This is a genomic window from Variovorax sp. H27-G14 (assembly GCF_046156345.1).
In the GTDB taxonomy this organism is placed as follows: domain Bacteria; phylum Pseudomonadota; class Gammaproteobacteria; order Burkholderiales; family Burkholderiaceae_C; genus Variovorax.
Genome location: NZ_JAYLVN010000025.1, coordinates 1 through 56858 on the forward strand (window position 1 = coordinate 1; position 56858 = coordinate 56858).

51 protein-coding genes and 6 pseudogenes (1 of these 57 running past the window's edge) are annotated in these 56858 nt (G+C 61.2%); 20 read left to right on the top strand and 37 right to left on the bottom strand.

Annotated elements, in window-relative coordinates; genetic code table 11:
* Window positions 1-36 precede the first annotated feature (36 nt).
* The 6 genes and pseudogenes from VLK31_RS32410 to VLK31_RS32435 form a co-directional block, all read right to left on the bottom strand.
* Complete coding sequence (locus VLK31_RS32410) at window positions 37-1095, bottom strand: hypothetical protein (protein ID WP_409172604.1); 1059 nt, start codon at window positions 1093-1095, stop codon at window positions 37-39.
* A 352-nt stretch (window positions 1096-1447) separates the two neighbouring features.
* Complete coding sequence (locus tag VLK31_RS32415; protein ID WP_409172605.1) at window positions 1448-2149, bottom strand: hypothetical protein; 702 nt, start codon at window positions 2147-2149, stop codon at window positions 1448-1450.
* On the bottom strand, window positions 2146-4320 hold the full coding sequence (locus VLK31_RS32420; RefSeq protein ID WP_409172606.1) for a tetratricopeptide repeat protein: 2175 nt from the start codon (window positions 4318-4320) through the stop codon (window positions 2146-2148). The genes VLK31_RS32415 and VLK31_RS32420 overlap by 4 nt, the downstream gene beginning before the upstream one ends.
* Before the next feature lie 16 nt (window positions 4321-4336).
* Window positions 4337-5020: a hypothetical protein gene (locus VLK31_RS32425; protein WP_409172607.1), complete on the bottom strand. Its 684-nt coding sequence runs from the start codon at window positions 5018-5020 to the stop codon at window positions 4337-4339.
* 16 nt (window positions 5021-5036) lie between these two features.
* On the bottom strand, window positions 5037-6113 hold the full coding sequence (locus VLK31_RS32430) for an SPFH domain-containing protein (RefSeq protein WP_409172608.1): 1077 nt from the start codon (window positions 6111-6113) through the stop codon (window positions 5037-5039).
* 113 nt (window positions 6114-6226) lie between these two features.
* A pseudogene (locus tag VLK31_RS32435) lies at window positions 6227-6436 on the bottom strand (IS481 family transposase); the annotation flags it as partial.
* Between the two features lie 254 nt (window positions 6437-6690).
* Between VLK31_RS32435 and VLK31_RS32440 the strand changes: the two are divergent.
* Entirely contained in the window at window positions 6691-7959 is a 1269-nt protein-coding gene (locus VLK31_RS32440; protein ID WP_409172609.1) for a DUF445 domain-containing protein, read from the top strand.
* Between the two features lie 316 nt (window positions 7960-8275).
* On the opposite strand, the gene VLK31_RS32445 is transcribed toward VLK31_RS32440, so the two are convergent.
* Window positions 8276-8527, bottom strand: coding sequence for a hypothetical protein (locus VLK31_RS32445; RefSeq protein ID WP_409172610.1), 252 nt, complete (start codon window positions 8525-8527; stop codon window positions 8276-8278).
* A 398-nt stretch (window positions 8528-8925) separates the two neighbouring features.
* Here VLK31_RS32445 and VLK31_RS32450 point away from each other — a divergent pair, with 398 nt between their 5' ends.
* On the top strand, window positions 8926-9618 hold the full coding sequence (locus tag VLK31_RS32450; protein WP_409172611.1) for an H-NS family nucleoid-associated regulatory protein: 693 nt from the start codon (window positions 8926-8928) through the stop codon (window positions 9616-9618).
* 216 nt (window positions 9619-9834) lie between these two features.
* On the opposite strand, the gene VLK31_RS32455 is transcribed toward VLK31_RS32450, so the two are convergent.
* Genes VLK31_RS32455 through imuA form a run of 3 tightly spaced genes read right to left on the bottom strand, consistent with a single transcriptional unit; the run spans window position 9835 to window position 15137 of the window.
* Entirely contained in the window at window positions 9835-12954 is a 3120-nt protein-coding gene (locus VLK31_RS32455; RefSeq protein WP_409172612.1) for an error-prone DNA polymerase, read from the bottom strand.
* Window positions 12955-12964: 10 nt separating this feature from the next.
* Window positions 12965-14353: a Y-family DNA polymerase gene (locus tag VLK31_RS32460; protein WP_409172613.1), complete on the bottom strand. Its 1389-nt coding sequence runs from the start codon at window positions 14351-14353 to the stop codon at window positions 12965-12967.
* Window positions 14295-15137 carry a translesion DNA synthesis-associated protein ImuA gene (imuA, locus tag VLK31_RS32465; protein ID WP_409172614.1) on the bottom strand — a complete coding sequence of 281 codons (843 nt, stop codon included), beginning with the start codon at window positions 15135-15137 and terminating at the stop codon, window positions 14295-14297. The genes VLK31_RS32460 and imuA overlap by 59 nt, the downstream gene beginning before the upstream one ends.
* Before the next feature lie 153 nt (window positions 15138-15290).
* On the opposite strand from imuA, the gene VLK31_RS32470 reads away from it, so the two are divergent.
* Together VLK31_RS32470 and VLK31_RS32475 are read left to right on the top strand one after the other, a co-directional pair.
* A complete protein-coding gene (locus VLK31_RS32470; RefSeq protein WP_409172615.1) occupies window positions 15291-16214 on the top strand; it encodes an SOS response-associated peptidase family protein in 924 nt (307 codons plus the stop codon).
* Window positions 16215-16465: 251 nt separating this feature from the next.
* On the top strand, window positions 16466-16837 hold the full coding sequence (locus VLK31_RS32475) for a hypothetical protein (RefSeq protein WP_409172616.1): 372 nt from the start codon (window positions 16466-16468) through the stop codon (window positions 16835-16837).
* 749 nt (window positions 16838-17586) lie between these two features.
* Here VLK31_RS32475 and VLK31_RS32480 read toward each other — a convergent pair.
* The 3 genes and pseudogenes from VLK31_RS32480 to VLK31_RS32490 all read right to left on the bottom strand — a co-directional run bounded on the left by VLK31_RS32480 (window position 17587) and on the right by VLK31_RS32490 (window position 19214).
* Entirely contained in the window at window positions 17587-17907 is a 321-nt protein-coding gene (locus VLK31_RS32480) for a helix-turn-helix domain-containing protein (RefSeq protein ID WP_409172617.1), read from the bottom strand.
* Between the two features lie 12 nt (window positions 17908-17919).
* Window positions 17920-18024, bottom strand: a pseudogene (locus VLK31_RS32485) (transposase); the annotation flags it as partial.
* A gap of 227 nt (window positions 18025-18251) precedes the next feature.
* A complete protein-coding gene (locus VLK31_RS32490) occupies window positions 18252-19214 on the bottom strand; it encodes a LysR family transcriptional regulator (RefSeq protein WP_409172618.1) in 963 nt (320 codons plus the stop codon).
* Window positions 19215-19311: 97 nt separating this feature from the next.
* Here VLK31_RS32490 and VLK31_RS32495 point away from each other — a divergent pair, with 97 nt between their 5' ends.
* From VLK31_RS32495 to maiA, 3 genes are all read left to right on the top strand, one after another.
* Window positions 19312-20853 (top strand): NADH-quinone oxidoreductase subunit L, encoded by a 1542-nt coding sequence (locus tag VLK31_RS32495; RefSeq protein WP_409172619.1) that lies wholly within the window; start codon window positions 19312-19314, stop codon window positions 20851-20853.
* 62 nt (window positions 20854-20915) lie between these two features.
* A complete protein-coding gene (locus tag VLK31_RS32500) occupies window positions 20916-23447 on the top strand; it encodes a YbcC family protein (protein WP_409172664.1) in 2532 nt (843 codons plus the stop codon).
* A 406-nt stretch (window positions 23448-23853) separates the two neighbouring features.
* Window positions 23854-24498: a maleylacetoacetate isomerase gene (gene maiA / locus VLK31_RS32505; RefSeq protein WP_409172620.1), complete on the top strand. Its 645-nt coding sequence runs from the start codon at window positions 23854-23856 to the stop codon at window positions 24496-24498.
* A gap of 155 nt (window positions 24499-24653) precedes the next feature.
* On the opposite strand, the gene VLK31_RS32510 is transcribed toward maiA, so the two are convergent.
* Both VLK31_RS32510 and VLK31_RS32515 read right to left on the bottom strand, forming a co-directional pair.
* Window positions 24654-26018 carry a heavy metal sensor histidine kinase gene (locus tag VLK31_RS32510; protein ID WP_409172665.1) on the bottom strand — a complete coding sequence of 455 codons (1365 nt, stop codon included), beginning with the start codon at window positions 26016-26018 and terminating at the stop codon, window positions 24654-24656.
* 5 nt (window positions 26019-26023) lie between these two features.
* The gene (locus VLK31_RS32515) at window positions 26024-26695 is read right to left on the bottom strand and encodes a heavy metal response regulator transcription factor (protein WP_409172666.1); all 672 of its coding nucleotides are present in this window, start codon (window positions 26693-26695) and stop codon (window positions 26024-26026) included.
* Between the two features lie 137 nt (window positions 26696-26832).
* Between VLK31_RS32515 and VLK31_RS32520 the strand changes: the two genes are divergently transcribed.
* Both VLK31_RS32520 and uraH read left to right on the top strand, forming a co-directional pair.
* Window positions 26833-27336 carry a GlcG/HbpS family heme-binding protein gene (locus VLK31_RS32520; protein ID WP_409172621.1) on the top strand — a complete coding sequence of 168 codons (504 nt, stop codon included), beginning with the start codon at window positions 26833-26835 and terminating at the stop codon, window positions 27334-27336.
* A gap of 13 nt (window positions 27337-27349) precedes the next feature.
* Entirely contained in the window at window positions 27350-27760 is a 411-nt protein-coding gene (gene uraH / locus VLK31_RS32525) for a hydroxyisourate hydrolase (RefSeq protein WP_409172622.1), read from the top strand.
* 23 nt (window positions 27761-27783) lie between these two features.
* On the opposite strand, the gene VLK31_RS32530 is transcribed toward uraH, so the two are convergent.
* A complete protein-coding gene (locus VLK31_RS32530) occupies window positions 27784-28047 on the bottom strand; it encodes a helix-turn-helix domain-containing protein (protein WP_409172623.1) in 264 nt (87 codons plus the stop codon).
* Between VLK31_RS32530 and VLK31_RS32535 the strand changes: the two are divergent.
* Window positions 27974-28621: pseudogene (locus tag VLK31_RS32535) on the top strand (YqaJ viral recombinase family protein); the annotation flags it as partial. The gene VLK31_RS32530 and the pseudogene VLK31_RS32535 sit on opposite strands and share 74 nt — an antisense overlap.
* 472 nt (window positions 28622-29093) lie before the next feature.
* Here the strand turns inward: VLK31_RS32535 and VLK31_RS32540 are convergent.
* The 11 genes from VLK31_RS32540 to VLK31_RS32590 form a co-directional block, all read right to left on the bottom strand.
* Window positions 29094-31007, bottom strand: a complete 1914-nt coding sequence (locus VLK31_RS32540) for an FAD-binding monooxygenase (RefSeq protein ID WP_409172624.1) — start codon at window positions 31005-31007, stop codon at window positions 29094-29096.
* 69 nt (window positions 31008-31076) lie between these two features.
* Entirely contained in the window at window positions 31077-32171 is a 1095-nt protein-coding gene (locus VLK31_RS32545) for an ornithine cyclodeaminase (RefSeq protein WP_409172625.1), read from the bottom strand.
* Between the two features lie 140 nt (window positions 32172-32311).
* Complete coding sequence (locus tag VLK31_RS32550) at window positions 32312-33544, bottom strand: MFS transporter (RefSeq protein WP_409172626.1); 1233 nt, start codon at window positions 33542-33544, stop codon at window positions 32312-32314.
* Window positions 33501-33974 carry an Lrp/AsnC family transcriptional regulator gene (locus tag VLK31_RS32555; protein WP_409172627.1) on the bottom strand — a complete coding sequence of 158 codons (474 nt, stop codon included), beginning with the start codon at window positions 33972-33974 and terminating at the stop codon, window positions 33501-33503. Before VLK31_RS32555 ends, VLK31_RS32550 begins: the two co-directional genes overlap by 44 nt.
* 36 nt (window positions 33975-34010) lie before the next feature.
* A complete protein-coding gene (locus VLK31_RS32560; RefSeq protein WP_409172628.1) occupies window positions 34011-34610 on the bottom strand; it encodes a MarC family protein in 600 nt (199 codons plus the stop codon).
* A 248-nt stretch (window positions 34611-34858) separates the two neighbouring features.
* Window positions 34859-36265 (bottom strand): amidase family protein, encoded by a 1407-nt coding sequence (locus VLK31_RS32565; protein WP_409172629.1) that lies wholly within the window; start codon window positions 36263-36265, stop codon window positions 34859-34861.
* Window positions 36266-36462: 197 nt separating this feature from the next.
* On the bottom strand, window positions 36463-38127 hold the full coding sequence (locus VLK31_RS32570) for an ABC transporter ATP-binding protein (RefSeq protein WP_409172630.1): 1665 nt from the start codon (window positions 38125-38127) through the stop codon (window positions 36463-36465).
* Window positions 38124-38966 (bottom strand): ABC transporter permease, encoded by an 843-nt coding sequence (locus tag VLK31_RS32575; RefSeq protein WP_409172631.1) that lies wholly within the window; start codon window positions 38964-38966, stop codon window positions 38124-38126. The genes VLK31_RS32570 and VLK31_RS32575 overlap by 4 nt, the downstream gene beginning before the upstream one ends.
* The gene (locus VLK31_RS32580) at window positions 38963-39937 is read right to left on the bottom strand and encodes an ABC transporter permease (RefSeq protein WP_409172632.1); all 975 of its coding nucleotides are present in this window, start codon (window positions 39935-39937) and stop codon (window positions 38963-38965) included. Before VLK31_RS32580 ends, VLK31_RS32575 begins: the two co-directional genes overlap by 4 nt.
* 35 nt (window positions 39938-39972) lie before the next feature.
* On the bottom strand, window positions 39973-41535 hold the full coding sequence (locus VLK31_RS32585; protein WP_409172633.1) for an ABC transporter substrate-binding protein: 1563 nt from the start codon (window positions 41533-41535) through the stop codon (window positions 39973-39975).
* Between the two features lie 53 nt (window positions 41536-41588).
* Entirely contained in the window at window positions 41589-42743 is a 1155-nt protein-coding gene (locus VLK31_RS32590) for a M20 aminoacylase family protein (RefSeq protein WP_409172634.1), read from the bottom strand.
* A gap of 262 nt (window positions 42744-43005) precedes the next feature.
* Here VLK31_RS32590 and VLK31_RS32595 point away from each other — a divergent pair, with 262 nt between their 5' ends.
* Window positions 43006-43950, top strand: coding sequence for a LysR family transcriptional regulator (locus tag VLK31_RS32595; protein WP_409172635.1), 945 nt, complete (start codon window positions 43006-43008; stop codon window positions 43948-43950).
* Window positions 43951-44085: 135 nt separating this feature from the next.
* Here VLK31_RS32595 and VLK31_RS32600 read toward each other — a convergent pair whose 3' ends face one another.
* A complete protein-coding gene (locus VLK31_RS32600) occupies window positions 44086-45012 on the bottom strand; it encodes a universal stress protein (protein WP_409172636.1) in 927 nt (308 codons plus the stop codon).
* Between the two features lie 104 nt (window positions 45013-45116).
* A complete protein-coding gene (locus VLK31_RS32605; RefSeq protein WP_409172637.1) occupies window positions 45117-45518 on the bottom strand; it encodes a GreA/GreB family elongation factor in 402 nt (133 codons plus the stop codon).
* Between the two features lie 957 nt (window positions 45519-46475).
* Here VLK31_RS32605 and VLK31_RS32610 point away from each other — a divergent pair.
* The 3 genes from VLK31_RS32610 to VLK31_RS32620 are packed head-to-tail and all read left to right on the top strand — an operon-like array spanning window position 46476 to window position 48359.
* Window positions 46476-47399, top strand: coding sequence for a universal stress protein (locus VLK31_RS32610; protein WP_409172638.1), 924 nt, complete (start codon window positions 46476-46478; stop codon window positions 47397-47399).
* A complete protein-coding gene (locus VLK31_RS32615; protein WP_409172639.1) occupies window positions 47396-47833 on the top strand; it encodes a GreA/GreB family elongation factor in 438 nt (145 codons plus the stop codon). The genes VLK31_RS32610 and VLK31_RS32615 overlap by 4 nt, the downstream gene beginning before the upstream one ends.
* Window positions 47823-48359 carry a hypothetical protein gene (locus VLK31_RS32620; protein ID WP_409172640.1) on the top strand — a complete coding sequence of 179 codons (537 nt, stop codon included), beginning with the start codon at window positions 47823-47825 and terminating at the stop codon, window positions 48357-48359. The genes VLK31_RS32615 and VLK31_RS32620 overlap by 11 nt, the downstream gene beginning before the upstream one ends.
* Before the next feature lie 101 nt (window positions 48360-48460).
* Here the strand turns inward: VLK31_RS32620 and VLK31_RS32625 are convergent.
* Window positions 48461-48900, bottom strand: a pseudogene (locus tag VLK31_RS32625) (DDE-type integrase/transposase/recombinase); the annotation flags it as partial.
* Window positions 48901-49242: 342 nt separating this feature from the next.
* Between VLK31_RS32625 and VLK31_RS32630 the strand changes: the two are divergent.
* From VLK31_RS32630 to VLK31_RS32640, 3 genes and pseudogenes are all read left to right on the top strand, one after another.
* The gene (locus VLK31_RS32630) at window positions 49243-49554 is read left to right on the top strand and encodes a hypothetical protein (RefSeq protein ID WP_409172641.1); all 312 of its coding nucleotides are present in this window, start codon (window positions 49243-49245) and stop codon (window positions 49552-49554) included.
* Window positions 49555-49822: 268 nt separating this feature from the next.
* Window positions 49823-49942, top strand: a pseudogene (locus VLK31_RS32635) (helix-turn-helix domain-containing protein); the annotation flags it as partial.
* 136 nt (window positions 49943-50078) lie between these two features.
* Window positions 50079-50264, top strand: coding sequence for a hypothetical protein (locus VLK31_RS32640; RefSeq protein ID WP_409172669.1), 186 nt, complete (start codon window positions 50079-50081; stop codon window positions 50262-50264).
* 274 nt (window positions 50265-50538) lie between these two features.
* Here the strand turns inward: VLK31_RS32640 and VLK31_RS32645 are convergent, their stop codons facing one another.
* From VLK31_RS32645 to VLK31_RS32655, 3 genes and pseudogenes are all read right to left on the bottom strand, one after another.
* Window positions 50539-50733, bottom strand: coding sequence for a hypothetical protein (locus tag VLK31_RS32645; protein WP_409172642.1), 195 nt, complete (start codon window positions 50731-50733; stop codon window positions 50539-50541).
* Between the two features lie 143 nt (window positions 50734-50876).
* Window positions 50877-51070 (bottom strand): annotated as a pseudogene (locus VLK31_RS32650) (transposase domain-containing protein); the annotation flags it as partial.
* Between the two features lie 45 nt (window positions 51071-51115).
* A complete protein-coding gene (locus VLK31_RS32655; RefSeq protein WP_409172643.1) occupies window positions 51116-51346 on the bottom strand; it encodes a hypothetical protein in 231 nt (76 codons plus the stop codon).
* Between the two features lie 73 nt (window positions 51347-51419).
* On the opposite strand from VLK31_RS32655, the gene VLK31_RS32660 reads away from it, so the two are divergent.
* The 3 genes from VLK31_RS32660 (at window position 51420) to VLK31_RS32670 (ending at window position 53975) form a co-directional block, all read left to right on the top strand.
* Entirely contained in the window at window positions 51420-51908 is a 489-nt protein-coding gene (locus VLK31_RS32660) for a hemerythrin domain-containing protein (RefSeq protein ID WP_409172644.1), read from the top strand.
* Between the two features lie 605 nt (window positions 51909-52513).
* Window positions 52514-53734, top strand: a complete 1221-nt coding sequence (locus VLK31_RS32665) for a zinc-dependent alcohol dehydrogenase (protein WP_409172645.1) — start codon at window positions 52514-52516, stop codon at window positions 53732-53734.
* Between the two features lie 34 nt (window positions 53735-53768).
* Window positions 53769-53975: a DUF3606 domain-containing protein gene (locus tag VLK31_RS32670; RefSeq protein WP_409172646.1), complete on the top strand. Its 207-nt coding sequence runs from the start codon at window positions 53769-53771 to the stop codon at window positions 53973-53975.
* Window positions 53976-54129: 154 nt separating this feature from the next.
* Here VLK31_RS32670 and VLK31_RS32675 read toward each other — a convergent pair whose 3' ends face one another.
* From VLK31_RS32675 to VLK31_RS32690, 4 genes are all read right to left on the bottom strand, one after another.
* On the bottom strand, window positions 54130-54396 hold the full coding sequence (locus VLK31_RS32675) for a hypothetical protein (protein WP_409172647.1): 267 nt from the start codon (window positions 54394-54396) through the stop codon (window positions 54130-54132).
* A 653-nt stretch (window positions 54397-55049) separates the two neighbouring features.
* On the bottom strand, window positions 55050-55313 hold the full coding sequence (locus tag VLK31_RS32680; protein ID WP_409172648.1) for a hypothetical protein: 264 nt from the start codon (window positions 55311-55313) through the stop codon (window positions 55050-55052).
* A gap of 463 nt (window positions 55314-55776) precedes the next feature.
* A complete protein-coding gene (locus VLK31_RS32685) occupies window positions 55777-56487 on the bottom strand; it encodes a glycosyltransferase (RefSeq protein ID WP_409172649.1) in 711 nt (236 codons plus the stop codon).
* 54 nt (window positions 56488-56541) lie between these two features.
* Window positions 56542-56858: the 3' portion of a DUF2934 domain-containing protein gene (locus tag VLK31_RS32690; RefSeq protein WP_409172650.1), read on the bottom strand. 34 nt of this gene lie beyond the right edge of the window; 317 of the gene's 351 nt are visible here — the last part of the coding sequence; the start codon falls outside the window, past its right edge; the stop codon is at window positions 56542-56544.

Here is a 56858-nt window from a genome sequence, read left to right on the forward strand (position 1 = left end):
CAATAAAGAAGTCAAGAAAGGAGGAAGACGCTAGAGTTATGCACAGCCGGCTTCCACGATGCCGGCTTCCATCCCCGGGTCAAAGTTCAACCGGCAGGGTGGGTCAAGATTCAACCGGCGCCGACAGATTCGACCCACTACCGCTTCTAGCAAGACGCGATGGACGCGCGCCGCGAGCACCGGCGAAAGGATCAACTGCTCGGCACGGCGCCCAGCGTCAAAGCCGTGGAGCGGTTCGTCGTAGTTCTGTCGCAGTGTCAGGCAATAGGGGTGGGTGTCGGCTTGAAGCAGCAGGTTCGTTAGCCAAGGTTCTGGATCCTCAAGCTCCTGGACCGGCAACCGATCTGTGTACCAGTTTGCCAACTTCGCAGCTTTGACGCGCTCGTCGTCCTTGATTCTCTGAGCAGGCTCCTGGTGTTGGGGCCCATCCACTTCTAGTATCAGACCGGATGGGGCTTCCCCCGCGGGATATGGCAGCGGAAGCGCGAAATCGACGCATTGCTGCGTCGCATCCTTGACGTTTTGCCGGTCGAGTTTTGAGCTGTCGGCCGTCTCCCTGAGGGCCATGCGCAACAGCCCGTCCAGTGGCGCTTGGGGCATCAGAGCCTGTGCCAGTCCAGTACCCAGACGTAAAGCTACGACATTGTTGAGAAAGTGATGCTCTGCGTGCGAGTCCAGAGGGTAGTGTGCCCGTGTCACCTCGCTGAAAGCACTCTTGCTTAAGCGAGACTCAGTAACGTGCAGCGCTCGCACGAGCAACGTCTGAAAGTCGGCTGGCACGCTTGCCAAGTCGAAACCAACGCCGCGCCGATCCTCCGCATAAAACGATGCGTAGCCAGGCCACGCCGCGCGTAAGACAGACTGGCTTAGGGCCAGCGGTGCACGCGTGGGCATTCCACGACTGGTCAGATTTATCGCGACCGCGATGAGAGCAGCCAACTCGGTACGGTCACCATCAAACCCCGGTAGTTCGCCGCCAGTATCGAGGTCGAAGGTCGCTAGCGTCCGCAACAGGGCAAGGGCGACGGAGTTGTCGGAAGATGTGAGGCCCCCCAAGACTTCCGGAACACAGTAAGCGGCGTGGAGTTGGGTCATTGGACAAGCATGGTGACGCTGGCAGCGCAGCGAACGGCAAAGACAACGAGTACATCTTCTCTGGCAAGCCGCATCCTGGAATGCGAACCTGCGCATGCGAATCAAGCACAGTCATTGGGGCGCAAAGGCGACGCCGGCAACATTTTCGTTGGGCTGATCGTTAGCGCGCGCACATTCCTTGCTGTCCGGGCTTTCTTTCGCAATGCAATAGTGATCAGACGGCTAGGGGCCGTCAGGTCAAGACCGGGAGTGATCGAGGTCTCCAGATCATGGCCTCCTCGCTCCCCGATCCAAGAGTGCACCAACTGATTGCTATCGCAGCTAGCCGATCCGCGATGTTTGCCGTAGGTTGCTACCCTTGGTTTGACTTTTCTGCGCTCATCCCAAATTGAACTTGGTTGAGTGGCTCGACACGCACGAACGGCACCGAGCCTGCCGAGGCGTCCAGAACTTGGACTTCAGGCCGCGGGCCGCGTGCGGCTCCTTGACCGAAGCCCGTACGCAACCACCCCTGCACTGCGTCGCGGTCCCCATTGGGCACGCTGACCAGCACGCGTGAAGGATCCGTGCGCGACGAGGCAAGTTTGCCGGCAAGTTCAACGCTGCGTTGCACGTCCGGACTTCGGCGTGCCAACAAATTGGACGGCAACCCCACAGTGGTTCCTTTCCACGCGTTCACAGCTTCCGGGCGACCCTGGTCGTTGGCACGCTGGATCGGAGCAACATCTGTAACGACCGCCATGTGGTTAGCGCGCATCGCGTCATCAAATGCTTGGGCTTCTGCCAAGTCCTTCTGTTTACCGTTGCGCCAGCCAATAAAACCTCCGACGGCGCCCACCGCCACCGCGGCGGTTGCGCACGAGGAACCCTTACCGCCGACAGCCCTACAGGCAGCGAAGCCAGCCAGTGCGCCGATGCCCGCGCCCAGAGCAGCCTGGTCTGTCGCGTTCGAGCCAGTGACAGTTCTGCCTTGGTTGTTTGCGCAGCCAGACGCCGCAAATAGGAGAGCAGTAAAAACTGCAACGGATGAAAGTCGGAAACGCGTGGTCATCATTTCTGGCTCAGTTCTCTGAGTTGTTGTTCAAGTTGCCGATTCATCTGCTTCGCGTAGGCCTCTTCAGCTTTGATCTGCGAAGTAGGTGCGTCCGCCCGGGCCGGCCGCGGCGACGTGGCACGCGCCGGAACGTCCGCCCGAGCCGTCGTTACGTTATCGCCCAGCGTCGGAATCTCATCTGCCGCGGAAAGGACGGCGCTGGCGACTGCGCGGGCTGCATCAGAGCGCCCGTTCTGCGCCTGTTCACCCAGGAACGTGAGCGTCTTCTGGCGACTCCCCGAATAGTGCAGCGCTAACGAAAGCGCGGCCGCCGATGCCGCAGCGTCGCCTGTTTCCGCAAGCGACGCGGACAAGTTCGCCCACGCGGCCACACGACGCGGCGCGAGGCGCAAAGTCTCGTTCAGGGCTCCGATCGCCTCAGCATGTGCTCCGCTCTCCTGGTAGGCGAAGGCCAGGTTATTCACGATCTCAGGATCAACAGCATCGGCTTCGACGCCACGCGTAAACGCCTCGATCGCGGCCTGGTTCTCTCCGCGCTGCAAAGCGCTTTTACCTTCGGTGTTCGCGGCGCGTCCGGCCGCGCGATCACGATTGACGTTGCGCAGCGCCAGCGGCGCAGCAGTCGCCGAATCGACGACGTCCCATTGGTGCTTGCTTGCGGCGATCAGCATTTGCTTCAGCTGCGGGTCAAATTGGATCTTTGGTGTCGCTGCCACCTGGACTGCTGGCACCTGTGCGACGACAGGGGCCGCCGCCACCGCTGCTGCCGCGACGGGTGCAACAGCTGCGGCAGAAACGGAGGTCTCGACGCTCTGCGCGCGCTGCTGCGGGGGGGCTTGAACCGGCGAGGGTGCCGCAGGTGCTTGGGGCCTTGAGGGCTTTGAGGCGCTCGCATAGCTCGGAGTCGGCGAATCCTTGAAACTCGCGGGTATCAGGGGTACCAGAAAGACTGCGGCGGCGATCAATGAGACCGCAGGGATGAGCATTGCATCTTTGGACGTCATCGAAAGAAATGGACGGCTCGGCCGGGTTCCGCGCTCGAGCAGCGCCTGGCGCTCGGCAGAACCAAGCTGCAGCGAATCCACGCTCTTTAGCTGTCGCTGGCTCAAAAGTGCCTGCCGTATGCCTTTTGAGTACGACAAGATCGAATGCTTGCGCCACGCGGCGAATACGAGTGCAGCGACCACGGCGCCGGCGGCCAGCCCTGGGCTGAAGGCGATTCGATGCGCATCCGCGTACGCATAGCCGCCGCCGGCCGCGAGGAGTGACACGACCAGCGGCGCGTAGCCCCAGCGGATCGCCTTCTTTCGCTCGTGGTCGACCGGCGCGGGATCAGCAACCAGCTTTTCGCCTGTCGTGCCATCTGTCCACACGTTGTAGGTACGGCCCTCGTAGTCATATACGACATGACAAATGGGCAGGAAGACACTGGTGTCGGTCTTGGAGGTAGTAGCCTTCCAGCGCCAGTCCCTCTGACGATCGCCCTGCGCATGCTGCTTCACTCCCGCGTCGATCTGTGCGTCGACAAGATCGGACCCGCGTACGGTGTATGCCTCCTGCGCATTGACGGTAAACGGTTCGGCTTCAAAGCCTGTCACGTATGACGTATCAAATGGCTTGAGCTCATCCACTGCCGGACGTTCTATGAAGATCCGCGGAAGGTCCAATCCGGCTGCTGAAAGCCGCTCTCCAGCGTAGGCGATGGCTGTGAAGTCACCCCGGTCGGCGCCGTTGACAGGCCGCCAGTCAGTGACGGTCTTCGTTTTGGTGACGGGGCGCGATCTTCCTTGTGAGTCCTTTTCGTAAACCGTGTACTGCTCCTGCCGGTCAAAACCGAAGCTTGCGGTCCAATCGGCTTCGTATGTCCCGCGGTAGATGAATGCGGGCACATAGAACTGCTCTACCTTGCTGAACACAGCGTGCTCTAGCAGGTTATCTGGGGTCAGGTTGCCCTGCGCGAGATGCGCATAGACGACGTCCTCTAGCGCAGCCCGTGTAACACCCAGCGGGACCACAAGCTCCGCATTGGATGGTCTTCCATCATCGTTCGGGGCTTGCTCGATCGCGGTGATCGCATCGCAATACATGCACTTGAGCGCGCGATTTCCAGCCGAGTATTCCAGCGAAGAGCCGCAGCCGCTGCAAATCAGTTTGAGCGTATTGTTGTCCATGAGGTGCTGTACCGGCTCACGCTTTGGAGCGTGATGCCACGAGTTGTTGTTGACGGCGCATGACGAGCGCTTCGATCTCGTCCATTGCTTGTGTGAAAGTGGCGTCGCTTTCCGAGGGGGAGAATCCGAGCAGCTGAACCAGCTTGGCTCGGAGCGCCGCGTCTTCGGCAACCGTCTGGTTCTTGATGCTTGATGCGGTATATCGAAGCGACTCGACCAGGCGTAGACACCGTTCCGTGTGCGGGCGGCCCGCATTGCGCGATACCGCCTCATTCAGGAGACCTTGCCACTCCATTCGGTCGCTGTTGTCGGGCTGGGAAGCCACTGCTTGGTCTATCACGCCAGACGAAGCATGGAGAACCAATGCGCTCACGATGAGGCCTGCCGACGTCAAGATTGTCAGCGACCAGGAAAGCGCGTTGTACCCCGTCAGACCCGCCAAAAACGCGGCAAGCGCGCCGAGCAAAGCCAGCGATATCACGGCGCCGCTCGGTCCAATCAGCGCTAGGCGCGATTCCTCCGACCTGGACGAGGGCGCCAGGGGCGCGGGCAGGTAGAAAAATCCACCTAGCAAAATTGCTACCAATGCGGTAGCTGCAACAACCGGGGCACTCCAGACGCCTGATGGCAGCAGTACGACCAAGATGGCAATCGCGGCGAGCGCAACTACGGACCCGGCCAAGCCCAGCTTCATTTTCATTGACATGGGGGATCCTTCAGCTCGCGAGGATTCGAGCTTTTTCGCTATCGAACTCCGCGTCCGTCAAAATGCCGGACTGCTTCAATTCCGCCAACTCCTTCAGGAGCCGTATGCGTTCCGACGGCCCCACGCTGGCTGGGGCGGCAACAGGCGGTGGCGGAGGGGTGTGAGGGGCAGCCTCCGGGGCAGATGCCGTGGGCGGCGGCGCCGCGTATGGCCGGATGTCGGCTGCGGCCTGGGCAAAGTTGCTGCCGATGCTCGGCCCCATGCCAATGCCCATCCCCAATCCCAAGCCCGCGCCCATCACACCGCCGGCAGTGCCTTCATTACCTGCGGCGGTCTCCATCACATTGAAGCTGCGTTCTTGCTGGTATGTGAAACCAATAATTCCCATCTCGGCGCGCTTGGCGAGCGCCTTGCGCAGCGTGATCACCGCCTCGTCGTTCTCCGGGACGTTGATAGAGTGGATATTGAACTGGGCAAGCGCAACGCCATACTCGGCAAGCTCCGGGATCAGTGCGGCCTTGAGAGACGCCGACAACGTATCAAGCTGCGTAGCGACCTCCAGAATCGAAATGCCTGCGCGAGCGATGCAAGTGGCGATTTCGGTCTTGATCCGCGTGATCAGGACGCCTTTGAGGTAGCTGGAGAGCGTATCGACATCAAACCCAGGCAGCGTGCCAACGAGTTTGAGAAGAAAGCGCTTCGAATCCACAATCCGGATGCCGTACTGCCCGAAAGCGCGCACCGGAATCATGATGCCGTACTTGGGATCCTGCAGCGGAATTGCATCGGCCGTGCCCCACTTCACGTCCAGGTTTGTAACGCGATTGACGTACCAAACCTCCGCGCTGAACGGTGACTTGCCCCCGAAAGGTATACCGATCAGCGAGCGCAGGAGGGGTAGGTTTTCAGTGCTGAGCGTGTGTCGGCCTGCACCGAACGGGCCGTCATAGACACCCCCACGCACAAGAAATGCTTCTTGAGACTCATTGACGATGAGCTGCGTCCAAGTGGAAAGCTCAGTACTCGGATATTTCCACGCGACGATGTTTGGGGTGCCGTCCCACTTGACCAGATCTATTACTGCCACGCGCTCCACCTTTGTAATTTTGTATTAATAGTAACATCGTGAAACGATAGCTGTCATGGCAATCTGACCAACTGGCAATTACGTGCGGTTTTTCACGCTTTTGAGGTTCTAGGGGCGGCCTGCAGGAACGGCACGGCCGAGCCCTCGCGCTCGTCGTCGCGCAATTTGCACCAAGCCCGCTCGCGAGTGGTTGTCGATGGCCACCTTAGCGAGCTCCCAGCCGGCGCCTCGTTAGGCACCGCCACGATCGACCGTCACACGGGGCTGGGCCGCATGAGGCGCCCGAGCTTCTTGGTGTCGATATCCAGCAACTCGCTCGGCGGGCTTCGTCGGAAGGCTTCTTGGTCGCGGCCAGCAGCTCCTGTCGTGCCCACGCAGCTTTGCCGCAGCAACAACTCGTTTCATCTATGATCCAGCGCTGCTAGGAATCGGAGGATCACTTGATCGAACGAAACCCAGTCGATGCTTAAGCACCGCTCTTGGCGATCATTGACGCGGAGATGAGAACGAATGGCCCCAGTGCGGCCAACCAACGGGAGATAGATCGATGGAGGGAACTTTAGACAAAACCGAGGCCTTGGAGCGCGCCAAGCGCCGCGCCGCATGGTTTCTGGTTGGCGCAGCCGGTTTCTTTGGACTGAGCTTGATTTGGAAGGCCCCCCCGGCTTGGACGATGAAACTGCTCCAATCAATGTCGGAAGCGGCGATGGTCGGCGGCCTCGCCGACTGGTTTGCAGTCGCGGCGCTCTTCCGGCCTGTCAACTTGTTAGGCTTGATACCGATCTTCCCGTCCCACACGGCGGTGATCCCTCGCAGCAAGGATCGCATCGCCAGTAGCCTCGGGGACTTTGTCCGCGATCACTTTCTAAAGACGGAGACGTTGGTCGCCATCGTAAAAAGAAACGATCCAGCGCAGTTCGTAGCGAAGTGGTTCCTCGAAAAGCGAAACGCTGAGCGTTTCGGACGCCACGGCGCAAAATTGGTCGCTTGGGCTCTCAATGGTCTGCATGAGGAGAGTGTGCAGGCGTTGATCTCGAGAACCATACGCGAGGCTTTTAAGAGTGTCGATCTTTCCAGGACCTCGGGTGAAGTGCTCGAGGCGATGCTCTCGCAGGGGCGGCACCACGAGCTATTAGACGAAGCCATAGCAAAACTGACGGAAGCGTTCCAAGATCCGGCGACCCGCGCGACGCTAGCCGCCAAGATCGCGGAAGGCATTCGCGATGAGTATCCAAAAGGGCAGCTTGTCCTTCCGACAGAAGCAGTCGGTCGGTTCGCCGCCGGGAAGATCGCGGAGTGGATCGAAAGCTATCTTGACAACGTGTCCAAGCAGCCCAGCCACGCGCTGCGCGAAGCTTTCGACAAAAAGGCCAACAGCCTCATCGTGCACCTCAAGGGCGATAGCAAATTCACCAAGAAAGGCGACGAGATTAAGGACTACATCCTCAATGATGAGAAGTTCACTGGCTACATCGCCTCGCTGTGGACGTCGCTGCGCGACATGGTGGAGAGGGATCTTCGCAACGAGGATTCCGAGATCCATCAAAAGCTTGTGGCGGCGGGAGACTGGATCGGTTCCACCTTAGAGAAGGACGAAGAACTGCGCTCGTCGCTCAATCGCCAAGTCGAGTCCCTTGTCGATCAGTTCGGACCCGCGTTGGGCAAGTTCGTATCCGATCACATTGAAGGCACCGTGAAGGGCTGGAACGCTAAGGCCATGAGCACGCTGATCGAGGAGAACATCGGAACCGACCTTCAGAAAATCCGCATCAATGGCACGATTATTGGCGGCCTGCTTGGCGGATTGCTCTTCGCCATCGCTTATCTCAGTTCGAATCACCTCTGACCGCTTCGGTCAGTTCCAAGATTCAATACCGTTGCTCATAAATCCTCCCTGGACGCCACCGCCCACGAACGAGCGCTCTCTCCCGAGCGAGGCAGGCAGCTGGACTCTTGCCACTGCCCGCGGTATCCGGATCGCACGGAATGCCGGCGACGGTTGCTTCCGGGTGCTGGAGCATGTCCCACTTGCCAGCATTTGGAAACTTCTCGTAGTCGGTCCACCGATGCGGATTTGGCAAGCCAGCAAAATCGGGGTTCAATAGATCGATGCCCGAGCCCTTGCATTTAATCCACGGTCCAGAGGGATGTGCTCTGCCGTCCTAACCAGCGAGTGCGGCCTGGGCATCGAATCGATGCTCGTAGCAATACCGGCGGTCGTATCCGACGGGGTCCAGTCCGACGACTACCGCGGCGGTGAAGTTGAACTGCTTCACCGCGCACACCTTCCCCTGAAGAACGCGGATGCCCGTGTAGCCGCTGGTCGCAAGCACCTCGGCCAGCGCGGAGAGCACCGTGGAGGAATTCGACTGACGATGGTGGCGGGGGCGAATAACGGGAACGGCCAGTGACATGCTCACATTGTCGCTGGCTTCAGGTGGGGCCTGCCCTTCGCGCGATGGCCAGTTCAGGGTTGCACTGATCAGTTCTAGGAAGGCTACGCACCTGAATTCCGAGCGTGAGAATGTTTGCTTGAACTTTCGGTCAGTGCGCAGCGCCGTGTCTCGCAAAAGATCACGGCCAGCCAGAGAAGTTAATCATTGACCCGCAAATCTGGAGTTGCGAGACCATGCTCATGCAGAGCATCTACGGCAAGAGAGACTGAATGTCTTTGATGATGACAATCCACTTTTCTAATGGGTTGACGTGGCGGATATTGAGCAATCACCTGACAAATTAATCGACGCCTGGAGATGCTGTCAATACGAAACAGTTATGCTGCGGCCATTATTCGTTGAACAGGACTCTCGATATGGCACAGACTCTCGCGCAAATTACTAAGCAGATCGAAAAGCTTCAAAAGGAAGCTGATGCACTGCGACGGACTGAACTGAAGGGCGTGATCGATCGCATCCGGGTGGCGATTTCTCATTACGGCTTGACGCCAGACCAACTCGGTTTTGGCAAGCCCGCGGCGAAGAGCGCCAAGCCTGTGATCAAGAGCGGTGACGAGTTTGCGATGCCGAAATTTACCAACGACGAAGGCCAAGTTTGGTCGGGCCGCGGTCCACGGCCTCTGTGGCTGCGTGAAGCGCTTGCCGATGGTCGTTCGCTGGACGAGTTCCGCACGGATGCGCTAAAGCGCGCATCGCCTATTGCAACCAAACCCGGCAAAACGGGCGCCGTTGCCTTGGTCAAGAAGTCTGCTGCGGGGAAAGGCGAAAAGCGCGTCAAAGCAAGCACCAAGAATGCCCGTCCTGCTGCCGCAGCCGTCCCCGCAGCGCCCGCTGACGCGGTTGTCGCGGAAGCAATCGCGCCAAAGACTTCTGCCTCGCAAGGCAATGGCCAAGTGAAGACGCGCGCCGCCAAGACGCCAGGTGCGAAGAAGGCCGCGAGCAAGCAGGCAGTCCCGACCGTCGCCAAGGTTGCACCGCGCGCCAAGGGCAAGCGCCTGAACACCGTTTCCGCCGACGTTGCGCCCGCAGCATTGCCCCTCAGCGCCTAATAGGCTGGCGCAGCGACTCCCGCGCCAAAGCAATTCGGGGTAGCGCGCCGTCTCTTAGACAGCTGTCGGACCGATCCCCATCACCCAACATTCATCGGGCTCAAGGGGGATCGCGCGAGTTGGAGTGCAAGTCGGAGCGGTCAAAACGCTTCGACCACATGCTCGTCACTTTCGCGAGACGACGGCCCTCTTTCGCCTGCACGAGCAAACCCACGCTCATCGAAAATCCCGGCTCGCCGTTGCCGACGCCAGCCTCCCCAACAACGGGGTCAGGTCTTCCAGCCTTGCGGCAATCAAGTTCTTCACAGCGCCTTCGCACTGCCAAGTTCCGTGGACGGCCATAAGCCGCGAGCCCAGCAGTTCCTGGCGCTGAACCTCTCGCAGGCTCTTCCACACGATCACTTGCACGACGCCTGTCTCGTCTTCCAGCGATAGGAAGATCGTCCCTTTCGCGGTCTCCGGCTGCTGGCGTAGAGTCACGATGCCGCAATGGCTCACATGGTCGCCGTTCTCGATCTCCTCCAAGTCCAGCGCAGTCATCAGGCCTCGAAGCGTCAAGCGCTCGCGCAGCAGCGCAAGAGGATGCCGGCGCAGGGTCAACCCAGTCGACGCATAGTCGAACACGATCTCCTCGCCTTCAGGGGCCTCGTCGAGCTCAAGGAAGTCTTCATCGACTGGCGCATCGCGCAGCAACCCGGGCGCGGCGCGCAGCCCCGCTGCCTCCCAGACTTGCTGGCGCCGATGGCCTGACAGGCTCACCAATGCATCGGCGGCGGCCAACAGCTTCATCTCATGCAATTCGAGACGGGCGCGCAGCGCCAGGTCTTCGGCACTGTCGAAGACAAGCTGCGCGCGTGCTTCGACGATGCGGTTCGCTGAAGCCGACTTGAGCCCGCCGATCATGCGCAACCCCAACCGCACCGCAGGTTCGTGTGACATGTCCTCCAGCGTGCAGTCCACGTCGCTGTACATCACGTCCACGGGACGAACGTCGACGCCATGGCGACGCGCATCCTGTACAAGCTGCGACGGCGAATAGAAACCCAGCGGCTGCGAGTTCAGCATGGCTGCCAAGAACTCCGCCGGGTGGTGGCACTTGATCCAGCAACTCGCGTAGACCAGCAATGCGAACGAGGCGGCATGGCTTTCCGGGAAACCGTATTCGCTGAAGCCTTTGATCTGCTCGAAGATTGCCTTGGCAAAGCTCTCTTCATAGCCGCGCGAGGTCATGCCGTTGACGATCTTGTCGTAGTAGTGCTCCAGACCGCCCTTGCGCTTCCAAGCCGCCATCGAGCGCCGCAGCCCATCGGCCTCTCCAGGTGTAAAGCCAGCCGCCAGGATCGAAATCTGCATCACCTGCTCTTGGAACACAGGCACGCCCAGCGTGCGCCCCAGCGCTTCCTTCAGCGCTTCACTCGGATAGACGACGGCCTCCCTGCCCCGTCGCCGGTTCAGGTACGGATGCACCATGCCGCCCTGGATTGGACCCGGCCGAACGATGGCGACCTCGATGACCAGGTCGTAGAAGCACCGTGGCTTCAGGCGCGGCAGCATGCTCATCTGCGCGCGGCTTTCGATCTGGAAGACGCCGACGGTGTCGGCCTTGCAGATCATGTCGTAGGTCGTACTGTCCTCCGCCGGGATGTCCTGCATGCCGAACACGCGGCCCTTGCGCAGGCCGATGAAGTCCAGCGCCTTGCGGATCGCAGTGAGCATGCCCAGCGCCAGGCAGTCCACCTTCAACAGGCCCAGCGCGTCGAGGTCGTCCTTGTCCCATTCGATGACCGTGCGATCCGGCATCGACGCGTTCTCGATGGGCACCATGCGGCACAGCGGGCCCTTGGTCAGCACGAAGCCACCCGTGTGCTGGCTCAGATGACGAGGAAATCCGATCAGTTGCCCAGTGAGGTGCATCAGCTGCTGCACCTGAAGCGACTCCATCGACAGACCAATCTCCTGCAGTCGCTCCGGCCGGACCTCGCGCCCGTCCCACCACTGGTGCCCCTTGGCAATGGCGTCGACCGTTTCGAGCGACATGCCCAGGGCTTTTCCCACATCCCGGATCGCGCTCTTGGGCCGATAACTGATCACGACCCCAGTGATGGCTGCGCGATCCCGCCCGTACTTGGCGTACAGGTACTGCAGCACCTCTTCTCGCCGCTCGTGTTCGAAATCAATGTCGATGTCCGGTGGCTCGTTGCGCTCCTTGGAGATGAAGCGCTCGAAAAGCACGCTCATGCGCGCCGGGTCGACCTCGGTCACGCCCGTGCAGTAGCAGACCACGCTGTTCGCGGCACTGCCGCGCCCCTGGCAAAGGATGTGTCGGGAGCGCGCGAACATCACGATGTCGGCCACGGTCAAGAAGTAGTGCTCGTACTTCAGCTCGGCGATGAGCACGAGTTCGTGTTCGATCTGCGTTTGTACTTTGGCGGGAATGCCATCGGGCCAGCGGCGCCCTGCACCTTCGTAGGTGATACGCCTCAAGTAGCCGGCCGGGGTCTCTCCTCGGGGTACGACCTCGTCGGGGTACTGGTAACGGAGCTCCTCGAGGCTGAAGCTGCAGCGCGCGGCCACTTTGAGCGTCTCTGCAAGGAGATCCGACGCGTAGGTCTGCGCGAGCCGCAGCCGGGTGCGCAGATGGCGCTCGGCGTTGGGCTGCAATTCAAGCCCGCAATCAGTCAGTGGCTTCCCCAGCCGCGTCGCAGTCATCACGTCCTGCAAGGGCTTGCGCGAACGCACATGGAAATGCACGTCACCCGCAGCCACCAGCGGAATTGCGGTGTCAGCGCTGATTTCGCTCAGTCTGTGCAACCACATCTCGTCGTCGAGCACACGGAGCTTTTCCACAGCGAACCAGCTGCGGCCCATGAAATGCCTCAGGAGCCAGTTGCCGAGCCAGCGCAGTTGCGCCGGCGTGCACATGCGCTTCGGCGAGGCCAACACTACGCAGTTCTCGAGCTCATGGCCATGGATGTCCGGAAGTGGCAGTCGGTATGTGCCCTTCTCCGACGCGCGGCGCAGCTTGGTGATGAACTCGGAGAGGTTGCCGTAGCCATCCAGATTGCAGGCAAGGACGGTGAGCGTGAACGGCGTCCCATCCTGTTCCAGTTGCTCGGGCTCGACGAGAAACTGGCTGCCGATGAGCAGCTTGAGGCCGTGGTCTTTCGCAGCCACGTGGGCGCGCACCACGCCCGCCAGGCTGCATTCGTCGGTGATGGCCAGGGCGGTATAGCCGAGCTGCTTCGCGCGTTCGACCAGCTCCTCCGGTTGGCTGGCGCCGCGCAGGAAGCTGAAGTTGCTCACGCAGCGGAGTTCGGCGTAGTCGGGCAGTTCCATACGCGATCACTCAGGCGAAGGTGCCGTGCAGGAACCACGCCGTCTCTTCCTTTGCCAAGCGCATCTGGAAGATCCACAGCACGCCTGCGTGTTCACTCACGGCCACCCAGTAGTCGCGGGCGCTGTGTCGAGTGGTCTCGGGTGACGCGGGTGCGGGTGCGCCCTCACCTTTTCCTTTTCCTTCGCCTAGCCGCTCTCCTTCTTCGCTTTGCGTGGTCCGGTCCCACCAGCCGCCTTCGACCCGGTGCGGCCCCGCAAGCAACTGCAGCACGCCCTGATAGAGCGGCCGGTTGTTCTGTGTCGCCAAGCGCAGCGGCTTCGCCAGGATGAAGGTGGGCTGCGGCACTTCGACCATGCAGCTCTTCGCGCGCGGTGCCGGCTCCGGTACAGGCCGCCAGCGGCACATCCATTCCATTCGGTGGTCTTCGAGGATCACGGGGCGCAGCACCCGATCTGGCCCCAAGCGCGCCGCGATGCGCTCGAGCACCAGCGCCAAACCTTCTCCCGACTGCCGTGCCTCAGGCAGCATCGAGAAGCTCTTCTCTTCCAGCGATTGCACCTCGGTGGCCAGCAGTTCCAGGTCGCCGACCGGCGCCAGCAGTTCGACCTTGTCGAGGTGCTCGGCCAGCAGCCGAATCAGGTGCTCCGTGTCACGGGTTGCTTGGGCAGTGCGCACGGTGAGTTCGCCGCCATCGCCCGCTGTCTTGGAGCGCATCGCGTCATGGCACCAGCGCAGCGTGAAGGCGGTGACGCCCGAACGCCGCGCCATGAGCCAGCCGGCCATCTGCAGCACCAGGCGGCGCGCACCGAACAGTATTGCGGGCGCGTGCTCGATCCGTGCCATGAGCTCCAGCTTCGCGTGGAAGGTCTCGGGCAGCTGCGCCCAGGGGTAGGTCTCGGGACGCAGACCATAGGCCTGGTCGAGCGTCGCCAGCAGTTGGGAGTCAAACCGCCGACTCAGGCCACCCCGCGGCAACGCGCGCACCTGGCCCAAGGTTCGGCAGCCCAATCGGGCCAGCGTCGCCTGGTGCGAGGCCACCTGCGTCAGCGTTTCGAGCGGCAGCGCGTCGAGGAGCTGAGCGAGCGGCTTGGCAAAGCCGTTGGACATGCCGGCCCGGCCCACCGCCAGCGCGGCCAGGCTCGTCGGCGCCCAGCTCAACTGCCGCACGCCGAGGTCCGTGGATTCCTCGCGCACGCGTTCGACCAGACGGCGCTTGCCGCCGAACAGGCGCAAGCTCTGCTCCATCTCCATGACGACCGCCGGGCACTGCAGAAGCGCTTCGAGGACAGCGACGCGGGGTGTGAACTGAAGACACCACGTCGCGAGCCCGTCGAGCGCCTCAGTGCGCCGCTGCGGGTCGTCCGGAAGGGTGTCGGGAAGAAGGGCTGCCCACAGCATGGGAGAGCTCCCTGGACTGGCGGGCCGCGATCAGGCGGCTCGGGTAGCGAAGGCGCGGCGTCAGGACCGCTTCCAGCCCGCCAGGGATAGAGGGCAAGCGCAGCTCGCCCTCATGCGGCGGTCCTTTGCGCTTGAGCAGGTGAACGTGCAGTTCCCAGTCGACGCCCAGGCGGGCCTGCAGACGCAGCGGCGCGGCCGACGCTTCATGCGCGGCCGACTCCGGTCGACACAGGATGACCGGGCCGTCGCAGCCCTGGGCACAGACTTGCAAGCGGCGGACCTGTTCCTGGCGGGCCTGAGGCAGCCAGCTGACCAGCATGCCTGCGGCGTTGGCCTTGATGAGCTGCTCGGTGGCCCACAGGCGCTCCACCGGCTTGTCTGCGTTGATCCAAACCAGTTGGCGTTCATCCAGGCCGAGATGGCGCAGGCCGGGCAAGTGCGGGGCCTTCGGCGGGCCGACGACGACGATCTGCTTGCCCTGGGCGACCACGACACGCATCGCGGGGGCAAGCAAGCGCCATTCAAGTACAGAGGGCTGGACCTGCAGGACCTCCGTCAACGACTGGCATGGCCAGCCATTGCCAGGCAACTCGGCGTCCAGCGTCTCGAAGCCTGTGCGGAGCGTGGTCGTGACCGGTGAGCCGAGCGCATCGCCCCGCCAGATCGCCGCTTCCACGGCGTGCGGGAGCCCGACGGGCCAGCGTTGCGCCACGCCGGAAGGCGTGAAAGACTGTGGGACTGGGGGCGTGTTTTCGCCATCAGCCCACAACAGGGAGATGGCCATCAAGGCTCCTATTACTGTATGGATGTACAGTATCTCTGCGCCGTGCAGCTTGAGCAAGAAGGTTTACAAATTTGGTTGGCCTCTTGCCGCTCGGTACGGGCCAGATGAACAAAACCCAGCAGTTCCGCTGGGTGGATTCGCCGGAGGTGACGCATGTGCTACTCAGCCCAGATTCGTGCCGACTACAAGCAGTTCTTCCGGATGTTCGGCGGCGTGCTGACGCTGGACGCTTTCGCAGAGCTGTACTACGAGCGCCAATCGAATCCGAAGATCAAGATTCCCAAGGCAATGGATGCCGCGTTCATGAGCCCCGAGAACGAGGATGAGCGGGGCATCAAAGACCTCATCGATGCTTTCAACACCCAGCAGGCGATCAAGCTCGAGCAAGACCTCTTCGCGCAGCGCAAGCGCCTGGCCGATGCCCAGCGCAAGCTGCTCGTCAAGACGACGAAGAAGGCCTCCGAGGATGTGCGCATCGCAACCACCAAGGTGGAATGGGGACTTGGCAAGCTGGCCGATTTGAGGCGAGCCGAGCCAGAACCACGCGATGCGCGGATATTTCCTGGCGTCTATGCGCCAGTGATGATCTGGGAAGACGGGCATCGGGTGATCAAGCCAATGCGCTACCAGTGCAGGCCAGCGGGCAAGTCTGAGAAATTCGATTTCCTCTACCCGGGCACCTATAACGCCCGGCGCGACAACCTGGAAGGGTTTTGGCGTGGCCAATTCGGCGTGTCGCACGGTGTCATGGTGATCAATGCCTTTTATGAGCATGTCGATCGTGAAGGCAAGGACACCGTCCTTGAGTTCAGGCCAAGGCCGGAGCAGGACATGTGGCTGGCGTGCCTGTGGTCCAAGTGGACTGCGCCGGGACAGCCAGACCTGCTGTCGTTCGCCGTCATCATGGATGAGCCACCGCCAGAGGTTGCAGCGGCCGGCCACGATCGTTGCCCCATACCGCTCAAGCTTGAGAACATCGACGCTTGGTTAAGGCCGGACAAAGGTAATCTGGACGCCCAATACGCAATCCTCGATGACCGCGCGCGCCCTTACTACGAGCACCGCCTCGCCGCTTGACCACTTTTCCTGCGCAGATGACGAGGAATCCATGACCAGAGAATGGCCGCCAAGCTGTGCATCGCTCGCCGTGGCTCGCGATCCGCCTAGGATAGGCGCATGCCGGTATCGCCCTGAGTCGCTCTTTGCGATGGGGTTCTCTTCAAAGCTCCGTCGAGGTGAGTTTTCTACACGAATGGCCTCACAGTTGCCAACATCGGCTGATCGCACGAACATTCGCCGGAGCTCAACGCTCTGGAAGGATCCCGACCATGAAACTGATGAACGTCGAGTTGACCAACGAAAACGGAGTCGATTTCGCGAGCTGGTTGGCGACTGGCGCGGTCCAACCCGCGGAGGCAGTCGACCGGCTCATCCGCGTCTTGGCGGAAACCAGAAGGACAATGGAGCCGGCGGTCGCACAAGTGCTTCCCCTGATCATCAAGGCACCGCCCCAGGTACATGCGCCCGCTTGGCAATGGTCCATCGAGGCCGACGGCAGCTTGGTCCTTAACCTGCGCCACCCCGGATTCGGCTGGCTCGGATTTCGTCTTCCGGACGTTGATGGCTTTCAGACCAACCTGGTCGACGTTCTCTTCCAGCGAAATGCGCTGCTTGACGAATTGAAGTCCCCTGCGGGCTGAGTACCAGCCCTTGGCGTCGCGCTGAAGCAACCTCGCCAGTCCGTGACGCCTTTTCGCTGAGTTGACCTCCCACGAAAGCTGTATTGCACGATGGACGAGCCTGGGATTCAATGGCTGCCCCAAATGCAGAGGAGACTACGATGGGCAAAGCCACTCTTCACAGGGCCACGGCGACCCTGAAGCTGCCATTCCACACCGACTCAGAGGCTGAACTGCGCGCCCTACGAGCGGCAGGCATTCCGGTGGACGATCGGGGCGCTGCATCGTCGGGCTTTTTGCATGTGAGAACGACGGCCGACTATCGCTCCCGAGTATTCCGATGGTTTGCTGTTGACGATCCAGAAGATTCCTCTTGGCCACCTCAAGGTGGGTGACAGCAGCCGACATAGAGGCGTTCCCTGAGCGGCATTCTTTCCCCTCCCTTGCCTCGACTGCAGGCTGCTCAGTTTGCGCGACTGAAATCCGACGAATGTGAAGTCTGAAAGCGGCTTCTGTGAAGCGGCGCGAAATCGAATTGTCCAACAGCGAGCACGAAACGGCGGTATCGGCGTGCTCACCAATGAGCGTGCAGTGCGGCTCGGGCTATTGCGTGAAGAGGGCGACGGCCTACGCGCCTGCTGCCGATGGATACGGCGGTACATAGCCATGCAACGCGTGGAAGCTTGTCACGTCCAGCATCAGTTCAATGTACAGCCGAAGTCTTGCCTGCGGCTTTCAGAACCACCGGTGCAAGCAGCGCCCAGCTTTCTTCAAAAAGATCCCCCGAAATTCGAGACCGTTGAACGTTCGAGAAACTCTGTCGGCGCCATCGCAGTTACTTGCCGGAAAGCCGTGGCAAAAGCGGCCGTGCTGGCGAAACCTGCGGCCATCGAGACCCTGGCGATAGCCTCGCCCCTGGCCAGTCGTTCCATGGCCCGCACGATTCGTGCGCATTGGCGCCATGCCTTGAACGTCAGGCCGGTTTCTGCTGGGAACACGCGGCTCGCACTGCGAATAGAGGTTGCGGAGCGCGAAGCGAGTTCGTCTAAGCTCAGCCGGTTCTGATGGTCTGCGAACGCGAGCTCGGCCACCAGACCCAGTCAGGCACAGAATTCACGCACAGACTTGAATGCATTGGCTTCTCCCATCGTGACGATGGCCGCCGTAGCCGAGAGCAGGCCGACTCCAGGTATCGCCGCCACGCGCTTCATGTCCACGTCAACACGCAGGACCTCAGCAAGCCGCACCTCGACGGCCTTAATGTCTATCGCCAGTTGTTTGATGCGCTGGGCCTGCTCACGCAGACTGTCGGCGACATACTGTGGAATGCTGCATCCGGGTTGCGGGCATCGCGTCTACACGCGGATTGCTCGAGAGAACGCAGGCTGACCACAACCTTTGAAGTCTTTGCGCAGGAACGCTGCTACGCGAGGTCTTACGTCTTCCGCCGGCGGCGCGTCTTGCTGGATGCGTCGACGGCGGGTCGGTGCAGATCCGGCGGCTCTGGCGCCCGCGCAGGCCGCTGGGCGAGCAACCGCTCCAGGCGCTCCATGCGGTGCCGGTGCAGAGTTGTGATCGCGTAGAAGTTTTCCTTCAGTTGGGAAGATCGCCCAACCGTCACCAACGCACCGACACGGAGCTCGTCCTGCACCACCACCTCGGGCAGCACCGTGAGCCAGCCGCTGTCGCGTGCCACTAGGCGCAGCATCGCCATGTCATCGACTTCTGCCCGTAAACGAGGTGTGACGCCCGCAGCCACGCATAGCGCGTCGAACTGCCCGCGCACAGCGTGGCGCGGACCTGGCAATGCGAGCTCCAGTCCGCCGAGATCTTCGGGAATGCGTAGCGTGCGCCCCTGCCACGTCTGCGCCGGGCCGACGAGCGAGATGTCCTGGCTGCCCAGGAAGCGGCAGTGCAGCGGCCGGTCCGGATCGGCCGGCACCGCCTCGTTGGCGAGCACGACGTCGAGCTGGTGCTGAAGCAGGCGACTGAGCAGCTCCTCGAGCATTCCTGACTCCAGCGTGAGCCTCACCGTCGGATCGGCCAGCAGCGGCTGGATCCAGTTCTCCTGGTAGTTGCGCGAAAGCGTTGCGACGCTTCCCATGCGCAACCGCACCATGCTCCCGTCGCTGCCTTGCAGCCGGCCTAGCAGTTCCTGACCGAGGCCGAAGATGTTCTCGGCATAGGACAGCACGGTCTGTCCCGTATCAGTCAGCAGAAGACGGCGTCCTTTGCGCTCGAACAAAGCTTCCCCAAAGCGGTCTTCAAGCTGGCGGATCTGGTTCGAAAGCGCCGACTGGGACACGTGCAACTCATTCGCCACCTGTGTGAGATGCCCGACCTTGGCGACACGCCAGAAATACAGAAGGTGGTGGAAATTGAGCTGTTCGATCTTCATTGTTCTCTTAAAAAGATTGAAACGTTCTTACCAATGAATTTTACAGAACGTAAACCCGCTCGCATCATCAACTGAACTCTCTCTTGGCGTAACCCTTATGACCTTTACAAATGCGTTCTTGCTCGCCTGCAGCCTCATGCCTGCAATCCTGATGTTGGCTGCCACGCCGCATCAGAGCAACTCGGACGTGCCGACAGTCTGGCAGCGGTTCCGGGTGCTGGCGATGGTCGCGCTCGCATGCACGGCAGCAAGCCTGGGCCTGCAAACTCTTGCAAAGTCGAACGCGCTGCTCTCTCCTGTCACCGGCATTGCCGTCGACATCACGGGCGCATGGATGGCGTTGCTGGTGCAGCTACTCGGAACCGTGATTGGCGTGTTCTCGTCGCGCTACCTTCAGGGTGAACCATGCCAACCGCGCTACGTGGCCGCGCTCGGTGGCGTGCTGGCCGCGGTACATCTACTCCTGCTGGCCAACCATTGGCTGGTGTTGATCGCAGCCTGGGCGACTGTCGGGCTGGCCTTGCAGCACCTACTGTGTTTCTATACCAATCGCTCCTTTGCCCTGCTGGCGGCACACAAGAAACGCGTTGCTGATCGCTTGGCTGACGTATTGCTGATCGCCGCCGCGGTCTTGGCCTGGCACGAGGTCGGGTCCGGCTCGTTCCCGGATTTGTGGCGCCATCTCGAGTCCGCTGCGCCGTCGATGGCGCTGCAGGCCAGCGCGATCTGCCTGGCCCTTGCGGTCGCGCTGCGCACTGCACTGCTCCCCGTTCACGGCTGGCTGCTCCAGGTGATGGAGGCGCCCACACCGGTGTCGGCGCTGCTGCATGCCGGGGTGATCAACCTCGGCGGCTTCGTGCTGATCCGCTTTGCGCCCTTGCTCGACGCAGCGCCGATCGCACGTTGGTTGCTGGTCAGCATCGGCCTGACCACCGCGGTACTCGCTGGACTGGCGATGCTGACGCGGATCAGCATCAAGGTGCGCCTGGCCTGGTCCACCGTTGCCCAGATGGGCTTCATGGTGATGGAGTGTGGCCTGGGTCTTTACACGCTGGCGATGCTGCACCTGATCGGTCATTCGCTCTACAAGGCGCATGCCTTCCTTGCCGCTTCCAGCGCCGTGGAATCGACGCGCCTGCGCACGATGCGCGGGGCCCTGGCGCCATCGGCCACCAGCCTATTGGTCGCGCCGCTGTTGTCTGCGACCCTGGTCACGGCCCTGCTCTTGCTGCATGCGGTGGTGTTTCGGGTCGCTGCTTGGCCCTGGTGGTGGAGTGGTGTGCTGGCGCTGGCCTGGGCACCCCTGTTCTGGACGCCGTTGAAGCAGCATCCCGACGCAACGGGTGCAGTGCGCGGCGCGCTCACCGCCGCCTGCATGGTGGCCGCGCTGGTGCTGGCCGCGCTGATCGGTCACGCGCTGCCGTTCGGCGTGCATGACAGGCCGCAGGGGCTGGCTGGTCTGGTGGCGCTGGCCGGCATGGCAGCGCTCTACGCTTGCCTGGCCCTGCTGCACGCCCGACCGGCGGCGCTGGCCACCTGGCGCCGCTGGATCTATGCCGGCTTCTACGTCGACGAGCCGGCTACGCGCGCCGCGCTGCGGCTGTGGCCGGCGCGCTGGACCGTACCGACCGCCGATTGACTCGAAACGAGGAACCTCCCGTGCAACCCTTGTCTAACCCGCCCGCCGAAGCTTGCTTCCGTCTGCAACCAATTCCGTCAACGAACGTCGACATCAACCGACGCATCGATGCCGCGTGCGCTCAGGCGTGCAGCGCCATCGCACCGGCCTGGCCACTGGATCGCGCGATTGCCGTCAACCCGCACTGGGAGCGCATCGGTCACAGCGTGCGCGCCATAGCCGCGCGCATGGCAGTGCTGGGGGACATCCGCGTTTTGCCACCACGTGCGATGCTGAGGCAGGCTTGGGCGTCGGGCCGCATCGTCGCCGCCGACATCGACGAAGCGCTCGCGCAACTTCCCGCCGCCCGGGCCGTTGGCCTGAAGGCAGACGAGGTGCTGGCCGCGCTCACTGAGTTGCCTGCGTTGACCCGGCTGCCCCTGCTCATCGACGTGCTCGACGACGATCCGCAGGGCCAGCGGCGGCTCTCTTGGCGGCAGGCCATCACCCACCAAGTTAGCCAAGTCTGCGCCGCCTACTTCGACGTTCATCAGGCCGATTGGCAGCCCGACCGGGAAGGTGGGCTCTACACCTTCTGGCGCACCACGCTGACGCACGACCATGGCATCGGCATGCTGATGGGCTTGCCCGACATCGCAAGCGGGCTGGCCGCGCTGCCCGCCACACGCGAGGACGCCGAACGCTGGGTATTGCGTCGGTTGGGATTGCCGGAAAAAGCCTGGGCCGACTACCTTGAAGCCGTCCTGCTCACAGTGACCGGTTGGGCGTCGTGGTGTGCCTACCTCGCCTGGGAGGCCCGCCTGGCGGGTGGCAGCGACATGCACCTGCGTGACTTGCTTGCGATCCGCCTGGCCTGGGGCGCAATACTGCTCGAGTGCCGCGACGACGAGGCCGCACAACGCGCCTTTGCCGCACTGCAGGTCGAGTGGGGCCGTGCACCCGCTCTGCTGCAGCAGGCCGAGAACGCCTTGTTGGTCGACGAGGTCTGGCAGCTCGCGTTCGAGCTGGGCTACCAGCGTGGCCTGGCACGCAAGCTTCGGGCTGTCGCGTCGCTGCCAGCGATGCCGGCCGAGAACTTGGGTGTGAACCCGGTGGTGGACTCGGGCGTCGAGGTTCAGGCCGCCTTCTGCATCGACGTGCGCAGCGAACCCTTGCGTCGGGCCGTCGAATCGACCTGGCCGGCAGTCCAGACCATCGGTTTCGCCGGGTTCTTCGGCCTGCCGGTGGCTTACACACCGCTGGCTACCGAAGCGCGGCGACCGCAGCTGCCCGGTCTGCTGGCACCGGCACTGGAGGTGACCGAGCGCGTGGCACACACCACGACGGACTTCGGCCCGGCGGGTGACGCGCTGCAAACGGCCGCGCGTGCGGCGCGGGTTGACAGCTTCGCCAACGCCGACCGTTGGAGCGCCGGCAGCCGCTGGCCGAACGCGGCCTTCTCGTCGGTCGAGGCGGTTGGGGCTGGGTATCTCGGCAAGCTGGCGCGGTGGCTACGTCCGTCGGCGGCCTCACGCCGCTCGGTCGACAACGCCGGGCTTGCGCGGCGCTACCTACCGGTGTGCCGGCCCGTGCTCACCAATCTGCCTCTCGGTGCCAAGGTCGACCTTGTCGCGCCCGTGCTGCACGCCATGGGCTTGGACCTTGGCCTCGCACCGCTGGTGCTGCTGATCGGCCATGGCAGCCAGAGCGCCAACAATGCGCAGGCGGCCGCACTGGACTGTGGGGCCTGTTGCGGCCAAACCGGCGAGGTCAATGCGCGTGTGCTGGCGCGACTGTTGAACGAGCCTGAGGTGCAGGCGGGCCTACGCGCTCGCGGCATTGCAGTGCCCGCCGACGTGTCATTCGTCGCTGCGCTGCACAACACGACCACCGACGAGATTGAGGGTTTCGACCTCGATCTGTTGGACGACGTCGCACGGGCGCGCTGGGCTCGTTTGCAGAGCGTCTTCCTGCACGCCGGTGACCAAGTGCGTCGCGAGCGTGCAGCCGGGCTCGGACTCGACCCCCGCTCGCCCCATGCCGCTTTGCTGCAACAGCTTCGCCGCCGCGCCAACGACGGCGCCCAGACGCGGCCGGAATGGGGCTTAGCCGGCAATGCGGCCTTGATCATCGCGCCACGCCGGCGCAGCCTGGGTGCTTTGCTCGATGGCCGCGCCTTCCTGCACGACTACGACGCTACCAATGACGCAGACGGGAGCGTCCTGGAGCTGCTGATGACCGCGCCAATGCTGGTGACGCACTGGATCAACTGGCAGTACCACGCATCCACTTGCGATCCGAGTCGCCTGGGCAGTGGCAACAAGCTACTGCACAACGTGGTCGGTGGGCGCATCGGTGTCTTCGAGGGCAACGGCGGCGACTTGCGGATCGGCCTGGCACATCAGTCGCTACACGATGGCACGCATTGGCGGCACGAGCCGTTGCGCATGACCGTCGTCATCGACGCACAGGCCGAGGCGATCGAGCGCGTGATCGCCATACACCCAGTCGTGCGCCAACTGCTCGACCACGATTGGCTGCACCTGTGGCGCTTTGTCGATGACGGCGGCTTCAAGCGTTATTCGCAAGGCAAGTGGCTTGCGGTCGTCGCATGAACTAGCCCTTGCAGGTTGGCTTGCTGTGCGCATACGCGCCGGCATCCTGGTGGCACTCTGCACCATCGTCGCCGCGCTCGTTCAGGCGTAACCTGTCTTTCCCTAGGCGTCCTGGCGTCCGACAGCCGACAGCACGCAATTCAATGGATGCTTGCCGGAGGAGCTCAAGCTTGCCGATGGCTGCGCCGATTCACGCTGTTCCAATGCTTACCTCATGGTCCATCTCGGCGTGCTGGTGCATCCCTATGGCGACATCGCGAAGCCGATGAACTCGCGTCGTTCCGCAAGAGCGTACTGAGCGTGCGCGATGAGATCCAGGGGGACCGCGGCGCGACGACCTCAACCAGGAACTCGCCGCCTCGTAAGCCAACGGTTGGCACTGCGGCGACAGACATAGACTCCCACCATGATCATCCTGCACAGCTTCTGGCTCTCCCTCGCCACCTATCGGGTGCGAATCGCATTGAATCTGAAACGCGTTGCGTTTGAGGAGCGAACTCACGATCTGACAAAAGGCCACCAAAACGCGGCGGCGTTTCGTGCGGTCAATCCGGCGGGTGCCGTGCCCGCGCTCGAAGGAGGCACACCGGAACCTTTGACCCAAAGCCTTGCCATTATTGAATGGCTCGATGAAACCCATCCCACACCGGCACTGCTGCCCACCGATGCGGCTGGTCGCGCCAAAGTTCGTGCCCTGTTCCTGCTGACAGCGGCAGACACGCACCCGCTGGTCGTACCGCGTGTGCGCGCCCAGCTGACGCAACGTTTTGGCGCCGACGATGCTGCGGGTGCTGACTGGGCAGCGCACTGGTTCCGGGAAGGCCTCGCCGCGTACGAGGTGTTGCTGCCGGAAGGCGCGACCCGCTGCTATGCAGAAACGCTGAGCATTGCCGACCTGGCACTTGCCAGTCACCTGATTGGCGCAGCGCGTTTCGGCGTGACCTTGGACGGTTTTCCGAGAGTGGCGCAGGTGGGGGCGTCGCTGATGGCAGTCCCAGAAGTCGCGGCAGCGCATCCAAATCTACAAATCGACGCGCCGTCTGTCCGCTGAGACCTTGCCAACGCCGCGCGCCTGCACCAAGCCGCTAGCCCCATCGCAAAGTGCAAGGCAAGTTCGGACGCTGACTAGAGGCCTGACCGTCGCGGTGGTTTCCTGAGTTACCTAACTAAGCCCCGCTTGACAATCCCGCGAAGTCGGCATGCCGTTCAATCGGTTGCGTGCGCTGGAAAGATCAGCGTGAAGACGGTTACTTGGATGTCGCTTTTCGCGCGCACCTGGCCGCCGTGCAGCGCCATGATCGATCTCACGATGGCAAGGCCCAGTCCGCTGGATTCCGCCGACGCAGTGCGCGCCGAATCGACTCGGTAAAAGCGGTCGAACAGATAAGGCATGTGCGCTGCCCCGATTTCGGGGCCCGTGTTCGCCACCTGGATCTCCACGCCTGCAGCGGTGACGTGGCTCGAGATGTGGATCGGGGAATCCGGTGCGCCGTACTTCATCGCATTCACGAGCAAGTTGGCGAGCGCCCTGCGCAACAGGGCCGAATCGGCCAGTACGGTGCCTGCCACCCTCGTGATGAAGCAATTCCTGCGTTCGGCGGCGAGCCCTTCGAAATACTCACAGAGTTGTCCGACCGCGTCTTCCAAAGGGACCGCTTCGAGGTGCACTGCGGCGCTGGGTTGACCGGCGCGGGAAAGAAATAGGATGTTGTCGACCATCCTCGACAGGCGCTCGTATTCTTCCTGATTGGACGTCAGCAGCTCCTGATAGCTGTCGACGGAGCGTGGCGTGGCCAAGGCCAGTTGCGTCTCGCCCATGAGGTTGGTTAACGGCGTTCGCATCTCGTGTGCCAGATCTTCCGAAAACCGCGAGATCCGGCCGAACCCGTCTTCGAGACGGGCCAGCATGGTGTTCAGCGATTCACACAACTGCTGTAGCTCGGCCACCTGATCGAAGCCATGAAGGCGTGCGGACAGATGCTGCGCGTCGACGATAGCAGCCTCTTTCGCAAGCGCTCTCACGGGCCGAAGGCCGCGCAGGCTGACCCCCCAGCCGGACAGAAAGGAAAGTGCGCCGCCCATCGTCATCGCCATCCAGAGGCGGTTGCGATAGACATGGAGCACCTGTTCGCGTCCTGCAAGGAGCTGGCCCGCCACCAAAGTGATCGAACCTCCGTCATGCGCAATGCGCTGCAAGGCGATGCGCGCGCGGCTCGGCTGTGCGACATTGCGCAGATGAACGCCGGCTTCGGCCGGCAGTTGCGGAATCGGCTGGTGCGTCGGGTTGATGGCGATCAGTGCATGCCCCTCTGTGTCCAGCACCCACAGCAGGCTGTCCCGGTTGCCCAGCATGTTCTCGTACAACTGCCGGCGCTTGCGCAGTTCATCGATGCTTTCGCTGTCGCCGATGAGCGCGCGCATCCGCTCCAGCCGTCCCTCGAGTGCCAAATCGTCTCGCCGCGCGATCTCGTGCTCCAGTGACGTGAGCAGATAAAAGCCGATTGCTCCTAGCAGTGCAACGCTCGTCAGCCCGAACATCGAAGCCAAGCGAAGACTCAGGCTGCGTGGCATCAGGTTCAATCGGGAACCTCCGCGCTGTAACCCATGCCGCGCACGGTCTTGATCAGCTTCACTGGGTACGGCTCGTCAATTTTCGCGCGCAAGCGCCGGACAGCGACATCCACCACGTTGGTGTCGCTGTCGAAGTTCATCTGCCAGACCTGAGAGGCGATCTGGGCACGCGACAGCACTTCGCCTTCGCGGCTCACGAGTAACTGGAGGAGCGCGAATTCCTTGTTGGTCAGGTCGATCCGCTGGCCCTGACGCGTGACCTTGCGGCGCAGGACGTCGATCTCCAGGTCGGCCAGCTTGAAGCTTTCGCCTTCTCGAGGCGGGCCGCGTCGCAGCAGCGTCCTCACGCGCGCTAGAAGCTCCGCATAGGAGAAGGGCTTGACCAGGTAGTCGTCGGCACCGAGTTCCAGGCCTTTGACGCGGTCTTCCACCGCATCGCGGGCGGTGAGGAAAAGCACGGGCACGGCGCTCTTGCGCCGGATGCTGCCCAGGAGCTGCCATCCATCGATCCCCGGAAGCATGACGTCGAGAATGACGAGGTCGAATTCGAACTCGCTCGCCATGAACTGACCTTCGATGCCAGTGTTCGCGACTTCGACCCGGTAGCCAGACTCGCCCAGCCCATTTCGGAGGTACTCCGCCGTCTTGATTTCGTCTTCTACAACCAATATCCGCATCGTCGTCTCCTGCGCTGAGCGTAGACGGTTTGGCAGCGCAAGAGGATGACATTTTTGTAATGCGTCGGCCATTGGTTTGACGGCGTCGGTTGAGCACTATCAAGGCTCGATTCACAGTCTCTTGAAGGAATTCAACAATGGCACTACGAGCCAACCTTTCTGTCGCGCTGGCCTTTGCGCTGTGCGCAGCAGGCGCCACTGCCACACCGTCGTCACGGCCGCTGTTGCAACAAAATGTCTCGCTGGCACTCGCCAACGAACTGGCTGAAGCGGCATTGGCCGCGTGTCACGCGGACGGTCGGTCCGCGGTGGTTGCCATCGTTGACCGCGGCGGCAATCTGGTCGCGGTCCAGCGAGACGACAGCGTCGGGCCGCACAACACCGATGCAGCGCGCCAGAAGGCCTTCACGGCGCTGTCGACGAAGAGTGCCACTCGAGAGCTGGCCACTAACGCACGCGCCACTCCCGATGCCCAGAACCTGAACACGGTGCCCTCACTCCTGCTCATCGGCGGCGGTGTGCCGCTGAAAGTGGGCAAAGACGTGATCGGTGCGATTGGCGTAGGTGGTTCCGGCGGCGCAGCCAACGACGAAGGTTGCGCGCTCAAGGCCATCGCCAAAGTACTTCCCAATTCCAACTGAAAGACCTCAACCCATGAAAACGCTTCCTAAATTCCTGTCTGCTGCATTGCTCGCTGGCGCCGCCACGATGAGCCTGGCCGCAACCAATCCACTTAGCGTCCACGTGCTGAATCTTCAGGATGGCCTGCCGTCGCCTGGCGTCGTGGTGGTGCTCGAAAAGCAATCCGGCAAAGGATGGACAGAACTCAACAAGGACGTGACGAACGAACAGGGACGCATCCCTGCGTTGTTGCCGGCCGGCGCCGCGCTGGAAAAGGGCAACTACCGCGTCACCTTCCAGACCGGCGACTGGTTCGCCAAGCAAGGCATGAAGACATTCTTCCCCGAGGTGCCGGTGATCTTCGCGGTGGATGGCGCAGTTGCGCACTATCACATCCCGCTGCTGGTGAGCCCTTACGGTTTTTCGACTTACCGCGGGAACTGAGTGCGCCGTGCTGCTTCGACTGATCAGGGAGCTGTAGAGCCCGGCGTACGCGTCGGGCGCCGCAAGCTCCCTCGTGACACGCCGGTCCAGGTTTTGAATGCGCGATGAACCGCTGCGCTGTCTGAAAATCCCAGTTCGGATGCCAATACGGCCAGCGGTATGCGGGTGCTGTTGAGCCGGGCGATGGCAATTTCGCGCCGCAAGCCGTCTCTGATGGCACGAAAGGACGTATTTTCGGATGCCAGACGCCGCTGCAGCGTTGACGTCGACATCCGCAAGGGCGGCATCGGCAATTCGGATGCGGCAACGGCCGTCGGCCTCAACCCCTACAAGTCTCCTCTCGCGCTCTGGATGGAGAAGACCGGCCGCGACGCTGGGCTTCACAAGGTCGACCCCAACGACGAGACCAGCCCGATGTACTTGGGCACCTTGCTCGAGCCCATCGTCGCAGCCCACGACACGCGGCATACCGGCCTGCGCGTGCGGCGCATCAACGCGGTGGTGCAGCACCCGAAGAAGTCGTGGATGCTGGCAAACGTGGACCGCGAGGTCGTCGGATCGCCCGACGTGCGACTGGAATGTAAGACCGCTGGATACCACGGTGCTCGCCTCTGGGGAGACGGCGTGCCCGAGCACGTTCAGCGTCAGGTCCTGCACCAGCTCGCCGTGACGGGTAAGCAGGCGACAGATGTGGCAGTGCTCATCTGTGGCTAGGAACTGCGCATCCATCGAATCGAGCGGGACGAATCCATGATCGCCCAGCTCATCGAGCACGAGCGCCGCTTCTGGCGCTGCGTTGAGACCGAGACCGCACCGCCGGCCGACGGGTCCGATTCCACCGACGTGGCATTGCGAGCGCTCTAGGAGCTGCTTACGCCGGTGGGTCGCGAACTTCTTCTTCAGACCGAGAGCCGCCAGTCAGCCATCTTTCGATGAAAGACAGCTGCAATCAATAGCAGACTAAGGTCGGTGCACGGAGGTGTCACAGCCAAGGTTCTTAACGTTGGACCCGGCAACCAGGATCCGCATGCTCTTGGTCGCTCTACGCCGCCGGAACGAACTTGAAAACGCTGTGTTTTCCTTCGTCTCTGCCCCTGATCTAAGGAAAGCTCGTTGGCCCTAAGGCGGAATTCAGTTCAACGCATTGGGGCACGACGCTCGCTTGCGAGTGGAAACATGTGTGCTGCCTTGGGGTGCGATCTGGGAGCCGACTGCAAGTTAAATGGATGCGAACTCGTAGCGCAGGAATTCGCATGGCGCTCCTGCCTCCTTCAGCAGCGTGTCGATCTGATCAGCACAAGCCGCCTACTTTTTTTTCGAAAAGGCCCAGAGTTCATTTTCGAACCCAGTAACCCATGGACTCGTCGACCGTCCGCGCGTCCAGCATGAAACGTCCGAAGAACGCGCCAAGATCCTGGTGGGCATCCAACGGAAGCACATTCGACACGTATTGATCTGGCCGCACCACGACAATGACCCCTTGATCGCGGTCGATGCCTCGCAGATCGAAAATGTCCGAACTTTGTTTCAGATCGGGGCAGTACGCCTTCTCGTAATCCATGAGGCCGAAGCTGCCCTTGCGTGGCAACAGGATCGCCGGCAAGTGATCTACCCCGATCTCGCGATGCGAAGCCTGAAAAATCGCGCGAACGTCGATGATGCTGTCGATGTCGGCGCTCGCGGGGGTGAAACGCCGGACCGGCGAATCGACCGCGTCATTCAGGAACGCCGCCAGCGCGCGCAACCGCTCCCCTTTCGCATCCGCGAACGCATAGATGCGCCATGCGCCGTCAGCGCGCGCAGCATGACCGAGCTGCATGGGTTTGGCATCTGCAAGCCGCACCACGGGTGCTGAATGAAATCGCATGCCAATCGTGAAACCTTTTGCCAGATGCTGATGCGTGTCCTCGGCCGTGAGGACCGTGGTCGGTGTGTAGTGGGTCGCGACGCCGGCCGTGTAGCGCCCCGATCGCACGAAGTACGCTTGCAACGCCTGCGGGTCAACGCCACCGAGTTCTGGATGCATTGGATCCTTGGGCGGCGACGCCATGATCTTTGACCACTCCTTGTCGAAATCGATCAGGCCCTGCGCGATGGCATGTCGCTCCACGGTGTAAGTGCGCAGCACTTGCGGTCGGGCGCGTCCCTCAAGGACCGAAGCGAGCTTCCACCCCAGGTTGAAGGTGTCTTGCATGGAGACATTCATGCCCTGGCCTGCCTTCGCGCTGTGCGTGTGGCACGCATCGCCGGCAATGAAAACGCGCGGCAGGCGTGATGCGACAAGTTCCGCCGGCACGTCGTCAAAGCGGTCGCTCACACGCTGACCGACCTGGTAAACCGCAAACCACACGACGCTCTTCACGTCCAGCGTGTAGGGATTCAGTACTCGCTGCGCGGTGGCGATGACCTGCTCTTGCGTGGTGTGACGGAACGACTCGCGGTTTGCCGGATCAATCTCGCCGAGATCGACATACAGCCGCACCATGTAGCCGCCTTCGCGCGGGATCAGGAGGATGTTGCCCTCGTCGGCCGACTGGATCGCGGCCTTGAGGCGGATGTCCGGAAAGTCGGTCGTGGCGAGCATGTCGACCACGCCCCACGCATGGTTGGCAAAGTCGCCCTGGGGCACTGCGCCGATCGCGTCGCGCACCTTGCTGCGCGCGCCGTCGCAACCCACCACGTACCTAGCGCGCACGACAGTCTCGGAGTGGCGCGCCACGTCGCGCAAGGTCACGACGACGGGGTAGTCGCCCTCTGCTTCGATCTTCAGGTCGACGAAGTCGAGCCCGTAGCTGGCCTCCAGGCGTGTGGGCGACTGGCGCATGTAATCGAGCAGGTACTGCTGCAGGCGCGCCTGGTTGACGATGAGATGCGGAAACTCCGAGAGACCGTCTTCAGTGTCCTGCACGCGGCCAGTGCGTTCGATGCGAATGCGGTCAGCCTTCGAAGGTCGCCAGAAGACAGTCTCGTTGACCCAGTACGCCTCGCGCATGAGCTTCTGCCCGAGGCCGAAGGCTTCAAACATCTCGACGGTGCGACATGCGATGCCGTCGGCCTGACCCACTTGCAGCGGCCCCTCTCGACGCTCGATCAGACGGGTGCTAATGCCTGGAAAATTCGAGAGCTGCGCGGCGAGCAGTACGCCTGCCGGTCCGCTTCCCACGATGAGCACGTCAACCGTCTCTGGCAACTTCTCCCCCCGTACGTCGGGGTCGCCGGGGGCGTAGCCATTCAAGTAAAACTGCATGATCTCAAGCCCAATTGATGGAAGACCGAGCGCTGCGACGCTTCAGCGCAGTGCGGAGATTCAAAGCGCTCAGGCGGTTTGTTCGACGAACATAGCTGGTACTTGCTCGGAAGCGGTTACAGGTGCAAATCCATCGCGGAGCACGCCGTACAAATTCTTCGGGTCGGCGGCATGAGGCACAAGTTCGATGATCTCCCCAAGGCCAAGTTGAGCAGCTGTCTCGCTCATGAACGCCAGTGCCGCAAAATCCTCAAGCGCGAAACCGACGGAGTCGAAAACAGTAACCTGAGAGGCGCTTGTACGCCCGACGCACTGGCCGTTTAAGACTTGCCAAAACTCGGTAACCGGGAAGTCTGCGGGCATTTGTTGGATCTCGCCCTCAATGCGAGATTGCGGTTCGAACTCGACGAAAACAGCGGACTTTTCCAGCACGCCTGCCTGCAATTCGGTCTTGCCCGGGCAGTCGCCACCGACAGCATTAATGTGCATGCCTGGCTCGATCATGTGTGCCATGAGAATCGTCGCGTTGGTCTTGTCCGCCGTTACCGTTGTCAAAATGTCAGCCCCACGAACCGCCTCTGCGATGTTCTGGCGGACACTGACGTCCAGTCCCTGTCCGACCAGATTGGCAGCCAGCTTTTCGCTGGCTGCGCGGTCGGTGTCGAAAAGTCGCAGTTCACGGACGCCTACCAGATCACGGAAAGCAAGCGCCTGAAACTCGCTTTGCGCACCATTCCCAATCAGCGCCATGATCCGGCTTTCTGGTCGGGCAAGCGTTCGAGCAGCCAACGCCGACATCGCTGCTGTTCGGATGGCAGTGGTGAGCGTCAGTTCCGACAACAACCGGGGCGCGCCGGTCTCAACATCCGACAATACGCCGAAGGCCATGACAGTCGGCAAACCATGCCGATGATTTGTCGGGTGCCCATTAACGTGCTTGAACGCGAATTGCGATTTGTCTGCGATTGGCATCAACTCGATGACCCCCACGTCGGAGTGGCAGGCAACGCGCGCACTCTTGTCGAACTCGTTCCAACGGAGGAACTCGCGCTCGATCCGAGCAGCAACTCCGGCAATGCACGCCGGCAAGCCCATGAGCTGCACCAATCGAATCATTTCAGGGGCACTCAGATAGACGGTGGTGGGGTAGCGATCTGTTTGCATAAACTTTCCTTTAGGTATGCAGAAAGTGTCGTTGGGATGCGTGCCAGCCGGAAGCCCGAAAGATGATGTGAAAAGCAAGGATTCCTGTCGAGATGACACAGTCGATTGTCACTTCGATAACACGCAAGAAATGAGCTAGTTCAATCTTCCAATGCCCTTCCGCGACTCTCGGGCAACGCAAGCATGGCGAGTACAGAGATTACGCTGGTAGCAACCATGTACCAGGCAGGCGCAGCAGGGTTGCCAGTTGTTGCAATAAGCCAAGTGACGAGCAGTTGAGTGCTTCCACCAAAAAGTGACACCCCTACCGCGTAAGCGATCGACATGCCAGTCGCACGAATTCCACGCGGTAGCAACTCTGGAATTGCGACGATCGATGCGCCGCCACTGATGACTGTCAAAGCTGCTAAGACGCCGGAGACCGTTAAAAGCATGACCGTCGTGGGATGCGCTACAAGCAGCATGAACGCAGGTACTGCGAGAACTGCGGTGAGAACACGAGGCCAAAGCATGGTCGACTTTCGGCCGAAGCGATCGCTGCACCAGCCTCCCAGCAATCCGCCAACCACAGTGGCGAAGCCGCCGATGACAGTGGCACCCAGCGCGATGCCGGAGGGCATCCTGAGCGTGGTGATGGCGTAAGTCGTCATGAAATTGAGAACGTAGGTTGACACCGTGCCGCCCAGCACCACAAGGACAGCGAGCGCGATAAGACGGCGATACTTTTTGAGACCCGCCTTGCCGATGTTCTCTGGTCGCGGCGGTGATTCATGAAGCGTCTCGGGCATGCGGCGACGCAAGTAAACGGCCAAGGGCACTAGCAAGAGGCCCACTAGGAAGGGCACGCGCCAACCCCATGACGTCATTTGCTCGACTGTGAGCAGACTGTTCATGGTCATTCCGACAAGCCCGGCCACGCACGCTGCCGCCCCCTGACTGGCAAGCTGCCAGCTTGCGTACAGACCGCGCTTGCCCTCTGGCGCCGCTTCGACAAGAAAGGCGCTGGCCGGTCCAATTTCCCCTCCGAGTGCAAGGCCCTGTACGAGACGGCAAAGCACAACGATGACCGGCGCGGCTACACCAATGCTTGCGTACGATGGCGTCAGCGCCAACCCAAGTGTGCCAATGGTGATCAGGGCGATTGTGAGCAGCATTGCTGGACGGCGGCCAGCGCGGTCTGCGAAAGCACCAATAAGCAAACCGCCCAGGGGTCTCGCAAAGAAGCCAACGCCAAACACGCCAACCGACAACAGGAGACTGTTGAGCGGTGTGGAGGCAGGAAAGAACGTGATGCCGATGAAGACAGCAAAGAACGCGTAGGTTACGAAGTCATAGAACTCCAACGCGTTGCCTGCCACGGTTGCGGCGACCACACCGGTCGGAATGCGCGGGCGAATTGCAGCTGAAGCCAGTCTCGGTATTTGCGATTCCCTTGATGAGACGGACGCGTTCAAGCACTTTTGAAAGCTCGCCCATCGACGCCGCGCGCAGCTCAGCCAGCAAATCCCATCGCCCGTTGGTGTCGTGCAGGGCTTCAATGGCAGGCTCTCCAAGCAAATTCGCGATGACAGCCCTTGTCTGGTTGCCCTCAACAAGCACACTCATCCAGGCTCGAATCTTGGCTGGCTCAGCGTCTGGCCGCAGCAGGACTGAATACCCGACGATGATTTGCTCGTCTTCCAGCTTCCTGAGCCGATTGCTGACGGTCCCACGTGAAACACCGACTTTTTCAGCGAGCGTGGCGACGCTCGTTCTTGCATCTTTGCGAAGCAACGAAATCAACGTTCTATCGGTATCGTCCATGCGCATGATTGCTGCTCCAAAAACAGGGCTTCGAACTTACGCATCGAAAAAGTAGCGTTTCAAACCGGCGAGTACCATTTCCACGGCAACGGCTGAAAGCACAAGGCCCATCAGTTTTTCTACCGCGGAAACGACAGAGTCGCCCAGCCGATGGCGGATGGGCTCGGCTGCAAGCAGCACCAAGCCTGATACGGCCATAGCAAGCGAAAGCGCGCCAATCCATTGGCCGGTCCGGTCCGGCTGTCGCGAAGCGAGAAGAAGCACTGTCGCCATCGCTGACGGTCCAGCCAGGAGCGGCACTGCCAGCGGGAAAATCATCGGCTCCTTAGATTCGGATGCCGTGGCGCCCTGCTCGCCGCCATTGCCGAAGATCATTCGAATCGCGATGATCAACAAAATGACGCCCCCCGCCACTTCAAGCGAGCGTTCCGACAGATGCATCAGCGCAAGAAAGTTCGCGCCACCGAGCATGAAGATCAGCAAGATGCCGAAGGCCACCGCGGTTTCACGCAGAGCGACGATGACGCGCCGCTGGGGCGCCACTCGACCCATGACCGAAATGAAGATCGGCAGCGCTCCGAATGGATCAAGTACCAGCAGCAACAGGACGAAGGCGGACAGGAAATTATGGTCCATGAGAGCGGACCAATCGAACGGCCCACCAGGCCGAAGTCACGACATTCGGTCGCCTACGACTACCTTTCAACGCATGTACGCCAACCATCTGCGTAGCACTGCACGCAACGCATTGAGGAAGTACCAAATCCGTATCAGTCCGTGCCTGACGCATCGCGTCCCTCCGACTCGCCCCAGAAGCAATCCGTACACGTACGAATGCTGGAGCGAAGCGAGGACAACGATTGAACAAAGTGTTCATACACACGTCACGCCAGATGCTTGAGTACCGAGTAGCCGGCAGCACGCTCGATCATTTCGCCGGCTGCAAGGCAAAGGTCTTCGCGGTAGCGGCTTGCACACAACTGAACACCAGTGGGCAGCCCACCGTCGATGCCGGTCGGAACTGACAGCCCCGGCAAGCCCAGCATTGCCGTCGCCGTGAGAGGACTTTGCTCAAGCAGCATCTGCTCGAACCGGTCGGCTGAACGACGGTCTTCGTCGATTGGGAATTGTTTTGACCACGAGACCGGCATCAAGAGGACTGGATGATCAACGAAGAAAAGTGACCAGGCGCGAGCAATCGTCAGGCGCCGCTGGTATGCGCCCAGTACACGATCCGCGCTGCCCGCGGGTGGCGTTGCCAGCTGCCATCCAAACACAGTGCGCACGGCTTCATCACCCAACGCTTCGATCGCCGGCTTGCCTCCTCGGCGCAAATCGTCGTTGAGCATCTCACGCCACAACTGAGCAGCCTCCTCAAAGTGCGGCGGTTCGACTTCTTCGACGATGCATCCGGCATCAATAAGCCATTGTGCGGAGCGTTCCAGAGAGGCGATCACGGACGGATCTGACGCAAAGGCAGGATGCTTTTTAAAGAGCGCCACCTTCAACGGCTGAACGCCTGGCGCGTATTCGAGTGGAGCTGGCACCCACAGCGGGTCACGAGGGTCGCCTTCGGCCATGACCGAGAGAGCCAATCGCGCATCCGCCACGCTTCGCGTGAGCGGACCCTGTACCGACATCAATTGATTGCTCAGAATGCGGTCGTCTTTCGAGGTCCCGTTGACAGCCGGGACACGTCCCGCCGTCGGACGCAGCCCAACCACACCGCAAGCCCACGCCGGATGCCGGATCGAGCCACCATAGTCATTCCCGTGCGCGATCGGTCCCATGCCGGAAGCAACGGCTGCTGCCGCGCCCCCGCTTGATCCCCCAGGAGTGACCTGGGGGTTCCAAGGATTCAACGTTCGCCCATGCAAATCGTTGTCCGTGAACCAACGAAGAGAAAACGATGGTGCATTGTTTCGTCCAACGATCAGGGCGCCAGCACGCCTGAGGTTCGCAACCACAGGCGCATCGGTTTCTGCTACCAGTTCTTTCAGGGCAGTAATGCCGCCGTCGGTCGCGCCACCGGCAACGTCAACATTGACTTTGATGGTAACGGGCACGCCGTGCAGCGGCCCAACAGCGACTCCTCGCGCCAGAACGCGGTCTGCTTCGGCGGCGGCGGCAAGCGCCTGCTCGTGTAGAACAACAGGTAATGCATTGATTCTGGGATTGACCTCGTCGATGCGAGCCAGCGCGCTCTCGACGGCTTCTACACAGGAGATTTCCTTGGTGCGGATCAGGCCTGCGAGTTCAGTGGCGTTGAGTTGCCAGGGAGAATTATTCATATAGAGGTCTTCAGGGAAGGATCGTAAATTTGGTCATACGGACGGGTTTGAACGTCAGCACAGAAAGAACAGGAAGGTCTTCTGACTTGAGCCTGGCGCGGTTGGCGCTTTGTTGCACAGGTCTCTGGTCGTCGAAGAGTGAGGCACCAGTTGGGCCTATTGCACGCTTTGCACATGATTCCTGTGACGCCGGTACATCACGCCGGATCAGCAATTCGCTCAAGCGATGATCGGAAGCGCGGCGCCGCAGCGATCAATTCCTGCGTGTATGCATGTGAAGGTTGCTCCAGAACGGCATTCGCAGTACCCCATTCGACGATCTCACCCCGGCGCATCACCGCGATGTGATCGCACATCTGCGCCGCCACTCGAAGGTCATGGGTAATAAAAACCATGCTCAGAGCAAATTCACGTCGCACCTCTTCGAAAAGTTCCAACACCTGAGCCTGCACCGATACGTCCAAAGCTGATACCGGTTCGTCGGCCACCAGCAGGCGAGGCCGCATGGCCAACGCCCGAGCAATTGCAACGCGTTGCCGCTGCCCGCCTGAAAATTCATGGGGATAGCGATCTGCAGCATCGGCTTTCAAGCCGACCTTCTGAAGCAAGTCGAGAACGAGCGCTCGCACCACATCCTGGCTCTTCCCCTGTTCCAATGGTCCGGCGCCAATCGCTACCCCGACCGTCTGCCGCGGATTGAGCGACGCATACGGATCTTGAAAGACCATCTGGACCTGTCCTCGATCAGCAGCGGGCCGATGTCGAAGATCGAGCGCAATTTCCCTTCCGGCAAAGCGGATCTGGCCACTGTCTGCAGGAATGAGGCCGGTCAAGCAGCGCCCGATGGTGGACTTTCCTGATCCGGATTCGCCCACAATGCCCAGGGTTTCGCCGCAGCGCAACGTGAAGCTGACGGCTTGAGCGGCAGGTACCACACGCGCTTTGCCCCGAAAAATCCCGCCCCCGGTTCGATAGGTCTTGTGCAGATTGGCGACTTCCAGAATTGGTTCGATCGGCGTTTTTGTGGCCAAGGAGCGCGGAGTCCCATGAGGGATCGCGGCGATAAGCCTGCGCGTGTATTCGTGCTTGGGATTGTTCAGCACGGCATCCGCGGTGCCGCGTTCGACGACTCGGCCGAGTTGGACTACGGCAACCTCGTCGGCAATGTCAGCGACTACGCCGAAGTCATGGGTGATGAAGAGCATCGCCATTCCCCTGCTCCGCTGGAGCTCACGCATCAAGGCCAAGATCTGCGCTTGCGTGGTGACATCAAGCGCCGTGGTCGGCTCGTCAGCGATAAGGAGGGTTGGCTCCAGAATCATCGCGGAGGCGATCATTACGCGCTGGCGTTGGCCGCCTGAGAGCCGGAAGGGGAAGCTGTCGGCGATGACCTCTGGCTCAGGCAATCCGACGTCTCTCAGCGCGCCAACAATTCGTGACCGTCGCTCACCAACTGTCAATGACTGATGAGCGTCCAGGACCTCGCCGATCTGTTCGCCGATTCTCATCACAGGGTTCAACGAAGTCATTGGCTCCTGGAAGATCATTCCTATACGTTGTCCCCGAAGTGCGCGCATCTGCGCTTCGTCGATCGCCAGCAAGTCCTGGTTGTCAAATACGATGCGGCCAGCGACCGGCGCCACGCGAGGTCTTGGCAAGAGTCCCATGACTGCGTTGGCGATCAGGGACTTGCCAGAGCCGCTCTCCCCAACGATGCAAAGTGTCTGACCTGCTCTCACGGCAAGGTTGATGTCCTCGACGGCCAGTGCTCGATCTGCACCCCGAGGCAGGCGGATTGCCAGACTTTCGATCGTCAGAACAGTGTCTGAAAAAGAATCGGCACCCGGATCCTGATCGTTCATTTCGTCCTCCCGTCCAAACGCGTGTTGAGCCCATCGTTCAAACCCTCGCCGACCAGATTCAGAGCCAGAACAGTGCCCATGATGGCAAGTCCAGGGAAAACAGCGACCCACCAGGCCTGATGCAGTGCACTTCTCGCGGCGCCGACCATGTAGCCCCAGCTCATCATGTTTGGATCGCCAAGCCCAAGGAAGCTCAGTGCCGACTCGAGCAAAATCGAACTTGCCACCATGAGTGATCCCATCACCACAATGGGAGAGACAGCGTTCGGCAGAATCTGCCGAAAAATGATCTTTGTGCTTGATTGCCCCGCCAGGAGCGCGGCCTGCACGAAGTCCCGTTGTCGCAAGGAAAGAAACTCGCTTCGCACCAAGCGAGCCACCGGTGGCCATGTCACCAATGCGATTGCTCCCACGATGGAGTAGACCGTCGGTTGGAAGATCGCGACGATCACCACCGCGAATGCGAATCCTGGAACAGCTTGGAACAGTTCGGTAAAGCGCATCAAGGCGACATCAACCCAGCCACCGTGGTATCCAGCCAGTGCACCAACGGTGATGCCAAGCATCAAGGCCATGCCGGTTGCTATAAGGCCGATCAACATTGAGACGCGTGCTCCGTAGGCTAATCCCGCAGCAACGTCACGGCCGATCGAATCTGAACCCAGGGGAAAACCTGGCTCAGTAAAAGGAGGAAGAAATGGCTGCTGCACCATCGCGAAGGGATCATGATCGACCAGCCAAGGGGCCGCCATGGCGATGACTGCTATCAGAGCCAGCATGAGCAGGCCGAAGATCGCGCCTTTGTTGCGGCTGAAGCGAAGAACAAAGGAGTTGTTCATGACAGGGCGATTCGGGGGTCGACCACGGTGTAAATGAGGTCTGTCATCACGTTGACCGCGATGGCGAGCGCCGCCGTCACGAGGAAAGTGCCCAGCAAGAGGCTGTAGTCACGCTGTGCAAGGGCATCGAACAGCAATCGCCCAATTCCGGGCCACGCGAATACCGTCTCAATCAACACGGCCCCGCCGACCATGGCGCCTGCCTGCAGACCGGCCAGCGTAACCACCGGAAGCAGTGCGTTGCGCAACACATGGGCTCGAAGCACCCGGCCCGGTGGCAAACCCTTTGCTCGCGCCGCCTTCACGAATTCTTGGTCGGCCACTTCCAACATGGAGGCACGTGTCATGCGGGCGTAAACGGCCATGTAGAACATGGCAAGCACCAGTGTTGGAAGCACCATGTGATGAGCGATGTCGAGGGCGCGAGCAAGACCCGAGTGACCTCCGCCCACCGTTTCGAAACCGAAGGCCGGAAACCAGGGCAGCCAAACTGCGAAGACCAGTACCGCAATGACCGCCAGCCAGTAGATCGGCATGGCGTAAAACAAGGTGGCAAGCAAGCTGATCGCCCCGTCCTTCCAAGTGCCTACCCGGATGCTCGCCAGCACGCCAAGACTCACACCGAACAGCAGCGAGAGCACAAACGCTGAACCTGTCAGCAGCAACGTCGCAGGCAAACGCTCCACAATCAACTGAAGGACGGGTTGCTCCTGCCGATAGGACATGCCCATGTCGCCCTTGACCAGAATTTTGAGATAGGTCGTCAGCTGTCTCGGCAACGGTTTGTCAAGGTCAAAACGTTCTCGCAGCTGTTGGACGAAGATCTCGTCTGCGGCCCCGGTCTCACCAGCCATCACCGTGGCAGGGTCACCGGGCGCTGCTCGGATGAGCAGAAAGTTCATCACGGCAATCAGCAGCAACGTGCCAATGCCCAGCAACAGCCGGCGAAGTACGAATTTGAGCTTGTCCACAAGTGCCTCGTTCGCGATAAGAGGGTCGCTTTGGCTTACTTGATGAATGTGCGCGCCAGGCTGTCGGTCAGCCCGAGCCCACTGGTAATCAAGTCTTCGACCTTGCTGCGATACACGGTTGGGAAGTTGAGGTCGAGCAACCAGGCAGCAGCAACATCCTCCGCCATGGTGCGCTGGACATCGGCATAAATTTCAGCCCGCTTTTTTGTATCGATCTCGCGGCTACCGCGCTCGAACAACGCATCAACTTTGGGATTCTGGTAACCGCCAACATTGTTGAACGGTGAACCTTTTTTGATTTCGCTGCCAACATAACTGCGAGCGACACCAAGCGCCGGGTCGCCGAGTTGGAACAAGTACGTGAGGCTCAGATCAAAGTCCCAATTTGACGCTCGGGCCATCACGCTTGGGAGGTCCGCGCTGATGAGTTCGATCTTGAAACCAGCTTCCTGCAGGTTCTGCCGAATCATTTCTGCCGTACGCGCCCATGCTTCACCAAACGGCAGGGGCAAAAAGCGAAGGGCTTGGCCCTTGTACCCAGCTTCGGCGAGCAGCTTTTTGGCAAGAGGGACGTCACGTGCGTACTTCTTCGTCTGGTCCGTGTAGAAAGCGGTCTTGCTATTGAAGATTCCCGTTGATGGCTTCGCGAAGCCGAACCAGGCAACTTTGGCAAGGGCGTCCCGGTCAATTGCATGCATGATCGCCTGACGCACCTTCAAGTCTTGAAGTACCGGTGTGCGGTGATTGATCCAAAGCGACGCCGTCGGCGCCAGCTTCTCGTAGCCTTTAGTGGTGACACTTGCGCCAGGCAACTTTGCCAGCCTTCCGACATCGAAGTACTCGACCGCTCCACCTGGCAAGACATCGACCTTGCCGGATTCGAAAGCGGCCGCGCGCGAAGCACCATCGGGAATGATGTGCCAGAAAACGTTGTCGACTTTTGGAAGTCCTGCAACGTGGTACTTCTCGTTGCGAACCAGTTGGATGAACGAACCACGCTGCCATTCCTTGAACTTGAACGGCCCGGTACCGACGGGCGTACCCGTCAGTGGTTTGGTCAAATCCATTTCACCCAGCAGGTGCTTGGGGGCGATCGGCAGCGAGCTGACGTCAAACAGTCCTAGAAAAGCGGCGTAGGGTTGCGCCATCCGAAACTCGACCGTCCGGGCGTCGAGCGCCTTCACACTCGCGACCGATTGCATTGCAATCCGCACCCGCGGATTCAACGCCCGTTGAAGCTTGTCAGCTGTGAAGACCACGTCGTCTGCGGTAAGTGGCTTGCCGTCGTGCCACGTGACCCCTTCTTTGAGTTTGAAGATGTAAACCATTCCGTCCGGGCTCACACTCCATTCCGTGGCGAGGTGGGGCATCGGCTGCAACTTGTCGTCGAATCGCAAGAGGCCGTCGTAAATGTTGCCGATCACCATCTGTGACGGGCCGGTCGACCCTGCGCCAGCGATGAGCGCATTCGGCTCGGGAAACAATGCGACGTTCAGCGTCTTGGCGCCCTGCGCCCAAGCGGCAACTGGAAGACTGGCCGCAAGCCAGCCGATGGTGACAGCGCCACCAGAGATGAAAGTTCGGCGATCAAGTGTCATGGTCGATCCAATTCGAGGTGCTGTGGGTGGAGAAAATGGCGTCAAGCTCAGCGTCAAGGGCGGGACGCGAGAAAGCGCTGCGCAAGCAGCACCCAGTACGCTGCGCCGATAGCAACGTTGTCGTCGTTGAAGTCGTAGCCCGGGTTGTGCACCATGCAGGACCCCGGACCGGCACCATTGCCGATCTGCAGGTAGCTGCCCGGGCAGTGCTCAAGCATCACAGCGAAGTCTTCACTCCCTGTCGACGCTGGACCATGGAGAACCACCTGCTCCAGCCCAAAAAGCTCAAGCGCCACTTGGCGCGCGAACTCCGTCTCTGCCGGCGTGTTGACCAGCACCGGATAGTCACGTTTATAAATAACGTCGGCCTGGACACCAAAGCTTTCAGCCTGGGCGCTGACCAATGCCTTGATGCGTGTCTCCAGAAGATCTCGCACAGCAGCGTCAAGAGAACGCACACTCACTTCCATCTTTACGTTTTGCGGGATGACGTTGTTCGCACGACCAGCGTTGATCGCGCCCACCGTGACAATTGCCGTCGCCTGCGGGTCCACGTTGCGCGAAACGACGGTCTGCAACGCCATCACGATGCTTGCGGCTGCGACGATCGGATCGGCTGTGAGGTGGGGCATGGCCCCATGCCCGCCTGTCCCCTTGAGCGTGATGGTGACGTCGTCCGACGAGGCCATGGTGGCGCCATCGCGAAAGACGAGCATGCCCTGGGGGGTCCCAGGCATGTTGTGCATCGCGAAGATGGCGTCGCACGGGAAGCGATCGAACAGGCCCTGTTCGATCATGAGCTGCGCGCCGCCTGGGTGCTCCTCGGCAGGCTGGAAGATAAGGTGTAGCGTGCCGTCAAAATCGCCTTCCTCGGCCAACTGACGAGCGGCAGCCAACAGCATTGCCGTATGGCCGTCATGACCACATGCATGCATAACACCGGTGTTCACGCTCGCCCATTCGACGCCACTGAGTTCTTGCAGAGGCAAGGCGTCCATGTCAGCCCTGATCCCCAGCGTTTTTTGGCCAGTGCCTCGCTTCAGCGTGCCCACCACACCGGTCGTAGCAAGACCACGAGTCACCTCGTAACCCCACTGCTCTAGCCGGTTGGCGACAAGCTCTGAGGTTCTGTGCTCGGACAGGCCCAGTTCGGGATGACGGTGAATGTCGCGCCGCACACCGATGAACTCGGGAGCGTGGGTTTGCATTCGATCTAGCAGAGTGGTGAACATCAATGTGACTTAGTGCCAAAAATCTGAGCGGATGCTAGGCACCGGTACAGAAGCTCACAAGGCAACATTTTTGCCCTGTGAACGCTTTTGGTTGTCACCCGCTCTCTTGCCATTGCGGGTACCCTCGACCCCGTCAGAACCAGCATAAGTAGTAACCCTACCGGTGCTTTAGTACCGGCCTCTGAATACGTTGCACGAGGTCAACTGATTTTTCATAAACGTAAGGTTGTCGTTTGAGATGAAAATAAGCCAACTCGAAACACTCGTCGCCGTTGTTGCGCACGGTGGCATTCGTGCTGCTGCCCGAGAGTTGTCGGTGTCGCAGGCTGCGGTTACCAAGTCGATGCGTGCCCTTGAGGAGGAGGCGGGAATTCCGTTGCTTGTGCGTCAATCGCGCGGCGTCACGTTGACTCCCGCCGGTGCACGCCTGCTTGAACGTGCACAAGTGATCACTAGGCAGACCGCGCTGGCGATTGAGGAACTCCGACAAACAAGCGGCGCCGATGTCGGCACCTTGAACATCGGCGTCACGCCTTTCTTGACTTTCGCAGGGCTCGGGCCCGCGTTTAGCTGGTTTCGCCAGCGCTACAAGCACGTCGAGGTCAACATCATCGAAGGCTTGATGTCTCGCGTGCTGCCACGCCTACACAACGGAACGCTGGACATCGCTGCCGTTGCGGCCGATGTCGGGGAAGTTCAAGGAAGTGAATTTCACATTCAGCGAATTTTTCAGACGCGGCAAAGCATCGTTGTCCGAGCGGGTCACCCGATTTTGAAGGATCCGACCGCTCGCAGCCTTGCCGATTGCGAATGGGTTTTGACGCAACCAATCGGACGCGGAAGGCAGCCGCGATTAGAGGCAATGTTCGGCTTGGCTGGCGTGGGATTGCCGTCTCGGGTGACGGTCTGCGAAGCCTTGTCGGCGATGGCTTTGTTGCGCAGCACCGATGCAGTAAGTGTTGTGCCTGCGCCGCTGCTTGGGCATGTTGATTCCAGCGGCATCGTTGCCATCCAAGATGGAATCTTTCATCCGTGTGACATCGAATTGCTAATTCTCACGCGCTCGGATGTGCCGCTTACTCCGGCCGCAGCATACTTTGCGCATTGCCTGTCAAACGTTAGCCTGAGCCAGACCGGAGTTAACGCAACGGACGGCGCGGCCGCATCCACCAAGATCCGCTGACTGGGTCGCTATGTAAACTTAAAGCGCGGTACATCTCAAGTGGAGCCCGAATGCATCAGGCCGCATTGATGCCCGCCGACGTCTGCACCTGCACGTCCCGACCAATTCTGCACTGCAGGAAACGGTGGAGCGCACTCACCGAACCGTCTCCCTTCCCGGCAGGAAGGCACCACGTCCATCTCCCCTCTCTGCAGCAATGCGCAGCTTCGCTGCCGCTCGACTGGAAGGCTGGCGATCGTGCGGCACGATCAGGATGTCCGCCGAAGACAATCCGAGCACCCGACTGGAGACTGCACCGCTCAGAAACTCCAACGCGGCAGAGCGACGCCGTTTGCCGACGACAGTCAGCGTAGCCCCGGTGTCCTTTTGATGCAAGAACGTCTGGCGCGCCGCATCACCGCTTTTTGTCGAGAAGGTCAAGATTCGCCCTCCCGCATCGATCGATTGCGTCAGTTCGTACAGGCACTTGCGCGCGTAAGCCTCCTGCCGGCCTCTGAACATCTTGACAACTTCCCAGGGAACATCAGCTGAACGCAGCTTGGCTTCGTCCGTTCTGCTGATCGCGTGAAACAGTTCAATTTGCGCGCGATCATCCAAGTCGAGCGCGAGCTGGACGAGCTGCCGGGCACTTTCGGTGAAGTTCACTGCCACCACGATCTTCGCGTAGGGCTGCCGTCCATGCGAGCGTGTCAGCAGCACCGCACACCGGGTCAATCGCATGACACGCTGGTGCCAGGTCCCACGAAAGAAGGACACGATTTCTCGCTCTGGACGGTAACTGAGGACCATCAGGTCGGCACAGTTGGCTTGCACCGCGACGTCCTCAACGGTGGCCCCCCAGCAGCTCAGCGCTTTCACGCAAACTCCGGCACCGCTGGACACGCTGCGCGCTAGTTCGCCCAAACGAATTTCGTGATTCAGACACGGCGGGTTCTGAAGAATGGGGACGTACATCAAGTGGAGTTCGGCCCTGCAGTTGGCGGCCAACAAGGCCGCACGCTGGACCGCTTGATTCCCCTCCACTGACAGGTCCGTGACTGCCAAGATCGTCTTGTAATGCATGATGAACTGATCCTCGGCCGGAAATGGTTGAGCCCCCCTCCTTGGCAGGGAGAGGCATTGAGACATGAAGGTGTGGCGCGCGGGCGCGCAGGTGCTCCGGCGAACTAAGTCGTGTAGTCGCCGCTGGCCTCGGGCTGAAAGATGACGGATGCCACTTCCGCTGAACACTTCTCGCCGCTGGGCGTATGCCATCGCGCGAGTGCGCCTTCCGCGAGCCCGATCAAGCTCAGTCCGACCGGTGACAGGACGGAAATAAAGCCCGCGGCCGGCTCAGCGTCACCCGGAAAACAGACTGTCAGCTTTTGCCGTCGCAGGGTGTGCGTATCGACCAGCTCGACCTGCGAATACATCGTGACGATCTTCGCCGGCACGTCGCGGGACGCCACAATTTCGGTAGCGGCCAAGAGGTCCGACAGATCGGTCGGCAGCTGGCCGCTGAACAATTTCGCGAGGCGAGAGAAATCCAGTTCGGTGAGCGTGCGCTCGCCGTAAATCGTTGTGTGCATGACGCACTCCATTCGGTTTGCAGACGCCGAGAGGACGGACGCCCACAGTCGCGCTGGGCAGGTGCCCGGCGATCAGTGGTTGCGCAAAAAGATGGAGTGGATCGCCGGGCTTAAAGATGTGCAGCCGGCTGTCGAAGTCCCGGCGTGACCACCTGGCACCAGACGTACGATCCCACGCCTGCCGGGAGTGGCAAGGTCATCGTGGAAGCGTCGCGGCTACAGCAGGAAAGCGGGGTTCGCATGTCGCAAGTCTAAGTGGCGGTACCTGCACGGGCAAGCATGGCCCTACCTTCCTTGCCAGAATCACTTAGCACTTGGCGCTCGCAGCGACCATGAAAGCCAACAGATGGAAGGAGCTGGATTACATCAATCTGGCAGAGGGTGTGGGGGTACCGTTGCCCAATGCGCCGGGGTCTCATAGACTCGATGCATGCAGACCCAGGCGTACCCTCCCCACACAGTCCAAGGCCAATTTCGCCTCGCACTGTGGACGACACAAACGCCGTGCGCCTTGCTGTTTGCCCGATGCGCAGACGGGTCAGCGCAGACCCTCGCACATTTCTGAGCCCGGCGGTCAGCCTCCCTTTTTTTAGCGCAATTCATTGACCGTCGGGCATACGTCCCCGTGCGGCGCGCAATCGCGTTTTTCAGCGCCACTCGCAAGCAACGACCACTAATTCTTTGAAGCTTACTCGGCTTCATTGATGACGCACAACTTAGCGTCGCGCTGTACTGCGGTTAGCCGGGCTTCGATAGGTCTGGAACCGAGCTCCCACACGCATTCCCTGACCGTTCGTCCTGCGCGGCCGGCCATTTCGCAGACGCGTCGGCTGAGACCTGCGGGCCTTTCGACACTGCCGGATCACGCGGCAGTCATGACTTCCAGCTTGCTGCGAGCCACAAGCTTTGCCGTCCTTGGCAACGGCGACCGCATTCCCACGCCTTCAGGAGACAACAATGAACATTCAATCCATCCTCGCCGTCACGGATCTATCTGAGCAGGGCAACCGCACGGTCGTTCGGGCCGCCATGCTCGCAGCACAGCATCGTGCCCTGCTGAAGATCATGTATGCCCCAAAGGACTTCATTGCGTGCCGCGTTGCCGGGGTCGATGACGACGTGAGGCGACTCGCCACAGAAGTGCACTCGCGCTTTGACATTCTGGTGAAGAACGTCTCCGACACCCGCGGCCATCTGGAGGCAATTGTCGACGAAGCCCGCTGGGTCGATCTGCTGGTCATCGGCGAACACCGAGAAAAATCCGTCACGGCCTACTTTTTCGGCCAACCCATCGAACGCCTGCAGCGCGCCGTCCGTTGCCCGATCCTGCTGGCCCGACTCGAGGTTTTTAATTCCTATCGTCGCATTCTGGTCGCAGTCGACTTCACGCCCGAGTCCAAGAAGCTGGTGAAGCTGGCCTGGTCACTCGACAGCGATGCGCAGGTCGAACTGTTTCATGCACTGAACACCATGCACGAAGGCAAGCTGCGCTATGCGGATGTGTCCGAACAGGCGATGAAGGCCTATCGGCACGAGAGCATGCGTGATGCGAATGAACGCTTGTTCTGGCTGAGCGACTCATCGACGGCCCGACGCAACCGGGTTGTCGCCGCGATCGGCCGGGGCGATGCGGCGCGGCAGGCGGTGATCCAGCAGCAGCATGCCAACGCGGAGCTTCTCGTCGTCGGAAAGCGGCGCAGTTCCAGATTCTCGGATTTCCTTTTCGGCAGCGTGGCACAGCGTGTGCTGTGGTGGTCCGACGGCGACGTCTTGCTCGTACCACACGATCTGCGCATCGACCCGATGGCAGAGATGACCGCGTCGCCTGCGGGTTGGCGCGACCGCGTGACGGCAAGGCACGGGGACAGGAGGACAGCATGACAAGCGCGCGCCTGCTGACGGCGGCTGAGGCAAGCTTTCTGAGCGACGCAGCTGAGGAGTGGCTCCGGTTGCGCGACGTGGAGTTCAATCTCGGCGAGTTAGCTTTGAAAGTGCTCCGTGCCGCAACGCTGCGCCCTATTGATTGCCGGAGACAAGACATCGCGAGCGTTAACTGGACGATTGACGCGCAGTTTCCTGGCACAGACGCGCCTGTCGCAATCACGCTGGTGTCGCCGGCCGCTGCCGACATCAAGCGGGGTCGTGTCTCAATCCTCAGTGCCATTGGCCTGGCGTTGATCGGACACGCCATCGGCGCTGTTGTGCCGTTGCCGCTTGCGAGCGGAGAGATCGTCGACGCACGGCTGGTGACGCTCAGACCCTGCAGGGCGCTCGGATTCTTAAAGCTCGACCAAAAGGCGTGCCATGTTCAATGACGACAGACTCGCCAACTACCCGTTGCGGCAATCGCTGCTGCCAGGGGCGGAAAGGCTTCCGATTTTCGCGACCCGCGGCCTAGTGGACTGGTTGTCACGCCCTGACAGGTATCTCGTGGTTTGCGAGGGTCGGGGCGGGCGAATCTACGCAGCCGACGAATGCTTCCTGGAGGAGGCGCAGGCGGTGATTCTGGATGCGCACGGCGCGTGCATCGTCATGCGCAAGCCCGAAGTTCTCACCTACATCGATCCTGAGATCAATGGATGGGTAGAGCCTGTGATGTTTCTTCGCATCAAGAGTCCGCACGCCCATGCGCGCGATATTTTGGTCGAACTCCGGCGCCGTGAAGCTCGGATCCTGGAGATGGACATGCAACGCCATGACGTGGTCGTTCGTGCCGAGGGACGACTTGAGGACCTCATGGGGTTAGCGCGCGTGCTCTGTTCCTTTGCGCGCGGATCCGTTTCCATCTGGACATGGCTGGAACGGTACGAACCCGCAAAGACTGAATCGCCCCGGCTTTGAGCTGACCCCCAGAAGTTGGACGGTTGGAAGCTAGCAACCCGATGCCTGAGTTCGGTACAGGCGGCGCTGTCCAGGCAATTGCCTTTGCGCGACATGCTTTACGTCAGCCCGTGGGCGCTGAGTTGTTTGCGGTAGGCAGGCATCCGATAGTGCCATCCCTTATTGGAGTGCAGTAGTGGCGCAGTGGCTCGTCCCTTCAGCTTCGAGAGCGCCTTCTTCAGCATGTTCCCTGCAGGGAGCACAGGGATCGCTCCGGCATTTCGAAGGTCACAATTTCGCCGTTGTAAAGGTCCATGGCAGGTGACAGGTAAAGCTCTGCGCCGCGGACATTGAATTCGGTCACGTCAGTAACCCGTTTCTCGTTCTGGCGCGCTGCGTCGAACTGGCGATCGAGCACACTCGGCGATAGGACAGACTCGCCCCGGTAGGAGCGGTATCTCTTCGGCCGAACCATCGACTTCAGGCCGAGACCGTCCATCAGCCGCTGCACGGTCTTGTCGTTCACCGTCTGGCCCGACTGACGCAGCTCGGCGGTGATACGCCATGGCGGTTCGACCGCATATCGCCGAGAGATTTGTCGGATCTGTAAGCGAGATGTTCCGAAGTCCGCGCGCGACCTTGCTCTGACCGTCGCCAGCATGCATGCGCATTGGTCCAAGCCCACGCTGGCATTTGGAAACGGCGCAGGCTGGCACGCCAAACTGTTCGTCGAACAGGAAGCCTTTAGCATGTTTTCCGCCAGGCCGATCACGGGTTATGCAGACCAACCTTACTTCGACGTTTCGATGCTTCCGCACCGATGGATTGGCCTCTATAGATCAATGGAGCCGCTCTTCATCACTGAGCAGTACTAATACTCCCCCCTCGGCTGGCGCAACACCCCTTGCCACGCGGCATGGGCATTGATGGGTTCCGCACCGAAACCAATACCAAGAAGACCAAGCTCAAAGACTTTGCCAAACAACTCGACATCAAGCTGGTCAAAAATTACCTGCGCTGCTGGATGCTCACCGACTCTCACGACTCCTTGTGCATCGACCATCGGCACTCCGATCGAAAGGTTTATCACTTTGACGCCGACGCCTTTGCCGACGCCTATGCGCTGCCCGAGCCAGGGGCAACTTCGGATCCGTACCTTGCTCATGTCGTGGCCGTTGAATCGCCTAAAGACTTTGAATTTCGAGCAGCCAATTAAATTGGTCTAGTGTCATGAGTTAGAAGTTCGATGATTATTCTTGAGCATCAGGGTCTCTCGTGTAACGTTTGTAGCCGACGAGGCAACCATTATCGGAAGACCCAAAGCGACACTGGTTTTGACAGACGCCGAGAGCGAAGAGGTCAAGGCGCGGACGCTGCGACGCAAGACGGCGCAGGCCCTGGCGCTGCGAGCGCGCATCGTGTTGGCTTGCGTCCAGTGAAAGGACAACAAGATGGTCGTGGCGCGCCAGCCCGTCACACCGCAGATGGTGAGAAAGTGGCGAGCGCGGTTTGTCGAACAGCGCCTGGATGGTCTGCTGGTTGCGCCACGCTCTGGCGCGCCAAGAACTATCGACGATGCTCGCGTCGATGCGGTGATCGCCAAGACCCTGGAGAGTGTGCCGCGCGGCGCTACGAACTGGAACACGCGCACCATGGCCAGCGCAGCGGGCTTCTCCGACGACCGTCTCGCGTATCTGGCGCGCCTTCGGTTTGCAAACGCATCGACAGGAGACGTTCAAGTTGTCGACCGATCCGATGTTCGTCCAGAAGGTGCGCGACATCGTCGGGCTCTACATGGATCCGCCCTTGATGGCGATGGTGCCGCGCATGGACGAGAAGAGCCAGATCCAGGCACTGGGTAATAGTCCGCTGAAGGCCGTCGCTGACGGCCGGGGGGTTCATGGCGTGATGTCGGCTACCTGCTGAAGCAGGCCGAAGCCAACGCACCAGGCCCGGCCATCGCAGTGAACGGTGGCCGTGCGCTGGTTGAGTCGCTTGATCTCGCCGACCTGACGTTTGAGGCCTTGGTCGACGAAGCTCCCTCGCTGGCCGACACGGAAGTCCTCCCACCTGGGGATCTCCGGCGACGGCCTCAGCGGCGCCGCAGGCCCTGCGGACGCTGATCTGGCATCTGATGCGTTCGGCTGTTCCTCGGCCGAAAAGATCGCCGCATACAGCCGCTCAGGCGAGCTTTGCTCGGCTAGTCGACCAGCGTGGCTTGGCGGTCCTTCATGGCCACGATGCGGGTCGCGCGCAGTTGCCAGTGCCCCAGTCCCAGTACTGCATCAGTTGGCCCATGGTGCAGCTGCGAGCGCGTCCGCACGATGCGTCTGGTGTCGGCGATGAGTTGCTCGATGACCCAACTGAGCTGGTACAGCTCGGCGCTGGTGGCCATGGGGAGGTCTTTGATCTGCTCGACACGCATGTCGGCAATTTTGCCAGCAGCAACGCTCAGGCCGCGAGCTTGTCTGTCGGTGCCGGTGCCGGTGCCGATGTCGACGTCGACGTCGACGTCGACGTCGACGTCGTGGGCGTAGCCTAGACGAGCTCGCCGGCGACGGCCCACGGCACAGCCCGTCGATGCGGTTGCTCGGGTGGTCGGCAATACGCTCGAGCACATGTCGCAGGTAGGCCTGCGGGTCCGTTCCGTTGAGCTTGGCAGAGCCGGTCAACGTGTAGATCACTGCAGCGCTACTGCCGCCGGCGTCGGAGCCGAGGTGCAGGTAGTTTCTAGGAGAAGCCTTTGACCGTGTCGTAGTCGTAGCGCGGTGCCAGCGCTACCACGACATGCATACACTTGCCACCGTTCGTTTCAGCCAAGACTCAAGCCTGAGGGCGTTGAGCATGGTTCGCATGACCGTCGCCAATTCCTGGATGTGCTCGCAGGTCGTTTTCTCACCGGGACTGAGGCCGAAAATCATCCGATCAAGCTTGTCGATGGCCTTGGCCGTTGAATTCCATGTGTCAATTCGCCCAACGAGCGATCTTGAAAGCGCCCGACGCGTCATAGAGAAGCGGTCCTACCGTGGCGCTCCGGCTGAACTGCAATCTACGGTACCCCACAACACAGGAGCTCCAACGATGACCGTCAAACGCGCAGCGCCAGATGCATGTTCCTTGCTGGATACGGACCACAAGAACGTCAAGAAAATGTTCTCCGCCTATGAAGAGCTGACCTCCTCCAAATCGGCGTCCGCACGCAACAAGAGGCGCGATTTGGCGATGCAGATCTGCATTGAGTTGACCATCCATACCCAGATCGAAGAAGAAATCTTCTATCCCGCAGTGCGCGAAGCTATCAAGGACACCGACCTGCTGGATGAGGCCAACGTCGAACACGCCAGCGCGAAGGATCTCATCGCCCAGTTGCAGGACGCTACCGAGGTGGACGACATGTTCGACGCCAAAGTGAAGGTTCTTGGGGAATACATTGATCACCACGTCAAGGAGGAGCGGAACGAACTTTTCCCCAAGGCCAGGGCGGCGCGCAAACTCGACCTCGTTGCGATGCGCGAAACGCTCGCGGCCCGCAAGGAAGAGCTGATGGCCGAGATGGCGGTTATGGCTTAGCGCCGGCGACAGCGCAGCCCGCTCGAAGCCGCCTTCAAGGGCGGCTTTGTCACCTACGCGAGAGGTAGATGACAAGCAAGGATGCCGATGAAGGCATGCCGTTGCTGATCCCACCTGATGGTTGCCAGCCAAGACGCGCGAACCGTGTCCATACCAGTCGCGCTTGCTTTCGGCATCCGATCACTCAGGATTTGCGCTTCGCGGGCGGCTGGCCAGAGTCCCCGTCCCCCTTTTTGGCTGCCGGATCGCTTGGCAACTCCGTCGGCGTGCGCCCGTCGGTGTTGGCACCAGTAGTCGGCTTGGGTGTCTTGGTGGGACTGCCCGATGAATGAACGCTTCGTCGCTGAGTCATGAGTTTCTCCGATAGGGGTAAGACGTTCACGATCGCGCCCTGACGAAGCGCGCGTGTAGGCAGGCGTCGCTTCTTGCGCGGGGACTCTCATGATGGCTGAGCGCCGGCAAGCTATCGGCAATGGCGGCGCGGCGCGCACGCCGACTGCTTGTGTTCCTACAACTAGGCTGGATTCCTCGACCTAATTTTCGAAGTTGGGGCAGCCCATCAGTGCATCTGCTCACCACTTCCAACCCTCAAAGGAACGCGCGCCATGAAAGCCCTGACCTACCAGTCCTCCAAGAAAGTCAGCGTCGAAACGGTACCCGACCCGGTGCTGGAACAGGAAGACGACGTGCTGCTGCGCGTGACCGCTACGGCCATTTGCGGCTCCGACCTCCACATCTTCCGCGGCAAGATTCCCGACATGGAGTCTGGCGACATCCTGGGCCACGAGTTCATGGGCATCGTGGAGGAAACCGGCAAGGGCGTGACGCGCCTGAAAAAGGGCGATCGTGTGGTCGTGCCCTTCACCATTGCCTGCGGCCAGTGCTTCTTTTGCAACAAGACGCTGTTCGCCGCCTGCGAGACCACCAACCCTGGGCGCGGGGCCATCCTCAACAAGAAGAATGTGCGCTCCGGCGCCGGGCTCTTCGGCTACTCGCACCTATACGGCGGGTATCCCGGCGGGCAGGCCGAATATGTGCGCGTGCCCAAGGCGAACGTGGGTCCGCTGGTGATCCCGCCGGGACTGGCCGACGAGCAGGTGCTGTTTCTCTCGGACATCCTGCCCACCGGCTACCAAGCGGCCGTGAACGGAGAAGTGGGGCCGGGCTCCACGGTGGCCATCTTCGGCGCCGGGCCGGTCGGCCTTATGGCAGCGGCTTCGGCGAGGCTGCTGGGGGCCGAGCGCATCTTCATGGTCGACGAACACGCCTATCGGCTCGAGTTCGCACGCGCCACGTACGGCGTTGAACCGATCAACTTCAAGGACATCGACGACCCCGCAGGCGCCATCATCGAGCGCACCGATTTCCGCGGCGTCGATGCCTCCATCGACGCGGTCGGCTTCGAGGCCAAGGGCAGCATGCTGGAGACGGTGATGACCGACCTCAAGCTGGAAGGCTCGAGCGGCAAGGCGCTGCGCCAGGCCATCGCCGCCACGCGCCGCGGCGGCGTGGTCAGCGTGCCCGGCGTGTACGCGGGCTTCATCCACGGCTTCCTGTTCGGGGATGCCTTCGAGAAGGGCCTGACTTTCAAGATGGGCCAGACGCATGCGCAGCAGCACATGCCCAAGCTGCTCGAACACATCCAGGCGGGCGACCTGAAGCCCGAAGTAATCATCACCCACCACATGACGCTGGAAGACGCGGCGCGCGGCTACGAGATCTTCGAAAAGGCGGAGGAGGAGTGCCGAAAGGTTGTGCTGACGCCTTCTGGGCCGCGACCCCTGGCGCCTCCCGCCGCCGACGCCGAGCGGACGCTGCCGCTCTGAGCGGAACTTCTTTCATCAGCAAACAGGAGACCTCATGACAAATCCGAACGAATCCCCGACACCGCGAATCGACAAGGACGACGCAGCGCAAGCCGAGCGATGGACGCGCGAATTCGACGTGTCCGACGAACAGCTGGCTGAGGCCATAGCCAAGGTCGGCGACAAAGCGGCCGATGTGGAGCTGTACCTCAAGGGCAGCCGCAGCTCCACCAATGCGGACGCCGCGGCAAAGGCGAAGTAGCGCTTCAGCCACTGGCGCCATGGGGCCCCAGTGTTTAGGGCTGCGGGTCGGAACCCATCGCGCTGGAAGCCGCAACATGCGTGTTCGCGACGGTGGCGCAGGGCCGGCAGTTGCTACGCGGCCATCCGCGCGCGCAGGCGATCTGCACGAGTGCTTAGAACTGGCCTCGCCCATCGCCAGTGCGGTCGTGGACCCAGCGCATCGCCTGTTGCTCTCCGTGCCGAATGGCCTCCGCCGCGGTGCTGTAAACGATCTCTTCCGTATCGTTCGGAAGTTGCGTTTCTTCCTCATCCGCGGGCGTGAGAACAAGAATGACGACAGGGCGATAGCCGCCTCGCTGCTCATCCACGCGAAGTTCAAATCGGAAGCCGCGGTATTCCAGGGAGTGGCCGTCGGAATTGGGTATGTTGTCGTTTGTCATGGGTGTGCCCTCGCGAGATGAGCGAAGCGTGCGCTACCGTCGGCGAGACGGGCTGCAGGAATGCGGGGGCTGAGTCTGAAGGACGGGGCCCCGAGCGAACCCGAGGTTGGCGGCGTGGTCGAAGTCGCGCCCCCCGATTCGCGGCGAGGAGGCGCGAGGTCGAGCACTTGTCCGATGGAAGCAGGTGGGCCGAAGGGTCGCTTGGTAAACGCCGACAAGCCGAACGTCACGCTCGTCGCGTACGCGGCGATCGCGCATGATGGGCGTGCTCGCTCTACGACTTCGTGCTGATTCATGTTGGCCTTCAGCGGACCGAGCCGCTGGAGACGGTCAGGCCGGCGAACATTGTCTAGCGGGTGCCGGGGCTGCGCTGCCGCGGTTCGTCATCGGCGCCCCTGGTGATGGTGGCAAGGCCACCGTCGGCAATGGCACCCAAGTGAGCTTCTTGGCGGCCGCCCGCCACGGTGCTCGATGACGCTTGGCAGGCCGCGAGGTCACAGCGGAGGCGTGGACTAGGGCCGACCCGGTTTGCGACTGCGCTACGCGTCGAACCTCTATGCGGCTCAATGCGTCGACCCGGACAGGCACAAGCTCTGCTTCGTCCACGACGGTTGTAATGCTCGGCTGAGAGCACGGGCGGCATCGACTATCCATCATCGAGCTGCATTCATTCGCCGATTTTCGACGATCTCTTCGAGCACTTCTTCAAGGGTCGACCAAGTCGGAAACAAGATCGCGTTGTCCGAAGAACTCCAGCGACCGCCGGCGGAAATTAGTTGCGCGGCGAGTTCTCTGTTGGCTCCCACGAGGGCAGATTGTGACCACCCAATTCTTGGCAAGGTTTCTCGCACTTCGCAGCCCAGTTGAGTTGCCAGTTTTTGGGCGCGCAGTCCGCTCCGACCTGCAGGAGAAAGCATGACAGTCCTCCAATTTCTCGGCTTCAGGTGCTGTGATCGCTAGCAACACGAGCCTCCCATTCCTCGATGAACTGGTTGGCGCGAAACTGCAAGCGGGCTTGGGCTGCCTCTCGGCTGCCTTGAAGTGCAAGAACGAAGACACAACGAGTCTCTTTGCCTTGCCGCAACTCTGCCTTCCCCGAGACCGCACCGTCGAAGTTCTGCGTCAGCACGACATCGCAGTGCCAGCCGACAGGAAGATCGAGGTCGAGACAATGACGAGGCATAGCAAAATGATAGGCTTTCTAGCTAGTCGCAGCCGGTTTTCCATGGCTCCCATGGTTTTTTGACGCTTGGCCAAAAGGCTCGTTTCTGCCTGGACGGAGATCGCGCGTATCGTGTTTCGTAAGGCTGCATTGGCTGTTCGCTGCGGCTTTTCCGCGATGCCGCGGTGTAGTGGAGTCGAGGGCCCAGTGCGCGCATGTCAAGCGGGCACAGCCAAAGTCTGACCTGGAGCCGCCGCCTCGGCAATGCGCTGCGCGACCGCGTTCAACAGCGCGTCCGCGAACCCGCCCGTTGCTCTCGCGTCAACACGGGCACTCGTTACCACTCGGGGCAGTGAGCTCCACGCGACCTGTCGACCGGCAGCGACCAGCGCGGCGACCAACGCCTCGTCTTCTCCGCAAGCGAGGTGCCTAAAGCCGCCGACCGCACGGTATGCCTCGGCCGACACGCCGAGGTTCGCACCGTGCACGTGACGATGGCCATCGCGATCAAAGTACGTTTCACTGAAATGCGCCTTCAGCAGCTCGGCGTTGGCACCGTGCGGCGACCAGTCCTGAACGCCGACCGTGCCACAGACCACATCCGCCTGCAATGCAAGCTGATTCACCAACCATGCCTCGGAGACCTCGGTGTCCGCGTCGGTGAAGGCGAGCCAGCGGGCGCCACGTTCCAGCATCGCCTGCGCGCCTGCCGCGCGGGCCATGCCCACGTTGCGCGCCTGAACGCTCAACATCATTGCACCGGCGGCGGCCGCCGCCACGCACGTTGCGTCCGTACAGTCGTCGAGCACGACAACCGTTTCCACGGGCTCACCCCTCAAGGCAGGATGTTGCGCAGCGCGAGTGACGGCGACAAGGCAGTTGCGGATAACTTGCTCCTCGTTGTGTGCCGGGATGACGATGCCGATCATGGGGGTACCTTCGCTGCAGGGCTTCTTCTGGGTTGTACGAGGAAATATTGCTTGCTATGCACCGCTGCTGCTGCGCACCTGCGCCTCGGCCTCCAGCCAATCGCTCGTCTCATCGCCTGGTCCGCCGTTGCGCCGCAAATATGCTTCGTAGGCGGCCCGTCGGATCGCGTCATCGGGCGTGTCATTGCCCAATGGGGACACGGTCGAATCGGCCTGGCCTTCATTGGACCCATCGGCCGGCGAACTTTCCACGTTGGTCTGTTCGACTTCACCAGGGTAGCCGTGCGGCTTGTTTGCTTCCCGCCCCATTTGGCTTCCCTCCACCGGGCTGTCCTGACCCACGGCCCGGGCTTGGTCAATGTTCACCGGCG

Coding starts and splice junctions, on each gene's coding strand:
- VLK31_RS32410 (WP_409172604.1), bottom strand. CDS start 1,095: ATGACCCAACTCCACGCCGCTTACTGTGTTCCGGAAGTCTTGGGGGGC.
- VLK31_RS32415 (WP_409172605.1), bottom strand. CDS start 2,149: ATGATGACCACGCGTTTCCGACTTTCATCCGTTGCAGTTTTTACTGCT.
- VLK31_RS32420 (WP_409172606.1), bottom strand. CDS start 4,320: ATGGACAACAATACGCTCAAACTGATTTGCAGCGGCTGCGGCTCTTCG.
- VLK31_RS32425 (WP_409172607.1), bottom strand. CDS start 5,020: ATGAAAATGAAGCTGGGCTTGGCCGGGTCCGTAGTTGCGCTCGCCGCG.
- VLK31_RS32445 (WP_409172610.1), bottom strand. CDS start 8,527: ATGTCACTGGCCGTTCCCGTTATTCGCCCCCGCCACCATCGTCAGTCG.
- VLK31_RS32450 (WP_409172611.1), top strand. CDS start 8,926: ATGGCACAGACTCTCGCGCAAATTACTAAGCAGATCGAAAAGCTTCAA.
- VLK31_RS32455 (WP_409172612.1), bottom strand. CDS start 12,954: ATGGAACTGCCCGACTACGCCGAACTCCGCTGCGTGAGCAACTTCAGC.
- VLK31_RS32460 (WP_409172613.1), bottom strand. CDS start 14,353: ATGCTGTGGGCAGCCCTTCTTCCCGACACCCTTCCGGACGACCCGCAG.
- imuA (WP_409172614.1), bottom strand. CDS start 15,137: ATGGCCATCTCCCTGTTGTGGGCTGATGGCGAAAACACGCCCCCAGTC.
- VLK31_RS32470 (WP_409172615.1), top strand. CDS start 15,291: ATGTGCTACTCAGCCCAGATTCGTGCCGACTACAAGCAGTTCTTCCGG.
- VLK31_RS32475 (WP_409172616.1), top strand. CDS start 16,466: ATGAAACTGATGAACGTCGAGTTGACCAACGAAAACGGAGTCGATTTC.
- VLK31_RS32490 (WP_409172618.1), bottom strand. CDS start 19,214: ATGAAGATCGAACAGCTCAATTTCCACCACCTTCTGTATTTCTGGCGT.
- VLK31_RS32495 (WP_409172619.1), top strand. CDS start 19,312: ATGACCTTTACAAATGCGTTCTTGCTCGCCTGCAGCCTCATGCCTGCA.
- maiA (WP_409172620.1), top strand. CDS start 23,854: ATGATCATCCTGCACAGCTTCTGGCTCTCCCTCGCCACCTATCGGGTG.
- VLK31_RS32510 (WP_409172665.1), bottom strand. CDS start 26,018: ATGCCACGCAGCCTGAGTCTTCGCTTGGCTTCGATGTTCGGGCTGACG.
- VLK31_RS32515 (WP_409172666.1), bottom strand. CDS start 26,695: ATGCGGATATTGGTTGTAGAAGACGAAATCAAGACGGCGGAGTACCTC.
- VLK31_RS32520 (WP_409172621.1), top strand. CDS start 26,833: ATGGCACTACGAGCCAACCTTTCTGTCGCGCTGGCCTTTGCGCTGTGC.
- uraH (WP_409172622.1), top strand. CDS start 27,350: ATGAAAACGCTTCCTAAATTCCTGTCTGCTGCATTGCTCGCTGGCGCC.
- VLK31_RS32530 (WP_409172623.1), bottom strand. CDS start 28,047: ATGCCGCCCTTGCGGATGTCGACGTCAACGCTGCAGCGGCGTCTGGCA.
- VLK31_RS32540 (WP_409172624.1), bottom strand. CDS start 31,007: ATGCAGTTTTACTTGAATGGCTACGCCCCCGGCGACCCCGACGTACGG.
- VLK31_RS32545 (WP_409172625.1), bottom strand. CDS start 32,171: ATGCAAACAGATCGCTACCCCACCACCGTCTATCTGAGTGCCCCTGAA.
- VLK31_RS32555 (WP_409172627.1), bottom strand. CDS start 33,974: ATGGACGATACCGATAGAACGTTGATTTCGTTGCTTCGCAAAGATGCA.
- VLK31_RS32560 (WP_409172628.1), bottom strand. CDS start 34,610: ATGGACCATAATTTCCTGTCCGCCTTCGTCCTGTTGCTGCTGGTACTT.
- VLK31_RS32565 (WP_409172629.1), bottom strand. CDS start 36,265: ATGAATAATTCTCCCTGGCAACTCAACGCCACTGAACTCGCAGGCCTG.
- VLK31_RS32570 (WP_409172630.1), bottom strand. CDS start 38,127: ATGAACGATCAGGATCCGGGTGCCGATTCTTTTTCAGACACTGTTCTG.
- VLK31_RS32575 (WP_409172631.1), bottom strand. CDS start 38,966: ATGAACAACTCCTTTGTTCTTCGCTTCAGCCGCAACAAAGGCGCGATC.
- VLK31_RS32585 (WP_409172633.1), bottom strand. CDS start 41,535: ATGACACTTGATCGCCGAACTTTCATCTCTGGTGGCGCTGTCACCATC.
- VLK31_RS32590 (WP_409172634.1), bottom strand. CDS start 42,743: ATGCAAACCCACGCTCCCGAGTTCATCGGTGTGCGGCGCGACATTCAC.
- VLK31_RS32595 (WP_409172635.1), top strand. CDS start 43,006: ATGAAAATAAGCCAACTCGAAACACTCGTCGCCGTTGTTGCGCACGGT.
- VLK31_RS32600 (WP_409172636.1), bottom strand. CDS start 45,012: ATGCATTACAAGACGATCTTGGCAGTCACGGACCTGTCAGTGGAGGGG.
- VLK31_RS32605 (WP_409172637.1), bottom strand. CDS start 45,518: ATGCACACAACGATTTACGGCGAGCGCACGCTCACCGAACTGGATTTC.
- VLK31_RS32610 (WP_409172638.1), top strand. CDS start 46,476: ATGAACATTCAATCCATCCTCGCCGTCACGGATCTATCTGAGCAGGGC.
- VLK31_RS32615 (WP_409172639.1), top strand. CDS start 47,396: ATGACAAGCGCGCGCCTGCTGACGGCGGCTGAGGCAAGCTTTCTGAGC.
- VLK31_RS32620 (WP_409172640.1), top strand. CDS start 47,823: ATGTTCAATGACGACAGACTCGCCAACTACCCGTTGCGGCAATCGCTG.
- VLK31_RS32645 (WP_409172642.1), bottom strand. CDS start 50,733: ATGGCCACCAGCGCCGAGCTGTACCAGCTCAGTTGGGTCATCGAGCAA.
- VLK31_RS32655 (WP_409172643.1), bottom strand. CDS start 51,346: ATGACGCGTCGGGCGCTTTCAAGATCGCTCGTTGGGCGAATTGACACA.
- VLK31_RS32660 (WP_409172644.1), top strand. CDS start 51,420: ATGACCGTCAAACGCGCAGCGCCAGATGCATGTTCCTTGCTGGATACG.
- VLK31_RS32665 (WP_409172645.1), top strand. CDS start 52,514: ATGAAAGCCCTGACCTACCAGTCCTCCAAGAAAGTCAGCGTCGAAACG.
- VLK31_RS32670 (WP_409172646.1), top strand. CDS start 53,769: ATGACAAATCCGAACGAATCCCCGACACCGCGAATCGACAAGGACGAC.
- VLK31_RS32675 (WP_409172647.1), bottom strand. CDS start 54,396: ATGACAAACGACAACATACCCAATTCCGACGGCCACTCCCTGGAATAC.
- VLK31_RS32680 (WP_409172648.1), bottom strand. CDS start 55,313: ATGCTTTCTCCTGCAGGTCGGAGCGGACTGCGCGCCCAAAAACTGGCA.
- VLK31_RS32685 (WP_409172649.1), bottom strand. CDS start 56,487: ATGATCGGCATCGTCATCCCGGCACACAACGAGGAGCAAGTTATCCGC.